Origin of the sequence: Chryseolinea soli (assembly GCF_003589925.1) — a bacterium.
In the GTDB taxonomy this organism is placed as follows: Bacteria; Bacteroidota; Bacteroidia; order Cytophagales; family Cyclobacteriaceae; genus Chryseolinea; species Chryseolinea soli.
In genome coordinates, this window is sequence record NZ_CP032382.1 from 288,358 (window position 1) to 346,028 (window position 57,671).

Here is a 57,671-nt window from a genome sequence, read left to right on the forward strand (position 1 = left end):
TTGAACCGCAGTGGCGCAAAGAAAGACGCAAGGTTCCGCTGCGTTGACTTTGCGCCTCTGCGTCTTTCTTCGCTCGCCGAAGCTTTAGCGAGGTGAGGCGGTGAAAAATTTCTCTCGAAATTACAAATCAGTCCTCCACGAATGGCCTACACCTGCTCCTGCGGCCACGGCGCGAACTCATAGCCGTCTTTTGAAAAAGTTGGGAAAGATCTGGACGTGCTTCTGCTTGATCTCTTCAAACATCATGCGTTTCAACCCCGTGATGTTTTCGTTTTTTGTGGCCGACACAAAAATGACGTGCTCATACCCCATCTCGCGATAGTAGCCTTTCCGTTCTTCGAGATCTACTTCGGGATGTTGTTTTTTATACAGATCGATCTTGTTCAACACCAGGATCGTGGTGATGTTCGCCGCCCCGATCTCCTGCAATGTCTTAGATACTACTTCGATCTGGTTGTCGTGAAAAGGATGTGCGAAGTCCACGACGTGGAGCAACAAGTCGGCCTCGCGCACTTCATCCAGCGTGGATTTGAATGATTCAATCAGGTGGTGGGGCAGCTTGCGGATGAATCCTACCGTATCGGAAAGCAGGAAGGGTACGTTGCCAAACGTTACTTTGCGCACGGTGGCATCGACGGTCGCAAACAATTTGTTTTCGGCCAGCACCCCGGAGCCCGACAGCAGATTCATCAGGGTGGATTTGCCTACGTTGGTATAGCCCACCAGCGCCACCCGCACGACGTTGCCGCGCGATTTGCGTTGGGTGATCTTTTGCTTTTCGATCTTCTCCAGCTTGTCTTTCAGGATGCTGATTTGGTTCCGGATGTTCCGGCGGTCGGTCTCGATTTCGCGCTCACCGGCACCCCCCCGGGTTCCCGTTCCCCCGCGTTGCCGTTCCAAGTGGGTCCACATCCGGGTTAGGCGGGGCAATAAATATTGGTTTCGGGCCAATTCCACCTGGGTGCGCGCCTGCGCGGTTTGCGCACGAAACAGGAAAATATCGAGAATAAGAAGGCTGCGGTCGTAGATCCGTACTTTGGGTTCGTCGGCGTCGCTGGTATTGAATTCCTTTTCCAGGTTGCGTAGCTGCGAGGGCGTGAGATCCTCGTCAAAAATGATATTGTTTACCTTTTTTACGGTCACAAATTCCTTGATCTCCGCCAGCTTGCCTTTGCCCACAAACGTCCGGGAATCGGGGTGGGGAAGATTTTGCACAAATTGTTTAATGGTCTTCACGCCAGCCGTTTCGGCCAGGAAGGCGAGCTCATCCAGGTGTTCCTGCGTAACCTCCTGATCCTGTGCCCCTCCCAGGGCTACCATTACAGCTGTTTTTTCCTTAACTGTCATTCGTTTTTTACTTAGCGTCAAACATAACGGATAAATTTTAAAGTAAGTTTTAGGGCGCCTGTTACTTTTCATACCTTTGGTGAATCTAAACCAGAGATATTTAGAGAAAACCTGATTTTTCGACCACTAGTCGGATTTAGGATCGGATAAAATTCTCACAATCAGAGCCCAGAGAGGATGAGAGTCGCGATCGTATTAAACACATCCTGGAATATCTTTAATTTCAGGATGAATTTTGTGCGCGCCCTGCAGATGCAAGGCCACGAAGTACACACCATAGCCCCGGTGGATGAATTCACGCACCTGCTTACCGAAGCCGGTTGCATTCATCACCCGGTAAAAATGGATAGCCGGGGTGCCAACCCCATAAAGGATTCGGCCTTGATCGCCGAGCTCTTCTTCATCTATCGCAAGGTTAAGCCGGATATTATTCTCCACTACACCATCAAACCCAACGTTTACGGCACCCTGGCGGCCAGTATGCTTGGAATTCCCGTCATCAATAACGTTTGCGGTCTGGGCACGGTCTTCCTGAAAGATAACATCGTGTCGGCCATCGCCATGTTGCTCTACAAGATCAGTTTCCGGTTCGCCGGCAAGGTGTTCTTCCAAAACCCTGACGATCTGAAGCTCTTCCTCGACAAAAAACTCGTGCCTGCCAAAGCCGTCGACATCCTGCCCGGTTCGGGCATCGACCTGAAACGCTTCCAACCCACGCCGTTCAAACGAAATGAAAAATTCACGTTCCTGCTCATCTCCCGCCTGATCACCGACAAAGGTGTGATCGAGTATATCGACGCGGTCCGGAAATTGAAGGGCAAGGGCATCGATGCACATTTCCAGGTGCTGGGCGCGAAAGACCCCTTGCATAAGCGCGGCATTCAACTGGATGTTATCCAGGAATGGATCGACAGCGGCACCATAGAATACCTGGGCACTACCAATGATGTACGCGATTTTATAAACAATGCCGACTGCGTCGTGCTGCCCTCCTATCGCGAAGGCACGCCCCGCACGCTGCTGGAAGCCGCGAGCTCATCCAAACCCATCATCGCCACCGACGTGCCGGGATGTAATCACGTGGTCAAAGACGACTTCAACGGATTCCTCTGCCGCCTGAAAGATGCCGACGATCTGGCCGAAAAAATGAAGCGCATGGCCGGTCTGGCCGATGAGAAACTGAAGGCCTTCGGCAAGAATGGACGGGCAAAGATGGAGGCAGAATATGATGAATCTCTTGTCATAAACAAGTATCTTGCGGCCTTGTCGGATTTTCGGCAAGCATCCTAACCCAACGATACCCTTCATGGAAGTCAAAGCAACCGGGATAGAAGGTCTGGTGGAAATTATTCCTACCCTCTACAAAGACGATCGAGGCTGGTTTTACGAGTTCTACAAAGAAGATACCTTCAGCAAGCACAACCTCAACTATCGGTTTGTCCAGGAAAACACCTCCTTTTCAAAAAAAGGCGTCATCCGCGGATTGCATATGCAACGGGCGCCATACGCCCAGGCCAAGCTGGTGACCGTGCTCTCCGGAAAAGTGCTCGACGTGGTGGTGGACCTGCGCTCCGGTTCGAAGACCTTCGGACAAGTGTATTACTATATCCTGGACGGAGAGCGCCGTAACATGCTGATGGTGCCCGAGGGATTTGTCCACGGGTTTGCCGCCCTGGAAGACTCCGTCTTCTTCTACAAATGCTCCAACCTCTACGATAAAGCCTCCGAGATCGGCGTTCGCTGGAACGATCCTGAATTGAACATTGACTGGCGCGTACAAGATCCCATCATCTCCGAGAAGGACATGGTATTGCCCACGATGGACGAATTGTTAGGAAATTCCGTAATTTCACGGTAATGAACCAACGCCTTGTACGTGAAACAACTATTTTTTTGGGCCTCTAACAGCGCGCTCCTTCTTTTTTGCGTCCTCCTCACTTCCTGTAGCTCGTACAAGCAGAACATCATGTTCAAAGTACCCGAGGGGACCGTATTGAAACAGCAGACCGAAGCTGCCGAAAAGAACTATGTCATCCAGATCAATGACCAATTGCAACTGGAGGTTTACACCAGCAACGGCGAACGCCTAATCGATCCCGACCGCAAGCTGTCGCCGGACAGCCCGGATCAGAAAAGCACAAAAGAATCTGAACCAACCTACCTGGTAGACGTGAATGGCGTCAGCAAATTTCCCATGGTCGGCAGCACCAAAGTGGTAGGGCTCACCATCGGCCAGGCGGAAGAAATATTACAGCAGGCCTACGCCGTCTATTATCAGCAACCCTTTGTGAAGCTGAGATACACCAACAAGCGCGTAGTGGTGCTGGGCGCTCCCGGTGGGCAGGTCATTCCCCTGGCGAATGAGAACATGCACCTGGTAGAGGTACTGGCCCTGGCCAAAGGTGTAGGCAATGATGCCAAGGCGCATAATATCCGGGTGTTGCGCGGCAAAGAAGTGTTTGTTACCGACCTCAGCACCTTCGACGGATATCTGAAGAACAACATTGCCATGGAGCCGGGTGATGTGGTGTATGTAGAACCTATTCGCAGGCCGGTCTCGGAGGCCTTTCGCGACTATGGACCGATCGTCAGTGTCCTTACCAGCCTCACCACCCTGCTGGTCGTTATCCTGAGCCTTTAACGAAAGAAATGTTGGAGATACCAAAAAACATACCGCCCCAGCAATCACCGGCCAACGAACCCCTTGATCTCAATAAGCTGAAGATCATTTTCAAGCGCAATTGGCTTTGGCTGGTCGTTCTATTCCTGGTCATCAACAGCATCGCGTATCTCAAGGTGCGCTACACCAAAAATGTCTACGAGTCGTCGTCGGAACTGAAACTGGATATAAAAAAGGAGGCAACGGAATTTGGCATCAAGCCGACCGTGGAAGACCCGAATCTCAACCTGCTATCGGGCGAGATCGAACTGATCGAGTCGCGCCTGTTTTTGGGACGTGTGCTGGACTCCTCCGATCTCAATGTGAGCTACTTCAGTGTGGGCCGCGTTTTGAACGACGAACTGTTCCAGAGCGCCCCCTTCGTGGTCCGCTACAAAGCTCAAAATGAAAGTAGCTTCAACGCCCCGATCCACCTCGATGACACGGGGAACGACGAGTTCACACTTCAGGTGGGCGACGAAGGACAGAAAGCAGCGGGCCGCTACAACTCGAAAGTGAGCTTGAACGGCGTGGACCTTTACATTGAAAAAAACGAAGCGTTCAAAAAAGGCGATGAGATCGGCTATTTCTTTGTGCTCAATACCCGCGATGCCTTGCTGGGCTACCTGCTGCGAAATCTGACGGCCGAGCCGCTGAACTTCAACGCCAATACGCTGCGCATTTCCTTCAAAGACAATAACCCATCGAAGGCCACGGCCATCCTCAACAAGATCGATTCCATTTATCTGCATTACAGCTACGAACAAAAGAACCTCGCGAACAAGCAGAAGATCGATTGGGTCTCGAACGAGCTCGTCAACATCGAGCACAAGATGGAAGATTTCGAAAATTACTTCGAGAATTTCACGCTACAGAACAAGACCAACAACCTGGACGAGGACCTGAAGAAAACCGTCTCGGCCATCAACCGCCTGGATTCGCAGCGGTATGAACTCACCAACAAGATCGTGGAAGTGAACACGCTGATGGAAGGCCTGAAGACCGGTGACCTGTTCATTTCGTTGACACAGCTTCACGCACTGCCCCCCACCATCGCCAAGAACCTGGAGCAACTCGAGGACCTCTACAGGGACCAGGAAAAGCTGAAGCTCTCCTATAAGGAAGTGACCTTCGCCTATCGTCAACGTCAAAAGGACATCGAGACACTCCGCGATAAATCGGGCCGGCAGTTGGAGGAGCAGCGCGCAGAATGGATCAAGCGCCTGGAACAGATCAATCAAAAGAAGGCGCGACTCGAACACGAATTTGTGAACATTCCCGACAAGAGCACGCAGTTCTCCAAGAACCTCCGCTTCTATAAACTGTATGAGCAATTCTATTTGTCGCTCATGCAATCGAAGTCCGAGTTCGAGATCACCCAGGCCGGTAGCGTTCCGGACTATAAAATACTTTCCCCGGCGAACTTATCGTATACTCCGATCTCGCCCAACAAGCTGATGATTACGGGCATCGGGTTTGTCGGAAGCGTCGTGGCCATGCTGCTGGTGGTGGGCTTGCTCTATGTGTTGAACAACAAGATCACGAGCCTGTTGGATATCGAACGGGTGACCAGTGTGCCCATGCTGGGCGTGGTGCCGTCGTCACGTCACTTCACCAAGAATGGATTGCACGTGCTCGACCATCCTAAATCAATGGTCAGCGAAGCCATCCGGACCCTGCGCACCAACCTGGACTTTTTCAATATCAACGGCCAGCGCAAAGTGATCGCCGTGTCCTCTACCGTCTCGGGTGAGGGCAAATCTTTCATCGCCCTCAACCTGGGTGCCGTGATGGCGTTATCGAAAAAGAAAGTGGTCCTCCTCGACCTCGACATGCGCAAGCCCAAACAGAATTTGCCGGTCAATGTAGACGACACGACCAAGGGCATCAGCACGGTGTTGATCCGGAAAAATACCTGGCAGGAATGTGTATCCACCACGGCCCTGGCCAATTTCGACTACATTCCTTCCGGTCCCCATCCTCCCAATCCTTCCGAGCTGTTGCTGAACGGCGAGTTTGAAGAACTGCTGAACAACCTGAAGACCCAATACGACTATATCATCCTCGACACGCCTCCGGTGGGGTTGGTGACCGACGGCATTATGGCCATGAAGCGTGCCGACATTTCGATTTATATTTTCCGGGCCAACTATTCCAAGAAAGATTTTGTTCTCAACCTGCAACGCATCATCAACATCAATAAATTTTCAAACATCACCACATTGCTCAATGCGTTGCCATCTACGGGCGAACAGAGTTATGGCTATGGCTATTACGAAGAGCCCGGAAACCGACCTTGGCTAAAGAAAATTTTTAATACTTAGTGTTCTCCTGGTTCAAAAAAAAGAAGCCCTCTGCCCACGCGGCAAGCTTGCACACCGACATTCACTCCCACTTGCTACCGGGACTTGATGATGGCGTGCAGTCCTACGCGGATGCCGAAGACATCATCACCCGCTTCGCACAACTCGGCTACCGCAAGCTGATCACCACACCCCACGTGATGAGCGACGCCTACCGGAACACGCCGGAAATAATTTCCGACGCCTTGCAAAAGCTGCGCACCCATCTCAAAGAACGCAACATCACGATGGAGGTGGACGCCGCTGCCGAGTACTACCTCGATGAGAACGTTTTTCGCATGCTCGAAAACAATCAACCGCTGCTCACCTTTGGGAAGAACCTCCTGCTCTTTGAGACCAACTTCCTCAACGAGCCGTTTAACCTGAAAGAATTTATTTTCATGGCCAACACAAAAGGCTACCGGCCCGTGCTGGCACATCCCGAGCGCTATCTCTATTTGCAGAGCAACATCGAGAAAGCACAAGACCTGATGGATCGCGGCGCGTTGTTGCAAGTCAACATCAGTTCGATCACCGGCTACTACTCCAAAGAAGCACAGCGCACGGCCCACAAGCTGATCGACCGGGGTTGGGTTCATTTGCTGGGAAGCGATTGCCATGCCCGGCAGCATGTGCAACTGGTGGGCGTGGCGCAAAGCATGAAGCATTTTCAAAAAGCTTTATCTTTACCGCTCCTGAATAATTCACTCTGACCTGCGTTTTTCACTACCTTGTCGCCGTATGCATAAACAGCCCTTATTATGATCGCGGTTACCGGAGCCAACGGTTTGTTGGGCAGCTTCCTGGTTCGAAAACTGGTGGAGAAAAATGAAGTGTTCGTGGCCCTCAAACGAAAAGGCAGCGACACGTCCCTGCTCAATGACCTTGCCGACAAGATCACCTGGCGCGATGCCGACGTGCTCGACGCGCAGGCCATAGACGAAGCCCTTCACGATGTGACACACATCTTTCACACGGCCGCCGCAGTTTCATTCAATCCGCGTCGCGCGAAAGAAGTGTTGAATGTAAATGCATTGGGCACCCGTCACGTAGTGAATGCGGCGCTGATGAACGGCGCAAAGCGATTGGTGCACGTCAGCTCCGTGGCGGCGTTGGGACGGCAAAAAGATCAGACACGCATCACCGAAAATAATAAGTGGATAGACAATCCTCTGAACACCGTCTACGCACAATCCAAATACCTCGCAGAGCTGGAAGTTTTCCGGGGCCAGGAAGAAGGGCTGTCGTGTGTCGTGCTCAATCCCTCGCTGATCCTCGCACCGGCCGACTGGACCCGCAGCAGCGCGCAGTTGTTTAAGTATGTATGGGACGAGAAGCCGTTCTACATGGATGGTTTTTTGAACTATGTAGACGTGCGTGACGTTGCCGATTTGAGTTATCGATTGCTAAACCATCCCGTGCAAGGCGAGCGGTTTATCGCCAGCGCAGGGAAGATTTCGTATTCGGATTTTTTTTCCAGCATAGCAAGGAAATTCAACAAAAAATCACCGGGCATAAAAGTCTCCAAAGGCCTGCTTTCGGTGATGGCGGCGGTGGAGGCAGTGCGTGCGAAGATTGCGGGTGTAGAGCCGCTGGTGACCCACGAAAGGGCGCGTTTGGCAGGCACGGAATTCTTGTACGAGAACACCAAAATCCGCAACACGCTCAATTTTGAATTTCAACCGATTGATGAAACATTGCAATGGTGTTGCGGATATTACATGGAGAAAAATCCACACTAAAAATTAATTCGAAAGGTCTTAGCTTTACACCAGTTTTACTTATTTTAGGAAAACCTTTTAGTCCATGTCTAAAGAATATCGTAAAAGAGAAGAAGGAAACGAGCTGATTAAACGATTTGAAGACCATCTCCGGAAAAAGAAAGCAGAGTTTTTTGATTTAGATGCCTACGAACAGATCATTGATCACTACATGTTGCGTAGCAAACATAGCAAGGCCCTTCAAGCCGTTAATCAAGCAATTAGTCAATATCCCTTTTCCACAGAACTGATCACCATCAAGGCACAGATTCTCTCCAACCTGGAGGAATTCGGCCAGGCGCTCGAGCTGTTGGAACAAGCGCACGCCCTGCAACCGAACGACCCTGAAATTTTCCTGACAAAAGGGTCCATCCTATCCCTGCAAGGCAACCACGCCGAGGCCATCGAGAACTACGAGCAAGCCTTGTTGCTGGCCGACGACAAAGATGAAGTATACTACAGCATCGGGTTGGCACATCAGAGCATGGAAGACTATGAGAAGGCCATCGAGGCCTACAAGAAATCCATCGAGATCAACATCAATCACGACGGCTCGTTGTATGAACTTGCTTTCTGTCTGGACGTGACCGGGCAACTGGAAGGCAGCATCGAGTATTATCAGAAATTCATCGACGAAGATCCCTACTCCACCGCGGCGTGGTATAACCTCGGCATTGTATACAACAAGCTCGAGAAATACCAGGAAGCGCTCAACGCCTACGATTACGCGATCACCATCGACGAGTCGTTTGCCTCCGCTTATTTCAACACGGGCAACACCTACATGAACATGAGCGAGTACACCAAAGCGTTGGATGCCTTCCGCAAGACCGTGGAGATCGAAGGCCCCAGCCCGGAAGTGTATTGCTGCCTGGGAGCCGCTTATGAAAGCCTGGAGCAATACGAGCTCGGGCTGAAATATTTCCAGAAAGCCACCAAACTCGACTCGCTCTACGACGAAGCTTGGTTTGGGGCGGGCGCTTGCCTGGAAAAACAGGAAAAATGGTATCAGGCCCTTCATTTCTATAATAAAGCCCTGAAAATCAACACTGAAAATCCGGAATATTGGAAGTCGGTGGCCCATGCCGAGTTCAAAGTGGGCAACACCGTGTCCAGCATCGACGCTTATGAAGAGGCCTCGAAACTGGAACCCGGCGACAAGGAAATATGGCTGAATTGGTCGTTTATCTACTACGAACAAGGCGATCACGACAAGGCTATAGAGACCTTATTGACGGGATTTGACGAAATTCCGGATGATGCCGAATTTTTCTACCGCATGACGGTATACCTCATCGAAGCTGGTCGCTTTAAAGAAGCCTTTAATTATTTGGAAAATGCTTTAATTTTGGACTTCGATGGACATACCGCCCTGTTCGATTTCTTTCCTAAGATCGAGACGCAAAAGGCGCTGTACAAGATCATCGAGCAGTTTAGAAAAGAAAATAGCTAATGAACTACGAACTTAAAAACCTGCCTGAGCGTACGACCAAGCCCAGGCAATATGGCTTTACTATGGCCATGGATAAGGGCTTGAGTATACGCGAAACGGAGGATTTTGTCAGTATTTGTGCAGATCATATCGATATCGTGAAGTTGGGATGGGCCACCTCCTTTGTGACGCCCAACCTGAAGGATAAGCTGAAAGTATACAAAGAGGCCGGTCTGCCGGTCTATTTCGGAGGCACGCTTTTCGAAGCCTTCGTGATCCGCGACCAATTCGAAGATTACCGTCGTTTATTGGATAAATATGAGATGTCGTTCGCAGAAGTGTCGGATGGCTCGATGGACATCGACCACGACAAGAAATGCGACTACATCACGAAGCTGGCCGACCAGGTAACCGTGCTTTCGGAAGTGGGGTCTAAGGACGCGGACAAGATCATCCCGCCCTACATGTGGATCGAGCTGATGCAGAAAGAGTTAGACGCCGGCGCCTGGAAAGTGATCGGCGAAGCCCGCGAAGGCGGAAATGTAGGCCTGTTCCGGTCCACCGGAGAGGTACGTTCCGGTCTGGTGCAAGAAATTCTCACGAAAATCCCCTTTGAAAAGATCATTTGGGAAGCTCCCCAAAAGGCACAACAAGTGTGGTTCATCAAACTGCTGGGCGCCAACGTGAACCTGGGCAATATCTCTCCAGAAGAAGTTATTCCCCTGGAAACCATACGATTAGGTCTACGAGGTGACACCTTCTTGCACTTCCTCGGTATAGAAAAGAAGAACACCAACACGGCGCCGCCCTTCGAGGTAGACTAAGCATACCGATTTGAGAAGACCCAAAGACTATATCCTCCTTTACTTGAAAGGCATAAGTATGGGAGCCACCGACGTTATACCCGGCGTTTCCGGCGGCACCACGGCCTTGCTCACGGGCATCTACAACGAGCTTATCGCCTCGCTGCAGGCCATCGACCGGAAAGCCCTTCAAATGTTGAAAAACCGCGATTTTGCGGGATTTTGGGAGAAAATCAACGGCAATTTTTTATTGACCATCTTTCTGGGCATCATCACCAGCATCTTTACGGCTGCCAAGGGCATGATCTACCTTTCCACGCGCCATCCTGTGGCCACTTCAGCCTTCTTTTTTGGCCTGATTGCCATTTCGGTCACCCTGATGCTCAGGGAGATAAAGAAATGGAACGGCGGCATCGTCATTGCGCTCGCAGCAGGCACCGCCATCGCCTATGGCCTATCGATTTTACCCGCGTTTCACACCCCCGACGCCCTCTGGCTCGCCTTTTTCGCAGGAATGGTGGCCGCTTGTGGCATGTTGTTGCCTGGAATTTCCGGGGGGTTTATCCTGCTTATTATCGGGAAATACCGGTATATCATCAACGCCATTACCAACTTCCAATTACCTATGTTGCTGGTATTCAGCCTGGGATGCGTTGCCGGACTATTGGGGTTTTCCAGAATTTTGGGGTGGGTAGTAGACAACTATCATGGCGCAACCGTAGCTTTGCTGGCCGGGTTGATGCTAGGCACCCTCAACAAGTTGTGGCCGTGGCGCCAGGTCATGGAATTTGTGACCAACAACAGAGGCCAGCAAGTACCCGTGTGGGATAAGAGCATTTTGCCCTGGCATTATGTGGCAGTTACCGGCAAGGACCCACAGGTTTTTCAGGCCATTTTGATGATGGCCATCGGCGTTTTCATCATGGTATTAGTAGAAAAGATTTCAGCAAGACTTAAAACAAAACTCTGAACATGGAAAAAGTATTCGGGCTAATCGGTGCCACCGTTAGCCACTCGTTTTCAAAGGCTTATTTCGATGAAAAATTCTTCCGCGAAGGACTTCGCGACTATCACTACGAATTGTTCCCCCTCTCCAACATCACGGATATTGAAGCATTGTTAAAAGAAACCAAAGGCCTCACCGGCCTGAACGTGACCATCCCCTACAAAGAACAGGTGCTGAAGTACTTGGACGAAGTAGACGGGTTTGCTAAAAAGATCGGCGCAGTGAACGTGATCAAGATCAAAGACGGCAAGCTGAAAGGCTTTAACACGGATTCGGATGCCTTTTATGAAACCATCGTGAAATGGCTTCCCGAAGGAAAAACATTTAAAGCCCTCATCCTGGGCACTGGCGGCTCTTCGAAGGCGGTTCAAGAGGCGCTGAAAAAAATGAAGATCGATTATAAGGTGGTTTCGCGTGAAGCAAAAAAAGGAAACTACACCTACGCCGACCTGGAAGCCAACCCCAAACTCATCAGCGAGTCGCTGCTCATCATCAACACCACGCCCCTGGGCATGAGCCCCAACACCGAGACCATGCCGCCGATCGACAACGAGCACATCGGTCCCGACCATTACGTATACGACCTGATCTATAACCCAGCACGCACCATGTTTTTGCAAAAAGCAGAGATGCGCGGCGCCACCATCAAGAATGGTCTGGAAATGCTGCACGTCCAAGCTGAAAAATCGTGGACGATCTGGAATAACTGACACCTACCCGGTTAAAAAAATGAAATCGCTTCTGGCAACGGAAGCGATTTTTTTATTGTTTGACCGGAACCACTAACTTGACGTTGACGTATGCGTTAAGGAAGTTATCCCAAACATCAATCCCCGAAATTATCTTCAGCCTATGGATTTCAAGCTCAGCAGTGAATACGAACCGACCGGCGACCAACCCCGGGCCATCGAACAACTAACGAAGGGCGTAGAGGCCGGTGAGCAACACCAGACCCTGCTGGGCGTTACCGGATCGGGCAAGACGTTTACGATGGCCAACGTGATTGCCCGCACCAACCGCCCAACCTTGATCCTCAGTCACAACAAAACGCTGGCCGCCCAGTTGTACGGGGAGTTCAAACAGTTCTTTCCCGAAAATGCCGTGGAGTATTTTATCTCCTACTACGACTACTACCAGCCGGAGGCCTTCATTCCATCTTCCGGATTATATATTGAAAAAGATCTTTCCATCAACGAAGAAATCGAAAAGCTCCGCCTCAGCGCAACCTCTTCGCTATTGACCGGCCGGCGCGATGTGATCGTCGTAGCTTCCGTATCCTGTATCTATGGTATCGGCAACCCGGAAGAATTTGGCAAGAACGTGATCAAGCTAAAAACCGGCGAGACCATTGTGCGCAACAAGCTTTTGTTTGCCCTGGTGGACATTTTGTATAACCGCACCGAAGTCGAATTTAAACGCGGCACCTTCCGGGTGAAGGGCGATACAGTGGACGTATTTCTGGCCTATGCCGACTATGCCATCCGCATTTACTTCTGGGGCGATGAGATCGAATCCATTCAGCGCATCGACCCCGTGAGCGGCAAAAAGATCTCGGACGAATCCATCGTCACCATCTTCCCGGCCAACTTGTTTGTGACGGGGAAGGAATCGTTGCATCAAGCCATCCGCGAGATCCAGGACGACATGGTGGCGCAAGTGAATATGTTTGAAGCCGATCGCCGCCACCTGGAAGCAAAACGCTTGAAAGAACGTACGGAGTTTGATATCGAGATGATGCGCGAGCTGGGATACTGTTCGGGCATCGAAAACTACAGCCGCTATTTCGACCGGCGACGACCCGGCGATCGCCCCTTCTGCCTGATCGATTATTTCCCCGACGATTTCCTGATGGTGATCGACGAAAGTCACGTCACGGTGCCCCAGGTCCGCGCCATGTGGGGCGGCGACCGCTCGCGCAAAGTGAACCTGGTCGACTATGGTTTTCGCTTGCCCTCGGCACTGGACAACCGGCCCCTCACGTTCAATGAATTTGAGACACTCCTCAACCAGACGGTTTATGTGAGCGCGACGCCGTCGGAATACGAGCTGCGCAAATCGGAAGGTGTGGTGGTGGAGCAAATCATTCGCCCCACTGGCTTGCTAGACCCCGAGATCGATGTGCGCCCCAGCAAAAACCAGATCGACGATCTGTTGGAAGAGATCGACGAGCGCGTGAAGAAACACGAACGCGTGCTGGTGACCACCCTCACCAAACGCATGGCCGAGGAGTTGACCAAGTACATGGACCGGGTGGGCGTGAAATGCCGGTACATCCACTCGGAAGTGACCACCCTGGATCGCGTAGAGATCTTGCGCGAATTGCGTTTGGGTGTCTTCGACGTTCTCGTGGGCGTGAACCTGCTGCGCGAAGGACTTGACCTGCCCGAAGTCTCCCTCGTCGCCATCCTGGATGCCGACAAAGAAGGCTTCCTCCGAAACCAACGCTCGCTGGTGCAGACCATTGGCCGCGCCGCCCGCAATGACCAAGGCCGCGTGATCATGTATGCCGACAGCATCACAGAATCTATGCAACTGGCCATTGATGAAACGAATCGCCGTCGCACGATCCAGCGGGATTACAACACAGCAAACGGTATTACGCCACGCACGGTCCTGAAATCGAAGGGCAACATCCTGGGCCAAACCAAAGTGGCCGACTCCAAGAAGACGCACAAATATTATGTGGAGGACGAAGAGGCTACGTTGGCTGCTGATCCGGTGGTGGCTTATCTCAGCAAGGATGAGCTTACAAAAATGGCGGACCGTACGCGGAGGGCGATGGAGAAGGCTGCCAAGGAATTGGAGTTCATGGAGGCGGCGAAGTTGCGCGATGAATATATGGCGATTCAGAAACTTTTGGAGACGAAGGTCTAATGGTGCGAAGCAGCTATGCGCCGGATGTCAAAATTCGGCTGATGAGGGATTGATTTGTGTCCAATTCATGTTGCTGAAGAACACCAATATGGGCGACCCGCCGTTGTTGGTGTTCTTCACCAACAACATTCGCATCACGGAAACATTATTAAGAACGACACGCTTCGCATCACACAAAACATTGTTAAGACAATACCCTCACCGATAACAAATCCCCTGATACGGACAATTCCGGCAAATCTCCGGATCCGTGGTCTGATCGAAGGGAGTTTCAATATCGAAAAGCTCTTCCAATGTTATTTTCAGTCGCTGCTCAAATTCCGGTAACAAGGGGTCGACATCGGTGACATACTCCCGCCCTACTTTCAATCCAAATTTAAAATCATCATCGAACAGGTTCATCCGGTTGATGAGGCCGGGGACGATGCGTGTGCCGCGGTGACTTGCGTTGGCGCGGTAGAGCAGGGCGTAGAGCAGAGTTTGGAAAGCGGCCTTGTTGCGTTTGCCGTCGCGAACAAACAGGGACTCCACGCTGTCGAAATCCAATTTGTCTTTACCGGTTTTATAGTCGATCACGCGCAAGACATCGTCTTTGCGATCTACGCGGTCGATCTTTCCGCTGAGCAACACATGGCCCGGAGGTTTGCCAATGGGCACTTGATACAACATGCCCTCCTGCTCCACAGCTTCCATCGTGAACGGGGCATAGGCCTTGTCCATTTCGATGATGCGGTGGGCAAAGCGTTTTACCACTTCGCGCACCACGAGACGTTGGCCTTCGTAGACGACCGCCTTGCCGGGCTCCAGTCCATAGGCCTTTATGAATACTTCGTCAATGAGTTGATCGATGCGCAAACCGGCGTGATCAAAATCCGCAGCCTCGATATGCTTGCTTTTCTTTTGTTCGCGGAGGCGTTTGTAGAAATGTTCCATGACGTCGTGCAGGAAGTTACCGAGGATGCGGGCATCCAGGTCTTCTTCGACGGCGTCGGGTTCTCGGATGCGCGCCACCTGGCGGAAGTAGAAGCGCAGGCGGCACTCCATGTAGGTGTTGAGGGCGGAAGGCGACAGGCCGCGGAACATGCTGTTGCCTTCGCTCAGGCGCGCCAGGGTTTGCATCACGTCTTCATTTTTTTCTACGGTGATGGGCGTGATGGGTGTGGGTTGTACGGGGTTGTGCAGTATTTTCTTTTCGAGGTGCAGGCCGCTTTCGTACATCAGTTGTTGCAGGTAGCGGCTCATTTCGCCTTGCCCCAGCACATCGGTTTCGGCATTGTAGAACAGGAAGACGTTCTCTGCCCGTTGCAGGACGCGATAAAAAAGATACGCATACATGGCATCCTGGTGCTCGACGGTGGGCAGACTATAGGCTCTGCGGATGTTGAACGGAATGTAGGATCCTTTGCCGGCCGACGAAGGGAAAGCCCCCTCGTTGAGCGAGAGGATGAACACGTTTTTATAATCCAGGTTACGCGTTTCCAATACGCCCATGACCTGCAAGCCTTTCAAAGGCTCGCCTGTGAAGGGTATCTTGTAGGCCTGGATGAGTTGACGAAAAAGACGCAAAAAAGATTTCAGCACGACAGACTTGGTGCGGGTTCGCGCCGGAGCTTCTTCCTCAGAAGTTGAGGGGGAATGTTCTTCTTCCATGTCATTGCCCATGACATCTTCCATCCGGTTCAACAGCTTCACGAAGTGAAACGCATATTCCTTGTCGAAGGTCGTGATGCCGGTCATGCGTCCGATTTCCATGACGATGTCCTGGAGATAGCCGATGATGTTCGCATCGGCCATGGTGAAGATCAGGCGATGAAGGGGTACGGCAGACGCCAGGAAGTTCCGGTGAACGTGCACCCAGTTGTTGCTCAGGATCTCCTTGCGCTTTGCATTGGCCACGGCAGCATCGGCTGCGACCACGTAGGGATGGCCCAGCAAGGCCAGCACCTGGCGGTGATTGAATTGGTCGTGACGGGCGCCGATCTGCATCTCGATCAACAATTCCACCAGGTTGTACAGCGGTGTGCTGCTCACGGGAAAACCCATGGTGATGTTGAGCTTTTCCACATCGGCCGAAAGGCCATGCAATACGGGCAGCAGGAGCTTTTCGTCGGGCAGCACGATGAGCGTGTCCTCCGGGTCGATGCCCGCTGCTAGCTGCTCACGCAAGACCTGCGCCATCACCTTGGCCTGCCCCACCGGCTGCGCGGCACCAAAGACACGGATGGATTTCGGCTGTCCGGCATCCTTACCCGACTGCAACACGGCTGTGAAATGCGACGGTATATCTTTTGAAAAGGTCTTTCCCAACACGGGGTGTTGCTGGTATTCACGGAAAAACTTGCCGGCTTCCTGGGTGTTGTTGTTGACGTAATACTCATCCAAGTCCCAATAGATGTTGGCCATGCCGCGGTCCACAAAAAAGGACATGATCTTTTCTTCGGCTTTGGTGAGTGCGTTGAAGCCCGCAAACACCAACGACTTTCCCTTCACGCGTTGCGCCATGCCTTCGGATAGATTTTCGGCTACGTGGCGATGCAACATGCCCTCATAGGCGAGGCCCTCGGCCAACAAGGCCTGACCGAAGCGGGTGTACAGGGAGAAAAGTTGATTCCATACGGTCAGGAACTTTCGCTTGTTTCCCGTTAAGTGTTCTTCAAAGCTACCCCAGAAGGTCTTTAGGAATTCGCGTTGTTCGTCGGTGAGATAGTCGAAGCTGGAATCGAGTTCTTTTTGGTGACTCAGGTCCTGAAACAGTTGGCCTGGGTTGACGAGGTATTTGTCGACCTCGTCGAAATCGCGCAGCAGCATGTCGCCCCAGAAATAGAATTTGTCGAAGGGTTCGCTGGCGGTCTCCGGCGATTTTTTCAGCAACTCAAAATGCGTCTTGAACAGGCGATGGATCAGCTCGAGCTTGTCCGGAACTTTCAGCTCCGTGAGGTCGGCAATAAAGTCTTCGATGGTGATGAGCCTGGGCGCAAACGTGGGCCGTTCCAGGAACACGCTCAGGTGTTTGCGAAAATACAGCACGGCCCGGCGGTTTGGAAAAATCACCGTCAACGCATCCAAGGGACGGTAGTTCTTATAGAGGGTTTCCGCGAGTTCGTACAGGAATGGCTTCATGCTAAATCAATCCTGAAAGAACGGCTATCCCGTTGAATAAATCAACGCCTCAATACCGGTTGGCGGTAGATTTACAAAAGTCGGCAGGGGCGTGATTGTAGAGGTCCTTGACGCTATAGGTCAGGGAAAGCGTGCTCCCGTAAACGGTACCCGTGCCTTCTATGGCGTAGCCGTTCACTTCCTGATAAGGGATGATGACGCGGTCGTAGGATACCGAGGCATGTACCAAAACATCGGATGCATAAAAGTTATCGATATAAATCTCCCCTGCATAGGCAGACTTCCGGATATAGATCTGATAGTAAGAGAGATCGTTATACATGTCGCTATATTCTTCCATCTCGTAATTGCCGGTCAGATTATCGCGCACGTCGTAGCGAGGCTCCACGGTGTAAACATCACAAGCGAAAAGGCTGAACAAGGCAAACACAGCAACATAGGGCAACGACCGTTTCATAACTTTGAACATTGGTGTTACCGGTAGAATTACAAGTTTGAGGCCAGGATTTTGGGCCTGTTGCGGTGGCGTTGGGGGCAATGGGCGGTACATTCAAAGTACTATTGGAGTGACAACGTCGCCATGCGTACACCCGCCCAAGCCGTGGCTTGGAAAAAAAATATCCAACTTTTGAGATACACTAAATTTCGCGGATATTGGGTAAACGCAACCGAATTGGCAGCTCGTGTCCACAGGAGGAAGACATAAAAATTGTTTGGCAGCCATTAACCTTAACTGATACAGGCCAACGTTATGAAAGACAAAATCAGAATTATTTTCATTCCGACGCTACTCACCTTCATCGGACTACTCATCGGCTACACATTTTTACATTGGATTCTGTTCATAAAGCTCGATCTGTTTGCGTTAAAAGACATCGTCACAAACTTCGGCATTCCGCTCGTACTGACGGGATTGGCCGCCTGGGTCCTAGTAAGGCCCAAGCTTAAAATACTAGCCCTGGAGGCGAAACGTGGCAACTGGCGAGACTTCTATAGCTTCATCCTGTGGATTGTACTCACTATTCCCCTGATAATCGCCCAGGAATATGTCGTCACCGCCTCCGGACAACTTACTGAATTAAATTCAATTGACGAGATAAGGGCTACCGAGGCAACGAAATTCTACACGTTAAAAAAGTATTACATCGACAAAAAAGCCATCGGTGTTCATCCTGACTTTGACGTTTCCGGCAAGCATAACGAACACCTGAATATGCATCTTTATATTGCGCTACCCATCTTTTCCAGTGCAGCCGATACAACAAAATCAGAAACCCCAGCTTGGTTAGGAATAGAATACCGCGAAACGATAAGCAATAGATTAGAGGCATCCGAGAAGGAGAAAAAGTACCAGGACTTTGTAGCCGGCAGCCAGCGTGACTTCGATAGCAAGGACGTTTCAAAGTTTGTCTACCTGGATAGAATCAGAAACTCCGATAAGAAGGAAGGATTGGTCGAGGCCGCCCGGAAGAACTCTCTTGTTAAGGGCGATGAAACGATTCTCGTACCGGTAACTGAACCTTATAATGCAAGGAACGGCCATAAGCTATCGTGGATATTAGGTTCCTCTTTGGTTGGCCTCTCCATTTGGCTCCTCATGTTGTTGATCCCGAAAATAGATGAGACCCATTTGAACAGAATTATGGAGGGAAAACCCGACAAGGTGGCCCAGGAAGAGATGAAAGACTTCATCGAGTTTTTAAAACCAAGAGATGGATATTTTATTACGCCCATCCTAATCTATGCCAATCTCGCGATCTACCTCTTCATGGCCCTTTCCGGCCATGGATTTATTTCATTCAAGGGACAAGATCTATTGAATTGGGGGGCTAATTATGGGCCACTAACCAAAAGTGGCGAATGGTGGCGACTTCTTACCAGCACCTTTTTGCACGGCGGACTCATGCATGTTCTGGCAAACATGTACGGACTACTCTTCGTGGGCATCTTTTTAGAACCTTGGCTTGGCAAAAGCAAGTTCCTGATCCTCTACTTGCTGACAGGACTACTCGCCAGTGTTGCCAGCATCTTGTGGTATAGCGCCACGATAAGTGTTGGAGCATCGGGCGCAATATTCGGACTCTATGGTGTGTTCCTTGCCTTTATTCTGACAAAGGCGTTTCCATCGGAATTTGGAAAGGCATTCCTTTTGAGCACACTCATTTTCGTAGGGTACAACTTACTTATGGGGTTGGCGGGAGGAACCGATAATGCTGCACACGTCGGTGGACTGGCAAGCGGTTTTGTCATCGGACTCATGCTCCATGCGGTCATAAAAAGGGAATTTAATGCTGAGAAAGCGGGAGGGGAAGAGGTGGGAATAGAATAAGATTATCTCCCTCAACCACTGGCCGATGCTGCCAAACCGGGCACTTCCCGAATAGACTATTCAAATCGTTTTGTAAACGTTTCCCGTCACATCATCCCGCAAAAAAACAAACGCCGGACGTTATCCACGTCCGGCATTTTACATAACTACTGCGCCCTTTGCTTAAACCAAAAATTGCAAATAAAAAATGGCGCATCAACCGATTAAAAATTGGCACTCCGGCACCGGCAAAAAATATTTACCACCAACAACCACTACGAATGGAGTAAATCACCTGTCGTGCCGGAAATGCCATGTCTTGCATGTCTTTCTCTGTGTTTTATTGTTTTCTATTAAGTTAGTCTAGTCTACGTTGTCGTGCAAAAATTTATTGTTGCCCAACAGATTGTTGTCGTCGTTCAAGTTGTATTTGGAGATGAAGGGTTCGGCCGAATGGGGCACGTCCTGCATTTTCACGCCGCGGCGCAAGTAAGCCGGGAGTGACCATTTTTCGTTGAATTCTTCTTTGGTCATCTCTTGCTTGCGGGCCTGCTTCATTTTTTCCTGGCGCTCTTTTGCCTGCTGTTGCAGGCGTTGTTTGGTGGAGCGCAGTTCCATCATACCCTCGTCGTTGATCACCTGGTCGCCATAGCGTGGGGTGACGTCGTCGAAGTCGTCGTCTTTGAAGAGGCTTTCTTCGCCGTCGTCGTCGGTGTTTTCGGGTTGGACGGGTTCGACGCGATTGAAAGGACCGGTGAACACTTGTTCGCGTTCAACAGGTTCTTCCTCGGATGCGCTCGTTTTTATTTCGGGTGTCCGGCGCGAGCCCATGTCGTTGTTTTCGGTTACGGAATGATCCGGCGAGAACAGCCAGCCTTGGGAACGATCGAGGTTGTGAACTTTCTTTTCTTCTTTCTTCGCCGGCAAGTGGCTTGTTTCGGTCGCAAAGCCTGTCGCGATCACGGTGACGCGGATGCGGTCGCCGAGGTCCGGATCTACACCGTGGCCAAAGATCATTTCGGCTTCTTCGCCGGCCTGATCCTGGATGTATTCGGTGATCTCCGTCAGCTCGTCCATCTGCAATTCGGCTTCTACACCCGAGATGATGGACAACAAGATGCGTTTCGCTCCCATGATGTCGCGACTGTCGAGCAGCGGTGAAGCGAGGGCGCCTTCGGCGGCTTTGGGTGCGCGTTTATCGCCGCGGGTTTCGGCTGAGCCCATGACGGCAGCGCCGGCGTTCAGCATGACGGTGCGCACATCCTGGAAGTCGACGTTGACGTAGCCCGCCAGGGTGATGATCTCGGCGATGCCTTTGGCGGCCGTGGTCAACACGTTATCGGCTTGGGCAAAGGCCTGGCCGATGGAAAGGTTTCCAAAGATCTCGCGCAGTTTGTCGTTGAGGATCACCAGCACGGTGTCGCAGTTTTGACGCAGCGCATCGAGCCCCAGGTCGGCAGCGGCCATCTTCTTCTTTCCTTCGAAAGAGAACGGCGCGGTGACGATGCCTACGGTGAGGATGTCCATGTCTTTGGCAATCTTGGCGATCACCGGAGCTGCGCCGGTACCCGTGCCACCGCCCATGCCGGCGGTGACAAACACCATCTTGGTGCCCATGAGCATTTCGCGGATCTGCTCTTTGCTTTCCAGCGCCGCGTTCTTGCCCACTTCAGGGTTGGCGCCACACCCCAAACCTTCGGTGAGGTTGGTGCCGATCTGAAGTTTACTCGGCACAGGGCTGCTCATCAGCGCCTGGTTGTCGGTATTACAAACGATGAACTCGACATCTTTAATGCCTTGCTTATACATGTGGTTCACCGCATTGCTCCCTCCACCGCCTACGCCGATCACCTTGATGATGGACCGGTTGTTGGCTTTGGGGATCTCAAATTTGTATGATCCTGCTTCAAACATGATTAGATTTTTTTTAGTGGTTGTCTTTTTTGGTTTGGGATCAGGGTGGCCAACGCTACACGAACGCCCGCGCTCACTGTTCCGAAATACTCAATATTCGTTCTTTCCATCCAGGTCATCGATCAACAGACTCTTGGTTTTGTTCAGGATGTCGTTGAAGAAATTCTTGGATGCTGTTACCGGCTGCTTCTTCACTTTAATGGCTTTCACCACTTCGCGCGCCTCCTTGTAACGGTCCTCTCTTTCGTCCAGAGAGCGGAAACCCGATAGCACCAGGCCAACGGCAGTAGCATACATCGGACTTTTCACCGATTCGATCTTGCTCTTGCCCAGGTGTTCGTTCGGGTAACCGATACGGGTGTCCATACCGGTCATGTATTCAACAAGCTGCTTTAGGTTGCTCAACTGTGCCCCGCCGCCGGTGATCACGATGCCGCCGGCCAGGCGATTCTCAAAACCGGAGCTGATGATCTCTGCGTGCGCCATCTCGATCACTTCTTCCATCCGGGCCTGGATGATATTCGACAGGTTCTTCACCGAGATCTCCTTCGCCGCGCGGTTGCGGATGCCCGGGATGGATACGATCTCGTTCGGGCTGGCCTCTTCGGCGATGGCCTTGCCAAAACGCGTCTTCAGTTGTTCGGCCTGTTGTGGCAACACCATCAAGCCCTGCTTGATGTCGTTGGTCACAATATTTCCTCCGAACGGAATGACCGCCGTGTGACGGATGATGTTGTCGTAGAAGATCGCGATGTCTGTCGTGCCACCGCCAATGTCGATGAGGCAAACGCCGGCTTCTTTCTCTTCGTCGCTCAACACGGCCAGGCTGGACGCAAGGGGCTCAAGAATAAGATCGGCGATCTCCAGGCTGCCCCGGCGGATGCACTTATTGATGTTGTTGATGGCGTTGGTTTGGGCGGTGATGACATGGAAGTCGGCTTCCAGGCGCACACCCGACATGCCCACAGGTTCCTTGATACCTTCTTCGTAGTCCACCATATAATCTTGCGGCATCACGTGAATGATCTGGCTACCGGGCGGCACTACCATGCGATACATGTCTTGTGTGAGGCGCTCCACGTCGTCGATGGTGATCTCGTCTTCCTTGGAAGAGCGGGTGATGCCACCGTGCTGGATAAAGCTTTTTATATGCTGACCGGCAATGCCCACGTTCACCACACCAATGTCGATGCCCGCCTGGTCGCCGGCTTCGCGTATAGCTTTCTCGATGGCGTACACGGTCTTGTCAATATTGAAAACGATGCCTTTCACTACGCCCTCTGACTCGGCCTTGCCCATACCCAGCACCTCTAGCTTGCCGAATTCATTCTTGCGTCCTACAATGGCACAGATCTTTGTTGTGCCTATGTCGAGCCCGACTACAATTTTTTCGTGTTCCATGATGATAGATCTTTTATAGTGGTTGTTGTAATGCTTTTATTTTGTCACGCTTCGTTGTCTTTTTACTCTGCAACAATCTGTCCTTCGTATTCCAGATTGACCCTTCCATACTTGTTCCATCCCATCCGCGGGAGAATTTCTTTGTAGAAGATCATCAGCTTTTTAAACTTGGCTTCTATGTTTTCCGGTTTCCCGAATTCGATCTTCTCGTCGCCCACCTGGGGAAACAAGGTGATGCGCGCTTTGCTATCGACGTCGAGCTGTGCGATCTGCGCGGCCCAAAAATCATCCTCGCGGATGACGTTCAGGAGGGCGATCAGGTTCTTGCCGTCTTCGGTGTCGTTCACGTTGTTTTGTTTGAGGAGTTGGTTCACATACGATCCACTCATCAGAACCACCCGGGCTGTAAACTTATCCGACACCGGCATTACGGTTCCATCCTCGGCGATGTAGCCGTCGGGGCCATCGTTGCGAACCAGTCGTGCAATGGGGCGGCGAAGCTCGGTCTTGACCACGAGATTTCCTTTCAGGTCGCTATACAACTGCGCATCCTTGATAAAAGGTTCGCTCTTGATCTTCTTCTCCACGTCTTTCAGGTTGACACGGTCCAGCGTAGCGCCTTTCAAGGTCTCCTTGTTCAATTGCATGAGGTTCACGATGTCGGACTCATCCAGGAAGTGATTTTCGTTCACGTTCACCATCTTGATGGTGATGTCCCGGATCGACGCTGAGCTCTGATGGCGTTCGGCAAAGGCAATAATGCCGCACACAATCAACACCGCGATGATGATCTTAACACGCTTCTTTATGTTAAAATTAATCTTCATACTTCCGCTTCAACATTTCCCCAATGGGTTTTACAAACGTATCGATGTCGCCTGCTCCAACCGTGACCACCACATCCAAATCCATCTTCTCCAGCTTTTCCATCAAATCCTTTTTGTTACAACGGATCTTCACGGCGCTGGTGATGTCGGTCATCAGCATATCCGAATCCACACCCGGTATCGGCAGTTCGCGCGCCGGGTATATATCCATGAGCAACACCTCGTCGGCGAGGCTCAGGCTTTTGGAAAATCCCGCTGCAAAATCGCGCGTTCTCGTAAACAAGTGGGGCTGAAAAATAGCCGTCAGCTTCCTGCCCGGGTACAGCGACTTCATGGAGCGCAGAAACGCTTCGATCTCCGTCGGGTGATGCGCGTAGTCGTCTACGAACACCACTTTCTTTCCTCTTAAAACATACTCAAACCTGCGCTTCACGCCCCGGAACGACTCGAGGGCTTTCGCGATCGTGGGAAGGCCCACACCACACAAGTTTGCGGCCACCGACGCAGCGATGGCATTTTCAATGTTATGAAAACCAGGGACACCGAGCTGCACGTGTTCGACCTTTCCAAATCCATGGAGATCGAACTGAAAAAATCCGCCCCTTGCGGTAATGTTCCCGGCAAAAAATTGTCCCCGGCTCATGCTGTAAATATGTTTCTTCACGTGGTCCACTTTATCGGCCAAAAGTTCGGCTATCGATTCGTGGATGATCAGGTCGCCACCGCGATTGATCTGTGAAATAAATTCTTTGAACGAAACAATCAGGCTCTCGTGATCGCCATAGATATCCAGGTGATCGGCATCGGCCGACGTGACCACAGCGATCTGCGGGAAAAGCCGAAGGAACGACCGATCGAATTCATCGGCTTCCACCACCACCAGGGTGTCCTTCTTCACATCACCTTCCATCACGAGGTTGGATGCGTAATTCGTGGTGATACCTCCTAGAAAACCAACCATGCTCTTTCCTGAACTCTTCAGAATGTGCGCCACCATAGAAGACGTTGTCGTCTTGCCGTGTGTGCCGGCAACCGCTACGGTCTTGTAATCTTTTGTGAGCAAGCCCAACACTTCCGAGCGTTTCAAAATGGTATAGCCATTTTGCTTCAGGTAGTTGTGTTCGACGTGATCCTTGGGGATGGCCGGCGTGAAGATCACTAACGTTTTATCTTTTTGCTGCTTCACTTCTTCGGGGATAAGCTCGAGCTTATCTTCAAAATGAATGCGCATGCCTTCTTTCTGCAACTCGTCCGTGAGTGTGGTAGACGTTTTGTCGTAGCCGGAAACACGTAGTCCTTCCTTCATGAACCACCGTGCCAGGGCGCTCATGCCAATCCCGCCAATACCCAGGAAATAGATGTTATCGTACTTTTCTAACGTCACGTTCGTTTATCGTTTCACCATTACGGGTTGCAGCCGACTGGTGTCAATCGGCTGGTTGTTCCCTGTTGATTTATAATACAATTGTTCACCGTGCTCCGGCTGATCCTTGTCGGCCGACTTCGCTACGATGAGCTTCTCAATTTCATTCACGATGGATGCCGTGGCATCCGGTTTGGCAAGCTTGGCGATGTTCTCGGTCAGCTTGTCGGTGCGTTGCTTGTCGAACAACAGCTTCAAGGCTTCGTCGACCAACCTAACCCCGGCGTCTTTATCCAGCACCAGCACGGCGGCGTCTTTGTCGACAAGCGCTTTGGCGTTCTTGGTCTGGTGATCTTCGGCCACGTTTGGCGACGGCACGAGGATGACCGGCTTCTTCGCAATGCAGATCTCCGAGACCGCCAATGCTCCGGCACGGGAGATGACAACATCCGCAGCGGCGTAGGCCAGGTCCATTTCCTTTAGAAAATCCTGGACGCGGATCTTGCGCAGATCGTACTTCACCAACTGTGCCTTGTATCCTTCATAATATCCCTTGCCCGTTTGCCAGATCACCTGCACCTTGGCATCGACCAATTTCTCGATGCCCTGGATGATGCTCTCGTTGATCGTGCGGGCGCCGAGGCTGCCGCCCACGATGAGCAATGTTTTGGTGCCGGCATCAAATCCGAAATGATTCAACGCGCGTTCGCGTTTGACAGCGATCGAAAGCATATCCTTTCTCACCGGGTTGCCCGTGAGCACCAGTTTTTCGCTAGGAAAATATTTTTCCATGCCCTCATAGGCTACACACACTTTGCTCACTTTACTGGCCACTTGTTTGTTGGCAAGTCCTGCAAAGGAGTTTTGTTCCTGGATCACGGAGGGGATACCGGCGCGCGTGGCCGCCATCATCACGGGTCCGCTGGCAAAACCTCCGGTGCCGATCACGGCGTGGGGCTTGAACTCGCGCACGATCTTGCGGGCATTCCAGTAGCTCACCACCACCTTCACCGGGAACAACAGGTTCGACCAGGTCAACTTTCGTTGCAGGCCGGTGATCCACAGCCCGATGATCTTGTAGCCGGCTTCGGGCACGCGGGTCATCTCCATCTTGTCTTTGGCGCCCACAAAAAGAATGTCGGCATCCGGATGGCGTTCGCGGAACTCGTTGGCGATGGCAACGGCGGGGAAGATGTGTCCTCCCGTGCCGCCACCGCTTATGATCAAACGATATGGTGTGCTTGAACTCACGCTGCTTTTGCCGTTGGCATGTTTTTCGTTTCCTTCGATTCGTCCGTTGTGCTTTGCTCCCATTTCTGGTCTTGCTCACCGCGGCTCACACTGAGGATGATCCCCAACGAAAGTCCGGTAAACACCATCGACGTTCCCCCCATAGAGATCAAGGGAAGTGGCTGCCCGGTGATGGGGCCCAACCCCACAACGACACCCATGTTCACCATGGCCTGGCATACCAGGTCAAAGCTTAGTCCCGCAGAAAGCAATCCGCCAAAAGCGCGGTCGCTATTATAAGAGGCCTTCATCCCCCGGTGTAATAAAAGAAGATATAGTCCCAACACAGCAATGCCCCCGACCATACCATACTCTTCGATCACGATCGCATACACGAAGTCCGAATACGGGTGAGGGAGAATATTGCGTTGATCGCTGTTGCCCGGTCCCTTGCCAAACAGGCCGCCCGTCGCCACAGCGATGCGCGCATGCTTGGCCTGGAAAGGGAGCTCCGAACCATCGATAAAACTTTGAATCCGATGTTTTGCCGTCTCTCCACGAACCCCAAACGCAATGGCCAGCGATCCGGCCAATGCTCCTACAAAAACGAGCATCGCCAAATATTTCGTAGGCACGCGGCCGATGAACATGATGAGCATGCACGTCACCAACAGCAGCATGGCGGTCGACAAGTTTGTCAACGCGATCAATCCGCAGATGATACCACACCAAAACAAGATGGGGATCAATGATTCCTTTATGTCGTCAATGTTTTGTTGACGTTTGGAGAGCATGCTCGCCAGGTTCACGATCAACGCAAGGCTGGCGAAGTCCGAAGGTTGGAACGATCCAACGATAGGAACCTGGATCCAACGTGCGGCGTCGTTGAGGCTGACACCGTTTGTGAATGTATAGATCAACAACGGGATGCTGACGAACAACCCGATCTTGGAAAGCTTGGAGTAGTAGCGATAGTCTACCCGGTGTGCAAACCACATGGCGGCAAGACCCACGATCACGGTGAACGTGTGCTTCAACAAAAAGCTTTCGGGACTTTGTGTGCGCTTGTAGGCCAGCGTTCCGATGGAGCTGTACACCACGAGGATACTGATCAGCGAAAGCGCAAACACCACTGCCCAGATGACTTTGTCACCTTGCAGGTTCTTATCGGCCCATGTTTTTATTTTCTGCATAGTTCTGCTCCCTATTTTTTAAGCGCTTATGCCTTCCGTTTCCTTCTTCAAATCCAATACAGCTTGTCTGAACTGATCTCCCCGGTCTTCATAGTTCTTGAAGAGATCGAAGCTTGCACAAGCGGGCGATAACAATACTACATCGCCGGCTTCTGCCATGGCCAGCGCTTTGTGCACCAGCTCCGTCACACTTTGCGTTTCCTCTATACGCTTTACTGTTTTGCCAAAAAATTGTTTCAACTTCTCGTTGTCCTTTCCCAGGCAGATCAGCGCTTTTACTTTCTTCTTTACTTGTTCTTCAATCAACGAATAGTCGTTGCCCTTGTCTACTCCTCCCGCGATCCAGATGAGGGGCTTTTCATAGCTGCCCAATCCATACACCACGGAGTCGACATTGGTTGCTTTGGAGTCGTTCACAAATTCCACCCCGCGAATAACGGCCACACTCTCCAAACGATGGGGTGCATTTTTAAAAGTCTTCAACCCCTTGCGAATGCTCTCTACGCCCACACCGGCCAGATATACCGACGACACCGCGGCCATCGTGTTGATCAGGTTGTGGGGCCCCTTTAAGGTGGTGTCCGGTTGCGCGACCTGAAATTCATCCTTGAGTTTGAAATGCATGGTCGGTCCATCAGCATATACCGGCACGGCAGCATCGCGCTTTAACGACACTGGTGTTTGCTTAGGAACGATCGATCGCTTCTTCAACTCCGTAGCAATCACCTGGTCGTCGGCATAGTAAATGAAATGCTGTGACGCTTTCATTTTGCGAACGATCTGGAATTTGGAATCGATATAATTCTGCAAGGTGTATTCATAGCGATCCAGGTGATCGGGCGTGATGTTGAGCAACACGGCAATCTCCGGGTCAAATGTCTTTGTGCCGTCCAACTGAAAGCTGCTCATTTCGAGCACGTACCAATCAAACGACTCGGTGGCCACCTGGCGCGCCATGCTCTTGCCCACATTACCGGCAAGTCCCACATTGAAACCGGCTTCCTTCATCAGGTGATAGGTGAGCAAGGTCGTTGTGGTTTTGCCGTTTGTTCCTGTGATGGCGATGATCTTGGCGTCTGTATACTGAAAAGCAAATTCAATTTCATCGATCACCGGAATTCCCGCTGCCTTTGCTGCTTTGATCATCGGCGCTTTGTCGGGAATGCCCGGGCTCTTGATGATGTATGCGGCATTGAGGATCTTCGCTTCGGTGTGCGCGCCCGTTTCGTAGGCGATGTTCTCCTTGTCCAGCTCGGCCTTGTACTTGTCTTTGATAGGCCCCATGTCTGAAACAAAAACGTCAAAGCCCTGCGCTTTCGCGAGCAGTGCTGCTCCCGTTCCGCTTTCGCCTCCTCCCAATATGACTATGCGTTCGCTCATCTCAGTTTCAAAGTTGCCAGGGCCAGTATGGCCAACAATATGCCCACGATCCAAAACCGTGCAACGATCTTGGCTTCGTGGATGTTTTTCTTTTGATAGTGGTGATGCAACGGCGACATCAAAAATATTCTCCGTCCTTCACCGTATTTCTTTTTCGTGTATTTAAAGTACGACACCTGCAGCATCACGGAGAGTATTTCAACGAAGAATACTCCACACAACACCGGGATCAACAATTCCTTTCTCACCGCCAAGGCCAACACGGCAATGATCCCCCCCAAGGTCAGGCTTCCTGTGTCGCCCATGAACACCTGCGCGGGGTATGCATTGTACCAAAGAAAGCCCAGGCATGCACCCACGAACGCCGTACAAAAAATTACCAGCTCCGCCAGGTTCGGGATGTACATGATGTTCAGGTAGCTCGCAAAGTCGATACGACCCGAGAGATACGCGAGGATCGCCAACGTCAACCCGATGATGCCTGAGGTCCCTGCCGCGAGCCCGTCAATGCCGTCGGTGATGTTCGCCGCATTCGACACGGCGGTGATGATCAGGATCACCACCAGCACGTATATGATCCACGTATACTTGGCCGGCAAGAAGGGGATGATCTTGCTGTAGTCCATCTCGTTGTTCTTCACAAATGGAACAGTCGTTGTCGTGGACTTCACATCTTGATAGCCTGCGGGGCTTTCAAGCGATTCGTCTGCGTCCTGGACCTGCACACTGGATCGCGTCCCTGCACTCACTTCGCGCACCACAACGTTGTCGTTGAAATAGAGCGTGAACCCCACGATCAATCCAATGCCTACCTGACCGACGATCTTGAAACGGCCGGCCAATCCTTCCTTGTTCTTGCGGAATACTTTGATATAGTCATCCAAAAATCCGATCAACCCCAACCAGCACGTGGTGATGATCAACAGCGCCACATACACGTTGTCCAACTTGGCAAACAACAGCGTCGGAATGAGGATGGCCGCAATGATGATGATCCCGCCCATGGTGGGGGTACCTTTCTTTTGCATTTGTCCTTCCAGGCCGAGGTCGCGAATGTCTTCGCCCACTTGTTTTTTGCGCAGCGCGTGGATCAGGTTTTTACCAAACGTGATCGTGATCAACAACGACAGGAACGCTGCCATACCCGCGCGGAACGAGATGTATTGGAATACACCGGCTCCGGGTACGTCTAGTGAATCGAGATAGTTGAATAAATAGTACAGCATTCCTTAATTCTCAAAAAGTTTCAGCATGCGCTCCACCACCTCGCGGTCGTCGAACGGATATTTTATCCCTTTTATTTCCTGATACGTTTCATGTCCCTTGCCCGCGATGAGGATGATGTCGTGTTCCTTGGCCATCATGCACGCGGTTTTGATCGCTTCTTCGCGATCGGCCATCACCAGGGTCTTGCGCACCTCCGTAGGCATCACGCCGGCCTGCATCTCGCGGATGATCTCCATGGCGTCTTCGTCGCGGGGATTGTCCGAGGTGAGCACCACCTTGTCGCTGAGACGGCAAGCAATGGATGCCATCAACGGGCGTTTTGTTTTGTCGCGGTTTCCGCCACAACCCACTACGGTGATCACCTGCTCGGCACCGGTCCTGAACTGGGCAATGGTTTCCAATACGTTCTTCAGCGCATCGGGAGTGTGTGCATAGTCTACGATGGCCGTCACTTTCGATCCCGGCATCACCAACTCAAAGCGACCCACAGCGCCTTCCAACGACGACAGCTTCGTCAGCACCTCGTCGGATTCCTCTCCCAACAAAATAGCCGCGCCATACACGGCCAGCAGGTTGTAGGCATTGAAATCACCGATCAGCCTAAACCAAACGTTCTTGCCACCGATCTCCAACTCCAGCCCTTCGATCGAATTGGTGATGATCTTTCCTTTGAAGTCCACCATCTTCTTCAATCCAAAAGAATACTTGGAGGCTTTTGTGTTTTGCAACATCACCATACCGCGTTTGTCGTCGGCGTTCACCAACGCAAAGGCATCGCTGCTCAGTTCGTCGAAATATTTTTTCTTGGCCTTGATGTAGTTCTCGAACGTCTTGTGATAGTCGAGGTGATCGTGGGTAATGTTCGTAAACAACGCACCCACGAACTTCAACCCGGCAATGCGCTCCTGGTCCACGGCATGCGAGCTCACTTCCATGAACACGTGTGTGCACCCGGCTTTTACCATGCGATCCAGCAACTCGTTCAACTGGATAGGGTCCGGCGTGGTATGTGTGGACGGCACCACCTCCTTCATGATCTTATTCTCCACCGTCGACAACAACCCGGAGGGATGGCCCAGCGCAATAAAAAGCTTGTACAATAGCGTAGCCACCGTGGTCTTGCCGTTCGTACCCGTCACACCGGTGAGCTTCACTTTCTCACTGGGGTTGCCATAGTAGTTCGAGGCAATGATCCCCAACGCCTGCGCGCTGTTCTTCACGGTGACGTAGGTGATCTTGTCGTTGATGCTATCCGGCAGTTGTTCGCAAACAATGGCGGAGGCGCCCAGGTCGATGGCCTTCGCGATATACGCGTGACCGTCGGACTGCGTGCCTCTCACGGCGATAAATAAAAAACCTGCCTGCACTTTGCGCGAGTCAAAGCAAATACCCTTCACTTCACCGCTCATGTTGCCATAGCTGGAGGTGAGGGATACCTTGTACAATATGTCTTTCAGTTCGCGCACGTAGTGTTCTATCTTTTTTCTACTCTAAATACCTGTTATCCTAATTTAATAAATACCCGGCTGCCATGTCCCACACGTCCACCGGGTGCAAGGGATTGCTCTTTCACACGGCCCTTGCCTTCGTAAAACACTTTCAGGCCCGAGCTCTCTAATAAATAGATCGCATCCCGGAAGGTCATCCCCATCACGTCGGGTACTACATTTTTTCCGACGATGTTCTTCTTCCAATCCACGCCGTTCCCCACGCGCGACGAACGCACCCACTCCTCTTCGGTCAGCGAATGGTTCGACACGCCCAGCGCATTGCACAGCATGGTGAGCTCCTGTTGGTTGCCCGCACGGATCACGGGCAGCACGTCTTGTTTTTTAAACTTCTTCACATCCATGGGCTGGTGAAGATTCAAATCGCGGGCGTAGATGTTGTCGGCGATTTCCTTAAACACCGGCGCAGCCACGCTGCTTCCGTATTGATACCAGCCTCTTGGATTTTTGATCAGGACGATGGCGCTATACTTGGGCGCATGTGCCGGAAAATAACCCACGAAAGAGGTGATATACTTTTTCGTGTAGCGGCCGTGATCGAGGATCTGGGCCGTTCCGGTTTTTCCAGCAATGCGATAGTGCGTTCCTTTGATGTTCGATGCTGTTCCTCTCTCCACCACACCCTCCAGCAACGTCTGCAACTTATCCAGCGTTTTGTCGGAACAGATCTTTTTGTTGAGCACTTCCGTATCGAAAGATTCTTCCTCCTCATCGGCCCGGCGGATGGATTTCACAAACACAGGCTTGATCATCTTGCCGCCATTGGCCACGGCGTTGTACAAGGCGAGGGTATGCAACGGCGTGATCTCAAAACCATAGCCATAGGCCATCCACGGAAGGCTGATTCCGCTCCATCCTTTTTGTCCGGGGCGTTTGATCTTCGGGGTGGGCTCGCCGGCGATCTGCACGCCAAGGGGTTGTGATAACTTGAGCTTATCTACATAATCCACAAACTTCTGCGGACGCAATCCAAAATGTTTATCCACCAACTTGGCCATGGCCACGTTGGAAGAATGCTCGAAGGCCACTTGCACGGAAACTTTTCCCAAGCCGTTGTCTTCGTGATCGCGCACGGTCTTATTGTAGAACGTGGCCTCTCCATTTCCAGTGTCGATGCTATCGCTAAGTTCCACCGGGCTATCTTCCAGCAGGGCGATCATGGTTACCAGCTTAAAGGTCGAACCCGGCTCAAACAATTGGCCGGTCACAAAATTGAACCGCTCTAAAAAATTTCCATTTCCGTCGCTGCTCAGGTTGGAGATAGCTTTTATGTTGCCCGTCTCCACTTCCATCACCGCTACGAGGCCATCGTCGGCATTGTGTTGGCGCATGGCTTTTTGCAAGGCCGTTTCGGCTACGTCCTGCAAGTTCACATCGAGCGTGGTTTGTAGATCGAGACCGTCTACAGCTTTCACATTGTTGGCATCGAACACAGGCTTCCAGATGCCGCCGGCAATTTTTTGATAGTAAGCATAACCATCTTGTCCGCCCAACTGCTGGTTGAAGCTGTACTCCAACCCCACCCCTTTGTCGTTTTCATTGATATAGCCAATGGTGCGGCCGCTGAGGGTCGAGAACGGGCGGTAGCGCACGTCGATCTTTTCAAAGATGGCGCCGCCTCTCAAACGTCCCTCGCGGAAAATGGGCCAGCGCATCATCTCCTTTTTTTCCTGGTAGTCGATGTGCTTGCGGCTTAAGATCACATATTGTTTTCCTGTGGAGCGCGCGTCGTTCAGCATGCGCTTATAGTCTGTCTTCGACTTGTCGCCAAAGAAGCGCGCCAGGTGATAGGCTAGGGAATCCAGTCCTTTGGAAAACACTTCATCCTTTGGCAGCGTGGCGTCGAAGGCGATCTTGTAGAACGGCAGCGACGTGGCCAACAGGCTTCCGTTGTCGGAATAGATGTTGCCACGGGTGGCCTTCACGCGTTTATAATCAAAAGAAATCCGTTCGCCCATGGCGGCCCACTTCTCCCCCTGCACAAATTGAATGTGGCCTGTCTTCACCACCACAGCGATGGCAAACAGCACCACAAACAGGAATGCGACCCGTACTCTTAATAATATGGATTTCTTAATATTCACCTTCTTCTACTTCGATCTTATAGGGTGGTGTCAAACTTTCTTTCAATCCCAGGGGCTGCACTTTGCGGGCGACTTCCGATTGCTTGCTGGCAAACATGAGGTCGGCCTTCAGCGTGGTGTAGTCCGCGCGAAGGTCTTCCACCTCCGCCTGTATGCTGTTGATGCGCCGCACCGTTTTCTCGGCGTAATGTGTATTGCTGATATAGATCAATCCCAACGCCATAACAAACAATATCTTCGGGAGATATTGAACGGGAAAGCCTTCTTCGAAATAGCTCTCCAGCTTCAGCCGTTTTTCGAGACCGGAAAACATGCTGCTGCCGTTGCTTGTCGTGGCCGACGGCTGTGTGCTGCTGTTCCGTTTGGAAGGTTCCGTTCTGATCTTGAACTTATTTTCTATCATACACCTTTACCGTGATATTGTTCAAATCTTTTCTGCTATTCTCAACTTTGCACTCCGCGCCCGGCTGTTCCGGGCAATCTCTTCCTCCGTGGCTTCTACCGGCTTTCGCCCCACGGTTTGAAAAGGCTTGATCTCGTTCCCATAAAAATCCTTTTCCACTTCGCCAAACACTTTCCCTTTGATCATGTAGTTCTTCACCATCCGGTCTTCCAACGAATGATACGACATCACCACCAGCCGGCCGCCCGGCGCCATCACTTCGCCGCATTGGTGCAAAAAATCTTCAAGGGCTTTCATCTCCGTATTCACTTCGATGCGTAACGCCTGAAACACCTGGGCGAAATATTTATTCTCCTTTCCCCGCGGGGCGATGGACTGGAGGGCTGCTTTCAAATCTTCCGTGCGCGCAAAGGGTTTGTTCACCCGCTGCTGCGCCACCATGCGCGCGGCCGTCTTCGCGTTCTTCAACTCGCCATACATGCCAAAGAGCTTGTGGAGCTGGTCTTCGCTGTAGTCGTTCAAAACGTCGGCTGCAGTCTGTGACTGCGTCTGATCCATGCGCATGTCGAGCGGTCCGTCAAAGCGCGTGGAGAATCCCCGCGCCGGCGAGTCGATCTGGTGCGATGAGATGCCCAGGTCGGCCAGAATGCCGTTCACTTGCGTGACGCCATTCAGTTTCAGGTACCGCTTCATGTACATGAAGTTGGTTTGACAAAATGTAAAAGAACGGCTCTTGATCTGGTCTGCCTGCTGCCGGGCATCTTCGTCCTGGTCAAAGGCTATCAATCGTCCACCTTTCAGCTGCTCCAGAATTTTCATACTGTGGCCGCCACCGCCAAAGGTCACATCCACATAAATCCCTTCCGGGTCTATCTGCAACGCCTCGATGCACTCTTTCAGCATCACGGGGCGGTGATAGCTTCCTTCGTTGGGTGTGATCTTCTCTTTCATCGTCTTTTCACTTTGGCGATAAGCGGTTGATCACTATTTTTTTCTTCCGTCTCAGCATTTCAAGGATCCCGTCACGCTTTCTTTTTCTCTACCATAATCTTTCTCCAAGCGACCTCGGGCCGTTTAAGCCAGAAGACACTTTTCTCTCACACGCGACTCGTATTTTATCCTGATAACCGGTGATGCACCTGTTATTCATTCAAATACTTTTCAGCCAGCTTCGACAACTCACCCGGATCCTGGATCAAATGCTTCTCGTAGATGGAAGGATTCCAAACCTCGACTTTGTTGCCCATCCCGATGAGGATCACATCCTTGTCGAGCTGGGCATAGGTGAGCATGTTTTTCGGGATCACAAACCGGCCGTTGGCATCCAACTCGACGGTAGCGGTCCCCGAAAAGAAATTCCGCTGGAGTTTGCGGTATTCCTCGTTGAACTCACTCAAGCCTGAGATTTTCGAGAAGACCTTCTTGAACTCCACCATGGGGTAAATAATGAGGCAGGGCTCGAAACCACGGCGCACGACCAGCTCATTGCCACCCCCTTCGGGGAGCTGAGCCTTGATCCGCGAAGGCAGTACCAGCCTGCCTTTGGTATCGAGTTTACTCTCAAATTCACTGGTGAAGAAGGTCATAGACGTAGTGGTTGTCTTTTTCTCCTAAGCAAACATATGTAATTTTATACCACTTTCAACCACTTTACGCCACCTTTTTTCACTTTTTGGCACAATCTGACATAAAATGCCCACAAAAGGCACTTTTAGACGTTCGAAAATGAAGCGAAAGGGACGTTTCGGGAAGGTTAATCCTGGATTAAACCTGCCTTACACTGAATTTTGAGAGAATTTCAACCGTATGTTCTTCCCGAAATGCGGTGGGAGAAAGTGGGAGGACTTTTCAGGGATCTAAGGCTTCAACACCATTTTGTGCTTCGACCGGGCCTCAATCTCCTTTCGATCCATGAGCATCTGGCGGAATTTGCCGGTGGCGAACATCCCGGCCTGATCGGCATAAAAAGGGCTCATCACGTTGCCCGAATTGCCGGTTGGAGACACCGTTTCGCCCGAACCGACGTTGGCCAGATCGGTGATCTTGCGAAGCGCCGGCCCCCCGGTGACCGGAAAATACCCGGTGGTGTCCAAATAAAAATGCAGGTTATTGATCACCTCCATGCCGCCTTCCACTTCAAATGGACCCACGCTGAAAAGGGGATCGAGCAATTTCACCTTGCCCAGTGGGTGGTTGTGTTTGAGCGTGTGAATTTTGCCCCAGGTCCATCCCGCAGGGTGGACTCCACTGGACTCTGTCAGCAAAGCAATGGTGTTCTGTGCCGCCTGGGCAAAAATATCCTGGCGTGTTTCTTTTTTATCTTTTGTATCCACATTGTCCCACCAGGCCGACGCATCGTGTAAGATCAGGATGCCATACGAATTTTTAGTGATCGACGTAGCCAATATCGATCGCAAGGCTGTGTCACCCAATTCGTCTTTCATGCCCAGAAAATAGATCTGCGAAAGCATGTTGTAATAGATCGAGGGCGCTATGTCCGTGGTCTTATGGCTGCCATCCCATCCATTCAATGCGTTGACGAGTGGTTCAAATGCCGGGTTCGACGATTGCTTGAGCACCGCAGCAATTTCCTTGGCCACGTCAGGGTGCATGATCGACACATGATCCAGGTTTATTTTTTTGAAATCGGCGGGCTCCCAGGTGGATTGTTGCTCCAGCAATGCTTTGATCCTGCCCGATCTTCCCTTTGGATAATAATAACCCGGGTACAACACACCCTCGACGCTGTCGGGTTGATTGTTGGCCGAATACACATAGCCCCACGGTGGGTTTATGGCTTGGGGATTTTTCGAAAAATCATAAAATCCTAAATATTCGTCACTGCCGCTGCTGCCGTCGAGGAAAAATTTCGAAGCAACGTGTTTGGCACGGATGGGCAACTTCGCCACCGCCCACCAGGCAATGTTCTTGTCGCGATCGGCGTACATCAGGTTGAGACCCGGTGCCGAAAATATCGATGCGGCTTTCCGGGCATCCGCGAAGGTCCCTGCGTGATTGAGCCGGTATACAGCCTGCAACGCTTCGTTTTCTTCGTGCAGCAAAAGCCACCACAACGCCACGGGATCATCGGTTTTGTTTTCGGTGAGCTGGCTGTTGAAGACCGGGCCATGCCGCGTGGTTTTCACTTCCAGGATCTCGTCGGGCTGACCTTTCACTTTGATGATCTCCTTGCGCACCTCCATATCTTCCCAGGCATCTTTGAATTTCACCTGGTTTGCATTTTGGGGATTCAAAGTCTCGATAAAAAAGTCGGTGTCGTCGTTTTCAAACATGGTGAGTCCCCAGGCGCAGAAATCGTTGTTGCCCAGCAAGCCGAAGGGGACACCGGCCAGGTGGTGACCATAAAGCCGGAAGCCCGGATATTCGATGTGCGCTTCGTACCATACAGCGGGTTGTCCAAAGCCAATGTGCGTGTCGTTGGCTAAGATGGGAAATCCGGATTTTGATTTTTCAGCAGATACAGCCCAACCGTTGCTGCCTTGCCACATCACTACGGGAATTTTTTCAAGGCTTTCGTTCAGGAACGAGATCAACGAATCGCGCCCACGCGTTTTGCCCTGCCCCGCGAAATTCCTGATCAACACGGCATCGGCTGGATTCTGAACGGCAAAGTCTTTCAAGTATTCATCTCCCAGTTCGGTCCTGATTTTTTGCAACACCGGGTCGATGCGCAAGCCCTCGGCAAAACCAAACGACATAAAGCCTACGGCGAGATAAATATCTTCCGGGGTGAACTCCGTTTTCGGAATACCGATAAGGGTGAATTCAAGGGGAGTTTTCCCCGTTTTAATGTAGTGATTGATCCCCTTTTGATACGCCAATGCCGCCCGTTGAAACGCGGACGTGTCGGATGATAAGAACTTCTGCGCATGTTGCTTGGCAAACTGGTTAAGGCTCAGTGTGCGAAACAGTTTGTCTACCTTCAGCAACTCCGGGCCTAATATTTCCGCCAACCTTCCGGCTGCAGCCCGGCGAAGCATTTCCATTTGAAAGAGGCGGTCTTGTGCATGCACATAGCCGAGTGCGAAATAGGCATCCTCCTCATTTTGCGCATAGATGTGCGGGACACCATAATCGTCGAACAACACCTCCACTTCCGATCTCAGACCGGCAACCTTCAAGGTACCTTCGTAGTCAGGTGCCGTGGTTCTCATGTAGATATATATTCCGGCCACCAAAACGATCACAAGAATTACCAAACCGATCAAGACACGTTTCATGAGCTTCATGCTGGAAGAATTTTTATTTACGTTTGAGGCACACCCAATTTTGCCAGGATTTCAACGGTATGTTCGCCCAAATGCGGCGGCGGAAGAAGGTGGGTGGATTTTTCCGACATCGGCTGGGCCGCATAGGTCTTGACGCCCAGGCGATCTACCGAACGGAGAATCATTTCCTGTGCCTCGGGGGTTTCGAATACATTTTGCACCGTGCTGATGCGACCGCCCGGGATCTTGCGGTCGCGAAGGGCTTGGACGAGGTTGGCCGATGATTGCTGACCTATCTTTTCACGGAGCACCGTGTTGAGCTGCGGCCGGTTGGCCACCCGGGCCGGGTTGGTCACGAAGCGCGGGTCGTTTGCCGTTTCCGCGATGCCCAGCACGGCGCAGAGATCCGAAAACTGGCGATCGTTACCCACCGACAGCAGGAATTCGACACCGTCGGCCGTCTTGAACACATCGCCGTACGGAGCAATATTGGGGTGCGCCGACCCTTTTTTCTCCGGCACCTGGCCGGCAACCAGCCAGTTGGTAGCCTGGTTTACCAAGGAAGCCACGGCCGCCTGGATGAGCGACACCTCCACAAACTGGCTGCCGCCGGTCTTTTGCTGTCGCAGCATGGCCACTAAAATGCCTTCCTTTAGGTGATGTCCGGCCAGCACATCGATCAACGCCACGGGCATCTTCAACGATTCGCCGCCAGGCATCCCGTTCATATACATAAAACCCGCCTCTGCCTGGATCACGGCATCGTAGCCCACACGGGCATCGTGCGAGCCATAACCGGTGATCTGACCATAGATCAGGTTGGGCTGGAGTGTTTTGAGGGTGTCATAGTCCACCCCAAGCCGGGCAGCGTCGCCGGGTTTATAGCTGGCAATGACGATATCGGATTGGCGGACCAGGGCGTGGACCGTCCGGCGGCCTTCGTCGGTGTCGAGCTTTACGGCGATGGACTTTTTGCCAAAGTTCACGGCACAGAAATAGGCCGAGCGGTCGTCGGTTTGTTCGCCGGCGGCCTTCCAGGTGCGGGTCACGTCGCCACCCGATGCGGGGTTTTCGACCTTGATCACTTCCGCGCCGAGCTCTGCAAAAAACTGGCCTACACTGGGGCCGGCCAATACAGTGGCCAATTCCAATATTCTCAGGTGCTCAAACATGTATCTATATCGTTTGAAAGAGACGATTAAAGGCAAAATCCTTACTTCGGCTCAAATTGTAAATCATTTCTCGCATTTTTGTGTTTTGGCCATTACAAAACATTGAAAATGAAGCGAATTGTTATTGCTGCACTCACCCTTGTCAGCCTGGCGGGATGCCTCGCAAAAAAAGAAACGCAGCAAGTATTAAAGACCGGCACCTGGCGCGCCACCATCGAAATACAAGGCCAGCCCTTGCCCTTCAATCTCGACATTGAAAAAGACAACGCCGACGGCTACGATGTGTACCTGCGCAATGCAGAAGAACGTCTGCTCCTGGATGAAGTGACGGTGAACGGCGATTCAGTCGATATCGTCCTTCACGTGTTCGACGCCGACATCAAAGCACGCATCAAAGGCGATACGCTGCAGGGGGAGTTCATCAAGAACTACGAGAAAGATTATAACCTTCCCTTCCTGGCGGTATACGGACAAACCTATCGCTTTGAAAAAGGTCTGAAGCAGGACAGCGTTCCCGACTTCAGCGGCAAGTATGCCGTGAACTTCATTCACGAGACCGACACCACGGTAGCGGTAGGCATCTTCAAACAAATCGGCGATAGCGTGACCGGCACGTTCCTGACCCCCACAGGCGACTACCGTTACCTGCAAGGCAACGTAGCCAATGGCATGATGCAACTGAGCACATTCGATGGCAACCACGCCTATATCTTCACCGCCATCAAAACACCCGAGGGCAAACTGATGGGCGAATACTACTCCGGCAAGACCTGGATGGAATTCTGGGAAGGCGAAAAAAATGACAACGCCGCACTCCCCGACGCCGAGAAACTCACCTTCCTGAAAGAAGGCTACGAGACCGTCGCGTTCACCTTTCCGGATGTGACCGGCAAAAAAGTGAGCCTGACCGACGACAAGTACAAGAACAAAGTGGTCATCCTCCAACTCTTCGGAACGTGGTGCCCCAATTGTATGGACGAAACAAAATTCCTGGCACCGTGGTATAAAGAAAACAACAAGCGCGGCGTCGAGATCATCGGCATGGCGTATGAGCGCAAACCTGATTTCGAGTATGCCAGCGGCCGCGTGAAAAAAATGGCCGAGAAGCTGGGCGTGACATACGACTTTGTGATCGGTGGCACAAACGACAAGGCCCTTGCCTCGGAAACCTTGCCGATGCTGAATGCCGTGGTAGCATTTCCCACCACCATATTCATCGGTAAAGACGGCAAAGTGAAGAAAATTCACACCGGGTTTTCCGGACCAGGCACGGGACTTTATTACGAACAGTTCGTACAGCATTTTAACGAAACCGTAAATGAACTTTTACGGGAAGATGCGACTTCTACGATTACACCATAGTTTCGTAATTTTATAGGGATATGAAGAAAAGAGTTGTTGTCGGTTTGTCGGGAGGAGTGGACTCCAGCGTCACGGCGTACCTGTTGAAAGAACAGGGCTACGAAGTGATCGGCATGTTCATGAAGAACTGGCACGACGACACCGTGACCATCAGCAACGAATGCCCCTGGCTGGACGACAGCAACGACGCCATGATCGTGGCACAGCATCTGGGCATTCCTTTTCAAGCCATCGATCTCAGCAAGGAATATAAAGAGCGCATCGTCGACTATATGTTCGCCGAATATCAGGCCGGGCGCACGCCCAATCCCGATGTGCTGTGCAACCGTGAGATCAAGTTTGATATTTTTCTACAGACCGCTTTAAAACTGGGCGCCGAATATGTGGCCACGGGTCACTATGCGCGCAAAGATTCTTTTGAGAAAGACGGCAAGACCGTATACCGGTTGCTGAGCGGCAAAGATCCCAACAAAGATCAAAGCTATTTTCTTTGCCAACTCACGCAAGAACAATTATCGAAGGCGCTGTTCCCCATCGGCGAATTGCTGAAGCCGGAAGTGCGCGCCATCGCGAAGAAGATCGATTTGGTTACGGCCGATAAAAAAGATTCACAAGGGCTCTGCTTTGTGGGCAAAGTGCACTTGCCTGATTTCTTACAACAACGCCTGCAACCCAAAACGGGCAAGGTGATCGAGATCGATGCGGAAGCCGCCGTTTTCAAAAATGGTTATGCGGCCGATGATCTCCGTTCGCTTTCTGCGCACTACGAATTGGCACCCGAACAAGGTGAAGTGATCGGCGAACACAAAGGCGCTCATTACTACACCATCGGGCAGCGCAAAGGCCTCAACCTCGGCGGCTTTGAAAAGCCGTTGTTTGTGATTGGCACAGACACTGAAAAGAATGTGATCTACACCGGCATGGGAGAAGATCATCCCGGACTTTATCGCAAGGCGTTGTTTATTCCGAACAGCGACGAGCACTGGATTCGCAAAGATCTTGCCTTAGCGGTGGGTGAGTCAAAAGATTATCTCACGCGCATCCGTTACCGTCAGCCCTTGATGGGGTGCACGCTGCACAAGAGAGAAGAAGGGCTATACATCACGTTCGAAAACCCTCAAAAAAGTATTACGCCCGGACAATTCGCCGCATGGTATGATGGCGAGGAATTGATTGGATCGGGTGTTATTTCGTAACTTTCAAAATACCCATTACACTCTTTTCGATGAATACGATCGGCCGCGAGGCGTAAGAAATATGCCGAGGCCAATGAACCCGTTAGCAACATGAATTACTATCAAATTCTGGGTGTGCGTGAAGATGCCGGTTACGACGAAATCAAGCGAGCATACCGTAAGCTCATGAAAATTTACCATCCCGACAAAAATTCGACGGCAGCTGCGGCAGAATTCTCAAAAAAGATTAACGAAGCTTACGAGGTGTTGTCCGACACGTTGAAACGTGCCCAATACGACACACAACGACACTACACGTCCTCCAGTCGATATGCTTACCAGGACGCTTATCGTGAAACCAGCGACCGCGAACGTAGAGAAGCTGAGGCGCGACGGCAACGGGAAGCGGAAACGTGGAGACGCTACCGGCAAAAACAGGAAGAGGAGACAAAGGCGGGGAAACACCAACGGCGACAGGCTATCTATCCGGTCATTCGATGGCTCAACCTGGCAGTTGCAATAGTTTCGTTACTCTTCCTTTTGGACAACTACGTTTCGGTTACCCGCAACAGCAGCATCACAGCGGGCTGGCGTGTGGGCCTTACCGGAGGAGATACCGTGGATTTTTTACGCGACAACCACCTTGCGTTCGAGTTGCCCAAAGGCGTTCGCGTGAATTATGATTACGATCGGGATTCACTGCGCATGCCTGTACAATTCACCATTTCATCCGTGCGCCACGTCGCCAAATCGGTAGTGATCAAAGATGGTAACAGGCTCGTTCAAATTCCGTTGACCTCAACGGATTATCAAAGCACCCCATTTTGGTGGATGCTTTCTTTGTTATGTTCCGTGGTTGTTCTGTTTTGTAAAGACTATACGGATACCGCTTATAAGCTTGCGCTTGTTTCGCTCGGTCTTTTGTTGTTTGCCTGGATGTCTTTTTCAGGACACCACGGCGAGCAATTTTATCGATAACTTAGGGAAATTATATTCGTGACCTACTACGAGATCCTTGGCATTTCCGGCGCGGCATCGATCGAAGAGATCAAGACTGCCTATAGCAGGTTGATCAGCACACACCCTAACGAAGTGAACCATGCGGTCGTACAGTTGAAAGAAGCTTATGGCGTACTCTCCGACCCCGTTCGAAAACAGCAATACGATCATAGTCTCTATGGTCCCCCACCACAGCCTGTTGTGGAGTATGAAGAGGATCCGCGAGGCGTTTATCGCCGGGAATACATTCAACGAAAGCAACGCGAAAAACAAGAGGAAGAGCGACGACTGGATCGGCAGCGACAGAACATTTTCCGGATCATGCGACGAGTCAATTTTGTTATTCTCGCTTATGCGGTTCTCTTGACGATCGACTATTGTTTGCCCGCTAGAGTTTACCAGGAAGTAGGCGTGGACGGCTGGCAGAAGACTTTTGGTCGAAGGCGTGGGAAGGGAAACCTTGTCTACAGCTTCATGGAAACGACGCACTTCACCTTGACCGTTTCCTACGAACTTCTCCAACGCTACGACTTTGACGCAAAGGAGAAAGAGCCGCTCGTGGTCAAGGCAACCCAGATTTGCAGAATACCAACAACCGTGTCACTCGCCGGTAAAGAGTCAACGCAGACCTATCGTGTTCTCAGTTCACCCTTTTCCGATGGCATCGCACGCCCCTTGATCCTTCTGATTGTGACCACTATGATACTTTTGTTTCGAAAGTATTCCTATGTCAACTATATGAACTGCTTTATGCCGGTACTGCTGTTCTTCCTGATGGTTCCGCCCTGGTTCCATTTCTAAGATTCTCTGAATCCACTCACCCCACCGGAAACAATAAACTTCATAGCTGTAGGCCCCGAGATATTCAAAGGCTTGATGTTCTCTTTCGAGACAAAATAATGAAAGCCCGAAAAGGCATACGAATGGGGAAAGTAAACCACCACCATATCGGTCAACCCCAGTTCCGTCAGGTCGGGCTGGGTGATGAAGCCGATCTGGTATAGATTATTATCCTTGTTGATGCGCACCAGCACCGGCTTGTTGAATTTCTTTTTATCGCCCACGAAGGCGCCCAGCAAATCTTTTACAGCCGAGTAGATCAATTTCACCAAAGGAATTCTGTTCATCCCGTGATCGAACCAATCCGCCACCGTCTTGAACGCAAAGTTGGTGGTCAGGTATCCAAAGCCGGTGATCGTAATGATGATGATGGCAAATCCCAATCCCGGGTAGGGAAGATTCAGTAGTTTATCGAGACTTTGAAAGGAGAAGTATATAAAATAGGCCGTAGCAACAAGGGGTACGATAAAAAGCGTACCGCTAAAAAAGTAACGAATAAAACGCCTGAAAGTACTATCCATGGGGTTACGTTTACACTACTCTCCTACTCCTTCAAAAAAAATCCACTGATCAGTGCAGCACGATCATTTTGGCAAGCGCCAGGCGTACCACCTCGTCCACTTGTTCTTCCAGGGTGACGTGCGTGGTGTCGAGCACGAGCGCGTCGTCTGCCTGGCGGAGTGGACTTTCCTTGCGGGTGGTGTCGATCTTGTCGCGTTGTAAAATATTCTCCACCACGTCGTCGAGGTCGACCATCTGGTTTTTCTCCAGTAGTTCGCGTTGTCTTCGAAAAGCGCGCGTCAACAAGTCGGCCGTCATGAAGACCTTCAGGTCGGCCTGGGGAAACACCACCGTGCCGATGTCGCGGCCGTCCATGACCACGCCGCGTTCTTTTCCCAGGCGTCGTTGTTGCTCCACCATGGCCACGCGCACTTCTTTGATGGTGCTCACGGGGCTTACCATTTCCGATACGCGCATGGTGCGGATGGTCTTTTCAACGTTGAGACCATTGAGATAGGTTTCCGATTTGTTTTTTGTACTGATCTTAAAGGTAATATGAATATCCTGTAGCGCACGGGCCACCTCCTTGGGGTTGGTCATGGCCACATGGTGGTCCAGGAAATAGAGCGTGACGGCGCGGTACATGGCACCGGTGTCGATGTAGCGATAGCCGAGAATATTGGAGACCTCTTTTGCCGTACTGCTCTTTCCGCAAGCCGAATATCCGTCGATGGCGATGACGATTTTACGAAAGTTCATCAGCAATCCTTTTGAGGACAAGGGATCGGTTTTCCGGGTTTCAGCTTTTTATGCTTTTTGGCATGATGCGACGACGAGCAGGCTTCCACCAGAAGTACCAGCACCATCAGGAGGGAAAAACGAATAATTCTCTTCACAGTGTTGCTATTGTTTGGACCAAAAATAGGGCAAATGATGCCACAAACCTTTCTCTCCGACACTTTATTTTGACCACTTGGCCAAAATCCAGCCCCTGCCGGCGCGTTTCCGCACACCGCCCGCCGTCACCCTGCCGGTTGGTCCGGGATGGAAAAATAGATGTTTGTACCCGCATACCCCATGCTTTTACCGGTGTGCTTTAGTAAATTGTAAAAAAAACAAGGTGTAATGGAAACGAATGATCAAGGCAAAAACGAAAAGACCTTCAACAATTTCGGCAAAAAAATAGACGATTTCATGGTCGAGCTCAACGAAGCCGGCGAACGACTGCAAAAGGAATTCCATCTAAAATACGAAGAACTGAAAGTGTCGGCCGAGAAAATGCGCAACGACGCCGAGAACAAAGAGCGCTGGCGCGAGGTGGAAGCCAGTCTGAAAAAGGCCGGCGACGAATTAAGCAACGCCTTCAAGGCGGCCTTCAAGAAGAAGGAAGATCCGAAGTGATCACATCCCTAAAAAGAAAATCGTTGCGCCCTGTATAGGCGCAACGATCTACTATTCATACCCGGTTATTACACCTTTGCCAATTTCCATTTTCCCTGCCGAAAAATGATGATGCCGGCAATCGCCATGAGCGATTCGGCAATGGCGATGGCAGCATACACGCCTCTCGTGCCCACATGGAATCTCTCCGCCAGCAAATAGGCCAACGGAATTTGAAAAAGCCAGAAGCCCACAAAGCTGATCACCGTAGGTGTGCGCGTATCCCCTGCTCCGTTGAACGACTGGTTTATCACCATGCTAAACGCATAGAAGACATAGCCCAGTGAAACAATTTGCAGACACTCTGCACCTTGTTCAATCGCGATGGGATCTATGGAGAACAAGCCAATGATCGGCCGCGCCAGCAGAAAGAACACGATCGTAACACTTCCGAGGAAAACCATATTAAAGAAGGCCGCTCTCCATGCCGATTGCTCTGCACGTTCAGGATGACCTGCCCCCAGATTTTGCCCCACCAAGGTTGCCGCTGCATTGGCCATTCCCCACGCCGGCAGGATCGCGAATACGATTACGCGAATCGCAAACGTATAGCCTCCCAAAGCAGCTTCTCCAAAGCTGGACATGATGCGATTCAAAAAGATCCAACTGCCGGACCCGATTAGGAACTGGCCCGTGCTACCGGAAGATATCACCATGAGGCGCCAAACAATCTGCCACTGGGCCACCAGGTGTTTTGCATGAAGCTTGATGATCCCGTTCCCTTTCACCAAATGATAGAGTTGAAAAAGCACGCCAATGCTCCGGCCGGTGGTCGTCGCGATGGCAGCACCCTCCACACCAAAGGCTGGGACGGGCCCTAATCCAAAGATGAAAATCGGATCGAGGATCATGTTCACGAGGTTCGCCAGGATCAGCGATCGCATCGCGATAGAGGCATCACCCGCACCGCGAAAAACACCATTGATCAGGAACAGCAACATGATCGACATGTTTCCGGTGATCATCCACTTCGTATAGCCGGAGTTTTTTTCAATAAGCGATTCACTGGCCCCCATGAGGCGCAGCAAGTCCTCCGAAAACAAGACCCCAACCACACTGATCGCGAGCGACAACATTACCCCCAGCAAAATTGCCTGAGCCCCAGCTTCCTTGGCTGATTCAATATCTTTCTCGCCCACGCGGCGCGCGACCATGGCCGTGGCACCTATGCCCAGGCCCATCGCCAGAGAGTAAATCAAGCTGAGTAAAGACTCGGTCAAGCCGATGGTAGCGATCGCGCTGTTATCGTGCAACTGGCCGACAAAGAAAGCATCGACCACAGCGAACAGCGACTCCATGGCCATCTCCAGCACCATCGGAATGGATAAAAGAAGAATGGCCTTGTCGATGCTTAAGACAGTATAATCCTGTTGATCTCCTCTTATCGCTTGTTTGAAAAGTCGAAAAAAGGAATTGACTTTTATAGTAAATGACATGAAATGACTTTAAAAGATTGAGAAAAAAAAAATAAAAAAGAGACGAGCCTCCCGTAGCGGGGCTGTTAGAGAAGGGGACGGACCATATCCGTCATGGAGAAAGCGAGGGTGTTCATAGGCGTAATGATTGCGCTTGCATTGGCTTACGTCAAAACGCGGTGAAAGGTTGGGATTTCGCCGGAACAATTTCAAAATAAGTTCAGTCCCGGAGGCCCGAACGGTTAACCTCCACGATCCAAAATTCCATAAAAAAGAAAAAGACCACCCGAAGATGGCCTTTTCATTTACGGGTTATGTTGATTCCTTATTAATCCTTTTGAACGCTGCTCGCACCCGACACATTGGAGTTCACCGAAGGATTTCCGCGATACAAAATAGAACTGGCACCTCCGGCAACGGCCTTGAGCTCATCCGAAACCGTAACCTTCCCGCTACTGGCCCCCGATATATTGATGTCGGCCTTGCCCACGGGATAATCAAACGCACTCAAAACCGATGCACCCGACACTTCCGCTTTCAATTCATCGCCTAACCCGAAGAGATGCAGGCTGGAGGCACCAGACAGCACGAGGTTGACCTTGCGATAGCCCGCGTCCAGTTGTGATACCGATGCGCCCGAAAGGTAAATGTTCAGATCCTCGTCGCTTTCGAAGCCGATGATCCGGGATTCGGTAGCGCCGGAGAAGTTCACTTCCTTCAGCGTGGGCATGGTGATGGTGATGTAGGTATCGTGATGGCGGTTGGCGTTGTCATCGAATTTGATGATGAGCGTGCTGCCGCTTTTGAATACGTCGAGGTCGTTCAGGTTGCGGCGATCGCCGCGGATTTCGATGCTAAACGTGTTGGCTTGCTCCACACGAATGTTGAAGGCACTACCCATTTCCAGGCGATCGAAGTCTACGAGGGAGTAGGTTTCCGTGGATTCCTGCAGAGGGCCGGGATCCTCGGTATGGTTGCAGCCCGTCAGCGCGACCACGAGGAGACATAGTGAGACCGAGAGCGTTTTGATGTACTTCTGCATAAGGGGGTTCATTTGGTTTCCCCGTTAGGACAACCGGGATTAGAGTTACCCCTATGCTGAATGAAAAAAATGCAGAACCTGATTTCTTAGGCGATGGAAATCGTCTTCACATTCACAAATTCCTTGATCCCTGCTTCCGAAAGCTCCCTTCCATAACCGGACTTCTTAGTTCCCCCAAACGGCAACCGCTGATCGGATTTCATCAACGCATTAATAAATACCGACCCCGATTCCACTTCCCGCGCCAGGCGTTCGCCCCTTTCAATATCTTTTGTCCAAATGGAAGCACCCAACCCATACCGGCTGGCGTTCGCCAATTTCACCGCCTCCTCTTCCGTGCGCGCCGTGATCACGGCCGCCAGGGGCCCAAAGGTCTCCTCATCAAACGCCGGGATGCCGGGTTTCACTTGATCCAATAATATAGGCTGGACGTTCGCTTGCTGGCGTTGCCCGCCGGTGACTATCCTGGCACCCAATTTCACCGACGCGTTCAATTGTTTCTCCAGCGTCTCCGCCAGGTCAACCCGCGCCACGGGGCCCATCGAAATGTTGCCATCAAAAGGATCGCCCTGGCGCAAGGCTTTAATATTTTCGGCAAAGCGGCTCATAAACTCTTCCTTCACTTGTTCCACAACAATAAACCGCTTGGCGCTGATACAGGATTGCCCCGCATTTTGCATCCGCGACTGCGTGGCGATCTTTGCCGTCTTCTCCAGGTCGGCATCCGCCAACACAATAAAGGGATCGCTGCCTCCCAGCTCAAGTACTGTTCGCTTGATGTGTTTTCCGGCAATCGCCGCCACCTGCGAGCCCGCAAACTCACTTCCCGTCAATGCCACGCCCTGAACGATATCGGATTCTATAACACTCTCAATGACCTTGTTGTCGATCAACAGCGATTGAAACACACCCTCGGGGAAACCTGCTTCACGAAACACCTGCTCCAGCAGCAGTGAACATTTCGAAACGGTCGACGCGTGTTTCAGCAAGCCCACGTTTCCCGCCATCAGCGCCGGGGCAGCAAACCGGATGACTTGCCAGAACGGAAAATTCCACGGCATCACGGCGAGTATGGCGCCCGTTGGGTGGTGCGACACCAGGCTTCTGCGGGCATCGGTGGCGATGATCTGGTCGGCAAGGAATTTCTCGGCGTTGTTCGCGAAGAACTCGCAGGCGCCGGCGCTTTTTTCGATTTCGGCGCGGGCCTCACCGATCACTTTGCCCATCTCCAGCGTGATGGTGCGGGCATATTCTTCTTTGTTTGCCCGCAGCAAGGCGGCGGCCTTCTGCATGAGCGTTGTGCGCTCGGCAAAGGTGGTGCGCTTCCAGCTTTGATAGGCTTTGCCGGCGGTGTCAAGTTTTTTTTGAACCGTGGAGGCATCCATGGGCTGAAATTCTCCAACGACAGATTGATCAAAAGGGTTGATGGATCGTAGCATGGTGGAATTAACGTTTGAGCGTTCAAAAAGATTAACAGCAAAAAGAAAAGCCAGGTTCATCACCTGGCTTTTGCTCTATCGATTAACAGCGGAAAATTATCCGATGGCTATGCGTTTGAATTCGGCGACCGTCAATCCCTTCGTCACACTGTCGAGGTATTGGGCTACCGTTTTGGAATTGTCTTTCACAAAGATCTGGTGCAGCAGGGTGTTGTCCTTGAAGAACTTCTGCAGCTTGCCTTGTGCGATCTTGTCCACCATGTTGGCAGGCTTGCCTTCGGCGAGGATCTGTGCCTTGGCGATCTCCAGTTCTTTTTCAATGATGCTGGTATCGACCGACTTCTCGTCGATGCCCACAGGGTTCATGGCTGCGATTTGCATGCCCACGTCCTTGCCGGCTTCAGTCACGTCCTTGCCGTTCACGCCTTTCAGCGAAACGAGCACGCCCAGTTTGGAACCAGCGTGGATATACGGAACGATGGCTTCGCCTTTCATGTGAACATACTCGCTCACTTCGATCTTCTCACCGATCTTGCCCACCAGCTCTACGATCTTGTCGTTGATGGTGAGGTCGCCAGCTTTCAGGGTCAACAGCGCCTCCTTGTCGGCGGGCTTGTTGGCGAAAGCGGTTTCGGCGATCAGTTTGCCGAGGAATTGGAATTCTTCGTTTTTACCAACGAAGTCGGTTTCGCAGTTCAGGGCGATGAGCACGGCTTCTTTGTTGTCGTTGCTCACTTTAATGAATACCGAACCTTCTTTGGCATCTCTATCAGAACGGGAAGCAGAAACTTTCTGTCCTTTCTTTCTCAGGATTTCAATAGCTTTTTCAAAATCGCCGTCGGCTTCGGTGAGGGCTTTTTTACAATCCATCATGCCGGCGCCGGTCATTTGGCGAAGCTTGTTTACATCTTGTGCTGAAATTGCTGACATAATTATTTTTTTGATTTACGAGTGGTTGAATGTGGATCGGCTTTAAACAAATCGTCCTACCAGCTTCTGTGTTGCAAAGCGGCAGGACGACCAAAAGCTTAATATCGTAATGGAAATTATTTTGCTTCTTCTACTGCTTCGTCAACGCGTCTTTTTTCATCCTCGTCTTTCTTGTGCGCAGCATCTTCCTTGTCTTTCTTGCGCTCCATCAGCGATTCTTCGATCACCTTGCCAACGTGTTTGGTCAGGATCGAGATCGATTTGAAAGCATCGTCGTTGGCCGGGATCGGAAAATCCACGCCGGAAGGATCGGAGTTGGTATCCACCAGTGCAAACACGGGGATGTTCAACTTTTGAGCTTCGGTTACAGCGATGTGTTCGCGTTTTACGTCGATCACGAAAAGGGCTGCAGGCAGTCTGTTCAGGTCGGCGATACCGCCCAACAGTTTTTCAAGCTTTGCTTTCTCGCGGGTGATCATGAGACGTTCGCGTTTCGCCAGGTTGGTGAACGCTTCGTCTTTCATGAGTTTCTCGATCGACGAAAGTTTCTTCAGCGACTTGCGGATCGTAGCGAAGTTGGTGAGCATACCACCCAACCAGCGTTCGGTCACGAACGGCATGTTGAGGCGTTTTGCTTCTTCGGTTACGATGTCTTTCGCCTGTTTCTTCGTTGCCACGAACATGATCTTGCGACCGGAGCGAACGATGTTTCTCAGGGCGAACGTTGCCTCATCGAGGCGCGCCAGGGTTTTGTTCAGGTCGATGATGTGGATGCCGTTGTTTTCCATGAAGATGTACTCCGACATCTTCGGGTTCCACTTGCGGGTAAGGTGACCAAAGTGTACACCTGCATCCAACAGTTCCTGATATGTTAATTTTTCAGCCATTCTCTTTAATCGATTAACGCTTGCTAAACTGGAATCTTCTTCTTGCTTTTCTTCTACCCGGCTTCTTGCGCTCTACCATACGGGAGTCGCGGGTCATGAAGCCTTCCTTGCGGAGAGTAGGTTTGTTTTCGGGGCTGATCTCTACCAGCGCCCGCGCAATGCCTAAGCGCACGGCTTCGGCCTGTCCTGTTATGCCACCGCCTTCAACATTCACAGTAACATCGTAGCTGGCCTCCAGTTTCAATGCTGCCAAAGCTTGTTTCACCAGGGTCTGGTGAATTTCGGAAAGGAAATATTCCTTCAGCTCGCGGTCGTTTATTTTGATATCTCCTTTGCCCGGCTTTACATAAACCCGTGCGATGGAGGTCTTTCTTCTACCGATGGTGTTAACAATCTGCATGTATCAGAACTTTATTTCTTTTGGTTGTTGCGCTGTGTGAGGGTGCTCTGCTCCGGCGTAAACGTGGAGGCTTCTGTAAAGCTCGCTGCCCAGTCTGTTCTTAGGGAGCATACCGCGAACGGCATGTTCGATGAGGCGCTCAGGGTGCTTGGAACGGATCATTGTGGGCGTATGCTCACGTTGTCCACCGGGATAGCCCGAGTGCGTGAACAGGACGCGGTCGGTCCATTTCTTGCCAGTCATTCTCACTTTCTCGGCGTTGATAACGATAACATTGTCACCGCAATCTACGTGCGGGCTGTAGCTGGCTTTGTGCTTTCCACGAATGATGTGGGCAATCTGGCTCGCTACGCGACCGAGAACCTGACCGTTTGCATCAACCACGACCCAGCCTTTTTCTACTGTGGCTTTGGTTGCGTAGGCTGTTTTATAGCTATTATGATCCATTTTTTATTGATATAAACTAAATTAAATACACTACCCCCTTCAAAAAGGGACACAAAGGTAAATCGCTATTATCTGAAATGCAAGCCGATCCCGGTTTTTTGAGGACACTCCTGCCATCTCCTTTCAGGGATTCTGCCCAATAACGGGCTGTTTATGAAGGTTTTTGGTGGCGGGGGTACAAATTTAAAAAGACGGCCGAAATTCTGAAAATATTGGCCATCCCTAAAATCCAAAAACCCGAAACACCCTCAGTTTTCGACGATTTTACCAAATATCCGACTAGTTATTCAGGTCCAATTGCCGCATCAACGCATACATGTCCTTGGGATAAGGGGCCTCGATCCGGTGCTCATTTTCTGATAAATCATTGAATGTCAGCGAAAACGCATGGAGAGCCATCCTTTTCATAAAGGGCTGCTCGTCGGTGTCCTTTTTCAGATTAAAACCCCGTTTCACCTGCGAAAGAAAAAAGGGCTTGCCGCCATACATCTCGTCGCCACTGATGGAGGCGTTCAGCGAGGCCAAATGCACCCGGATCTGGTGCATCCGTCCCGTAATGGGCTGGCATTCCACCAGCGTATGCTGCTTATAAGGCTTCAACGACGTAAAATAGGTCTGCGCGGGCTTGCCTTCGCGGCGGCTGAGCTTTACCACACCGTCGTCCTGCTTTAAAATGGGAATATCCACCAACAGGTGATCGAAGTTGTGGATGCCATCGACCAGGGCATGGTAGACCTTCGACACCCGGCGTTTTTCGAACTGGATGCTCAGGTGGCGATAGGCTTCCGGATTTTTGGCAATGGCCAGCACGCCGGACGTGTCCTTGTCCAGGCGGTGGCCTACTTGCGCCGTTTCCACGTGTTCGCGGGCCAGTCCCAACAGGTTCACCTTCTCGTGGCGGTCTTCCAGCGTGGAGAGAAAGGGTGGTTTATTTACCACCACAAAGTCGTCATCCTCGAAAAGAATGATCTCTTCAAATTTTATTTTGGACGATTTCATCTCAGTTCGTGGTGCTGGAGGCCGCAGGGGGTTCGGGGTGGTGCGCATAGCGCTCAAAGAATTCGATCACGCGCAGCAAATGGTCCATCATTCTTCCGGGATTGCCACTGCGGGTGAGTTCGTGGCCTTCCTTGGGATAGCGGATGTATTCCACGGGTTTGCCCTGGATCTTCAGACTCTTGTAGAGCATTTCCGATTGCACCACACCGGTCCGCAAATCCTGGTCACCGTGAATGATCAGGAAAGGTGTATTGATCTTATCGACATACGTCAACGGCGACTCGGCATCGAGCAGCTTTTTTGTCTCTGGTTGCCATGGATAGCCCCCGAAGTAATCGGGCACGAGGCGCCAGGCATTGCCTTCGCCCATAAACGTGGTCAGGTCGTAGACACCGCGCTGGGCATTGGCGGCTTTGAAACGGTTGTCGTGGCCGATGAGCCAGGCTACCATGTAGCCCGCGTAGCTTCCGCCCTCCACGAACAACTGATCCTTATCGATCCAGGGATGTTGCTGCTCGGCATCTTCCAACGACGCGAGGATATCCCCGGCAGGGCCTGCTCCCCAATTCTTAAAGTTTCCGCGTTTAAAGGCATCGCCATAACCGCCACTGCCTCTCGGATTGCAGAACACCACGCCATAGCCCCAAGCGGCTTCCAGTTGGAATTCGTGCCACATGCTGAACGCCGAAGGTCCCCACATGGCTGTGGGGCCACCGTGAATGTTGAGGATAGTAGGATATTTCTGACCTTCCTTGCGGCCTACGGGTTCCAGCACCCAATATTGGACCTTCACGCCATCGGGACGGGTGATCCAGTATTCTTTCGGGAAGATGAGTTTCTTGCCCCCGATCCACGCGGTGTTCAACTTTGTGATCTGCGTCGTGGTCTTGTCTTTCAGGTTCAGGGTGAAGACTTCCCAAGGGCTGCCCGTTTCGGTTTGAGCATAGACGATTTTTCCGGCCTTCACCGTAAAGTTCATCACGCCTTTGTCGTTGCCGATCACCTCTACCGGGGCAGCGCCGCCCTTCGCCGGAAGGCTGTACAACGGCACATCGCCATCGGACTCTGCATTGAAATAGATGGTTTTGCCGTCGTCGGACCAAGCGAGAGATTGCACATCGCGATCAAAAGCTTGTGTCAGATTGATGTATTCACCGCCGGTGGCGGGTACGATGCCGATATCATTTTGTCTTCCCATAAATCCGTCGGTGGTTCCGATGATGAAGAAGATGGATTTTCCATCGGGTGCGTATTCGGGATTGCTGATCGGGTGGCCGTCTGCTTTCAAAAGTTCTTTCAGGTTCTTGCCATCCGCATCCAGCGTCCACAGGCTGCTGTTCCGGGTGTAGTCGGGGGCGGTGGTGAGTTTCCAGGAGTTGCAGAGGATGGTTTTGCCGTCGATGCTCCAGTCGGCGTTGTTAAAGCTTTGGTAGCCCGTGGTGATTTGCTTGGCTTCGGCACCGGCCTGGGCGGGCACTACGAACAGGTGGGTATATTTTTCTTCGGCTTCCAGGTCTTGTTCGTCCTGCAGGTCGAGGCGTGTCAACACGCGGGGATTTTTTTCGCTGGCGTTCTTTGCCAACCAGGCGCGCACCTCCGTTAAGGATCCATCCGGAGTTGACCGGGTGTTCTTTTTCTCGTCGTCCTTCATCAGCTTCCACGCGGGTTCATCGCGTTGCTTGCGACCGGGTCTTTCATAGGTCCAGGGCACTTCGCCTTCGATGGCGCTGAAGGGCATGGCGGAAGAAAACAAGATGCTCTTTCCGTCGGGCGACCAGATGGGGCGGCTGGCGCCGTATTTCACTTTGGTGATGGCATAGGCCTCACCGCCGGTGAGGGGCAGGATCCAGATCTGGGCCGCATCGCCATCGGCACGGACAAAGGCCAGCGATTTGCTATCGGGTGACCACGCCGGTTGGCCGTCGCGACGGTCGCCAAAGGTGAGCTGCACCGGGTCTTTCTTGCCCGTGGGGTCCAGCAGGTAGAGGTGCTGGGTGTAATAGTACTCCGTGTTGCCGTTGGACGTGTTGGTTTTTGTGGCCTTGCGGGTGACGGACGCCACCACGTTCTTTCCATCGGGCGAGGCCGAAAGCTGGCTCGCCGTGGCGATTTTCATGAGATCGGAAGCCACAATGGGCGTTTTTTCCTGGGCGTGGGCCGCGGTAACGGCAAACAGGAAAAAGGTGAAAACGCGTTGAATACGGTTCATAATTAGGTTAATGAGTTCAATTTCAGTTTTTGGATGCTTCGGTCTCGCCACCTTCCAGCGGCTTAACACGCGGCAATTTAAAACTAAAAGTCGAACCCTTGCCAGGTGTGCTTTCCACCTCGGCCTTGGAGTTGTGACCGTCCAGGATGTGTTTCACAATGGCGAGGCCTAATCCCGTCCCCCCTTTTTCGCGGCTGCGGCTTTTGTCGACGCGGTAGAAACGCTCGAAGATGCGGGCCTGGTGCTCCGGGGCGATGCCTTCGCCCGTATCGGAGATGTTGGTCACGATATTTTTCTTGCTGATGTCGAAGCTGACTTTCACCTCGCCCCCATCGAAACTGTGTTTGATGGCGTTGGAGACCAGGTTGGTCATCACCTGGTTGATGCGCTGCCAGTCGGCATACACCAACACTTTGCGCGGCGAGCCTTCGATGGACAGCTTGATCTCTTTGCGGTCTGCTTTCTCTTCAAACTGTTCAAAAATTTCTTCCGTGAGTTTGTAGAGGTCAATGTTCTCGAAATGCATTTTGATCTGGCCGGTCTCGATGTGCGAGAGCGTGAGCAGATCCTGCACGAGCATGTCCAGACCGTCGAGACTTTTGGCGGCTTTCTTGAGAAATTTTGTGCGCACGGTCTTGTCGTTCACGGCGCCGTCGAGCAGGGTGTGCACAAAGCCCTGGGCCGCAAAGATCGGTGTCTTTAGCTCATGCGATACATCGGCGATGAACTCGCGGCGGAAAGCTTCGAGTTTTTTCAGTTCGTCAATTTCCTTTTGCTTTAGTTCGGCAAACGAGTAGATCTCTTCGTTGATGGTCCGCAGTGGATTGAGGGGAGCCGATTTCTGTTTGTCGATGCGTGAAAGCTCTTTCTTTTTCAGTTTTCCCATCAGCTTGTAGACCTTGTCGAGTTCGCGGAAAATGAGAAACTCGAGGACCACAAAAATCAGAATATAAGAAACCGAGAAGCTGATGCCGAACGCGACAAACAGCGCGCTCAGGTCGACGCTTTTAAAAAGCGATAGGAATAAAGACGTGATCAGGGCGATGCAGAGTGCCAGCAAAAGGGCCATTCCCCGTGAACTGTAAACCATGCTGTAAGGTAGTCGATAGTTTTTAGTTTCCCTTGGCTAACCCCTGCGGTATTGTGGAAATGCGGTTCTTAGTTCAGGCTGAACTTATATCCCACCCCTTTCACGGTGGTGATATAATCCTCGCCGATCTTTTCGCGCACCTTCCGGATGTGAACGTCCACGGTGCGGGCCAGCACATAGACATCGGAACCCCAGATGTTTTGGAGCAGGTCTTCGCGGCTGAACACCTTGTTGGGGTTTTGGGCCAGGAAGTACAGCAGCTCGAATTCCTTTTTCGGGAGATTGATCTCGCGGCCGTTGATATTGATGGTATAGCTGGTGCGGTCGATGGTGAGGTCGCCGATGGTGATGGTGCTGGTGGGCGATGATTTCTTGGAGTCGCGGCGGAACAGGGCGCTGATGCGGCTCATGAGGGCCCGGGGTTTGATGGGCTTATTGATGTAGTCGTCGGCTCCTACGTCGAAAGCGGCCACTTCGGAGTATTCTTCGGAGCGGGCGGTGAGGAAGACCACGAATGTTTTCTGAAGCTCGGGGATGTCGCGCAGCAGGCGGCAGGTTTCCACGCCGTCCATTTTGGGCATCATGATGTCGAGCAGGACCAGGTCGGGAACAAACTTGCGGGCGATGTCTACGGCCCGGTTGCCGTCAAGAGCCGTCTTTACTTCGTAGCCGCTTTTTTCGAGGTTGTATTTCAGAAGCTCCAGGATCGGCTCTTCATCATCAACGACAAGCACTTTGTGCATTTGCTTGTTTCCCATAGTTTTCACTCTTTGGTACAAAATTAGCCATAAAAGAGGGCATTAAAAACGCGGCCACCTTTCTTAACAATTCCTTAACCGGTCGCGCTTTCCCGTAACATTCAAACGTGCTCCTCCGGTTCTAAAGTTCCGTGAACGGTAACGTAGCGCGCTTTC

The 57,671-nt window shown here is 51.6% G+C and carries 49 protein-coding genes; 17 read left to right on the forward strand and 32 right to left on the reverse strand.

The window, feature by feature from the left end; all coding sequences use genetic code 11:
• Window positions 1-177: 177 nt before the first annotated feature.
• Window positions 178-1,347: a GTPase HflX gene (hflX, locus tag D4L85_RS01000; RefSeq protein ID WP_228450736.1), complete on the reverse strand. Its 1,170-nt coding sequence runs from the start codon at window positions 1,345-1,347 to the stop codon at window positions 178-180.
• A gap of 177 nt (window positions 1,348-1,524) precedes the next feature.
• Between hflX and D4L85_RS01005 the strand changes: the two genes are divergently transcribed.
• The 11 genes from D4L85_RS01005 (at window position 1,525) to uvrB (ending at window position 14,223) form a co-directional block, all read left to right on the forward strand.
• Window positions 1,525-2,637: a glycosyltransferase family 4 protein gene (locus D4L85_RS01005; RefSeq protein ID WP_119752566.1), complete on the forward strand. Its 1,113-nt coding sequence runs from the start codon at window positions 1,525-1,527 to the stop codon at window positions 2,635-2,637.
• A gap of 16 nt (window positions 2,638-2,653) precedes the next feature.
• Window positions 2,654-3,205 (forward strand): dTDP-4-dehydrorhamnose 3,5-epimerase, encoded by a 552-nt coding sequence (rfbC, locus tag D4L85_RS01010; protein WP_119752567.1) that lies wholly within the window; start codon window positions 2,654-2,656, stop codon window positions 3,203-3,205.
• Window positions 3,206-3,313: 108 nt separating this feature from the next.
• Window positions 3,314-3,988, forward strand: a complete 675-nt coding sequence (locus D4L85_RS01015) for a polysaccharide biosynthesis/export family protein (RefSeq protein ID WP_160143464.1) — start codon at window positions 3,314-3,316, stop codon at window positions 3,986-3,988.
• Between the two features lie 8 nt (window positions 3,989-3,996).
• Window positions 3,997-6,330: a GumC family protein gene (locus tag D4L85_RS01020; RefSeq protein ID WP_119752569.1), complete on the forward strand. Its 2,334-nt coding sequence runs from the start codon at window positions 3,997-3,999 to the stop codon at window positions 6,328-6,330.
• The gene (locus D4L85_RS01025; RefSeq protein WP_119752570.1) at window positions 6,330-7,061 is read left to right on the forward strand and encodes a tyrosine-protein phosphatase; all 732 of its coding nucleotides are present in this window, start codon (window positions 6,330-6,332) and stop codon (window positions 7,059-7,061) included. Before D4L85_RS01020 ends, D4L85_RS01025 begins: the two co-directional genes overlap by 1 nt.
• A 48-nt stretch (window positions 7,062-7,109) precedes the next feature.
• A complete protein-coding gene (locus D4L85_RS01030; RefSeq protein ID WP_119752571.1) occupies window positions 7,110-8,090 on the forward strand; it encodes an NAD-dependent epimerase/dehydratase family protein in 981 nt (326 codons plus the stop codon).
• A gap of 64 nt (window positions 8,091-8,154) precedes the next feature.
• Complete coding sequence (locus D4L85_RS01035; RefSeq protein ID WP_119752572.1) at window positions 8,155-9,561, forward strand: tetratricopeptide repeat protein; 1,407 nt, start codon at window positions 8,155-8,157, stop codon at window positions 9,559-9,561.
• Window positions 9,561-10,364, forward strand: a complete 804-nt coding sequence (locus D4L85_RS01040) for a phosphosulfolactate synthase (protein ID WP_073136327.1) — start codon at window positions 9,561-9,563, stop codon at window positions 10,362-10,364. Before D4L85_RS01035 ends, D4L85_RS01040 begins: the two co-directional genes overlap by 1 nt.
• A 10-nt stretch (window positions 10,365-10,374) precedes the next feature.
• Window positions 10,375-11,313, forward strand: a complete 939-nt coding sequence (locus D4L85_RS01045) for a DUF368 domain-containing protein (RefSeq protein WP_160143465.1) — start codon at window positions 10,375-10,377, stop codon at window positions 11,311-11,313.
• A gap of 2 nt (window positions 11,314-11,315) precedes the next feature.
• Window positions 11,316-12,059, forward strand: a complete 744-nt coding sequence (locus D4L85_RS01050) for a shikimate dehydrogenase family protein (protein WP_119752574.1) — start codon at window positions 11,316-11,318, stop codon at window positions 12,057-12,059.
• A 142-nt stretch (window positions 12,060-12,201) separates the two neighbouring features.
• Entirely contained in the window at window positions 12,202-14,223 is a 2,022-nt protein-coding gene (uvrB, locus tag D4L85_RS01055; protein ID WP_119752575.1) for an excinuclease ABC subunit UvrB, read from the forward strand.
• 198 nt (window positions 14,224-14,421) lie between these two features.
• On the opposite strand, the gene D4L85_RS01060 is transcribed toward uvrB, so the two are convergent.
• Together D4L85_RS01060 and D4L85_RS01065 are read right to left on the reverse strand one after the other, a co-directional pair.
• A complete protein-coding gene (locus tag D4L85_RS01060) occupies window positions 14,422-17,343 on the reverse strand; it encodes a PD-(D/E)XK nuclease family protein (RefSeq protein WP_119752576.1) in 2,922 nt (973 codons plus the stop codon).
• Between the two features lie 49 nt (window positions 17,344-17,392).
• Window positions 17,393-17,800 (reverse strand): hypothetical protein, encoded by a 408-nt coding sequence (locus D4L85_RS01065; protein WP_160143466.1) that lies wholly within the window; start codon window positions 17,798-17,800, stop codon window positions 17,393-17,395.
• Window positions 17,801-18,094: 294 nt separating this feature from the next.
• Between D4L85_RS01065 and D4L85_RS01070 the strand changes: the two genes are divergently transcribed.
• Window positions 18,095-19,672, forward strand: coding sequence for a rhomboid family intramembrane serine protease (locus D4L85_RS01070; RefSeq protein WP_119752578.1), 1,578 nt, complete (start codon window positions 18,095-18,097; stop codon window positions 19,670-19,672).
• A 342-nt stretch (window positions 19,673-20,014) separates the two neighbouring features.
• Here the strand turns inward: D4L85_RS01070 and ftsZ are convergent, their stop codons facing one another.
• From ftsZ to D4L85_RS01145, 15 genes are all read right to left on the reverse strand, one after another.
• The gene (gene ftsZ / locus D4L85_RS01075) at window positions 20,015-21,565 is read right to left on the reverse strand and encodes a cell division protein FtsZ (protein WP_119752579.1); all 1,551 of its coding nucleotides are present in this window, start codon (window positions 21,563-21,565) and stop codon (window positions 20,015-20,017) included.
• 90 nt (window positions 21,566-21,655) lie between these two features.
• Window positions 21,656-22,966: a cell division protein FtsA gene (gene ftsA, locus D4L85_RS01080; RefSeq protein ID WP_119752580.1), complete on the reverse strand. Its 1,311-nt coding sequence runs from the start codon at window positions 22,964-22,966 to the stop codon at window positions 21,656-21,658.
• A gap of 62 nt (window positions 22,967-23,028) precedes the next feature.
• Complete coding sequence (locus D4L85_RS01085; RefSeq protein ID WP_119752581.1) at window positions 23,029-23,793, reverse strand: cell division protein FtsQ/DivIB; 765 nt, start codon at window positions 23,791-23,793, stop codon at window positions 23,029-23,031.
• Window positions 23,783-25,177: a UDP-N-acetylmuramate--L-alanine ligase gene (gene murC, locus D4L85_RS01090; RefSeq protein ID WP_119752582.1), complete on the reverse strand. Its 1,395-nt coding sequence runs from the start codon at window positions 25,175-25,177 to the stop codon at window positions 23,783-23,785. Before murC ends, D4L85_RS01085 begins: the two co-directional genes overlap by 11 nt.
• Window positions 25,178-25,183: 6 nt before the next feature.
• Window positions 25,184-26,407, reverse strand: a complete 1,224-nt coding sequence (gene murG / locus D4L85_RS01095) for an undecaprenyldiphospho-muramoylpentapeptide beta-N-acetylglucosaminyltransferase (protein WP_418219883.1) — start codon at window positions 26,405-26,407, stop codon at window positions 25,184-25,186.
• Window positions 26,404-27,579: an FtsW/RodA/SpoVE family cell cycle protein gene (locus tag D4L85_RS01100; RefSeq protein ID WP_119752584.1), complete on the reverse strand. Its 1,176-nt coding sequence runs from the start codon at window positions 27,577-27,579 to the stop codon at window positions 26,404-26,406. Before D4L85_RS01100 ends, murG begins: the two co-directional genes overlap by 4 nt.
• Window positions 27,580-27,597: 18 nt before the next feature.
• The gene (gene murD / locus D4L85_RS01105) at window positions 27,598-28,959 is read right to left on the reverse strand and encodes a UDP-N-acetylmuramoyl-L-alanine--D-glutamate ligase (RefSeq protein WP_119752585.1); all 1,362 of its coding nucleotides are present in this window, start codon (window positions 28,957-28,959) and stop codon (window positions 27,598-27,600) included.
• Window positions 28,956-30,185: a phospho-N-acetylmuramoyl-pentapeptide-transferase gene (mraY, locus tag D4L85_RS01110; RefSeq protein WP_119752586.1), complete on the reverse strand. Its 1,230-nt coding sequence runs from the start codon at window positions 30,183-30,185 to the stop codon at window positions 28,956-28,958. The genes murD and mraY overlap by 4 nt, the downstream gene beginning before the upstream one ends.
• A 3-nt stretch (window positions 30,186-30,188) precedes the next feature.
• Complete coding sequence (locus D4L85_RS01115; RefSeq protein ID WP_119752587.1) at window positions 30,189-31,652, reverse strand: UDP-N-acetylmuramoyl-L-alanyl-D-glutamate--2,6-diaminopimelate ligase; 1,464 nt, start codon at window positions 31,650-31,652, stop codon at window positions 30,189-30,191.
• A gap of 35 nt (window positions 31,653-31,687) precedes the next feature.
• The gene (locus D4L85_RS01120) at window positions 31,688-33,778 is read right to left on the reverse strand and encodes a penicillin-binding protein (protein ID WP_119752588.1); all 2,091 of its coding nucleotides are present in this window, start codon (window positions 33,776-33,778) and stop codon (window positions 31,688-31,690) included.
• Window positions 33,768-34,181, reverse strand: a complete 414-nt coding sequence (locus D4L85_RS01125; protein WP_119752589.1) for an FtsL-like putative cell division protein — start codon at window positions 34,179-34,181, stop codon at window positions 33,768-33,770. Before D4L85_RS01125 ends, D4L85_RS01120 begins: the two co-directional genes overlap by 11 nt.
• 21 nt (window positions 34,182-34,202) lie before the next feature.
• Window positions 34,203-35,132, reverse strand: a complete 930-nt coding sequence (gene rsmH, locus D4L85_RS01130) for a 16S rRNA (cytosine(1402)-N(4))-methyltransferase RsmH (protein ID WP_119752590.1) — start codon at window positions 35,130-35,132, stop codon at window positions 34,203-34,205.
• Between the two features lie 191 nt (window positions 35,133-35,323).
• On the reverse strand, window positions 35,324-35,767 hold the full coding sequence (gene mraZ / locus D4L85_RS01135) for a division/cell wall cluster transcriptional repressor MraZ (RefSeq protein ID WP_073136381.1): 444 nt from the start codon (window positions 35,765-35,767) through the stop codon (window positions 35,324-35,326).
• A 270-nt stretch (window positions 35,768-36,037) separates the two neighbouring features.
• Window positions 36,038-38,431, reverse strand: coding sequence for a penicillin acylase family protein (locus D4L85_RS01140; RefSeq protein WP_119752591.1), 2,394 nt, complete (start codon window positions 38,429-38,431; stop codon window positions 36,038-36,040).
• Window positions 38,432-38,448: 17 nt separating this feature from the next.
• Window positions 38,449-39,582: a CaiB/BaiF CoA transferase family protein gene (locus D4L85_RS01145; protein WP_119752592.1), complete on the reverse strand. Its 1,134-nt coding sequence runs from the start codon at window positions 39,580-39,582 to the stop codon at window positions 38,449-38,451.
• Between the two features lie 108 nt (window positions 39,583-39,690).
• On the opposite strand from D4L85_RS01145, the gene D4L85_RS01150 reads away from it, so the two are divergent.
• The 4 genes from D4L85_RS01150 (at window position 39,691) to D4L85_RS01165 (ending at window position 43,919) form a co-directional block, all read left to right on the forward strand.
• Window positions 39,691-40,944, forward strand: coding sequence for a peroxiredoxin family protein (locus D4L85_RS01150; protein ID WP_119752593.1), 1,254 nt, complete (start codon window positions 39,691-39,693; stop codon window positions 40,942-40,944).
• A 20-nt stretch (window positions 40,945-40,964) separates the two neighbouring features.
• Entirely contained in the window at window positions 40,965-42,140 is a 1,176-nt protein-coding gene (mnmA, locus tag D4L85_RS01155; RefSeq protein WP_119752594.1) for a tRNA 2-thiouridine(34) synthase MnmA, read from the forward strand.
• A gap of 90 nt (window positions 42,141-42,230) precedes the next feature.
• Window positions 42,231-43,097 (forward strand): J domain-containing protein, encoded by an 867-nt coding sequence (locus D4L85_RS01160; RefSeq protein WP_119752595.1) that lies wholly within the window; start codon window positions 42,231-42,233, stop codon window positions 43,095-43,097.
• An 18-nt stretch (window positions 43,098-43,115) separates the two neighbouring features.
• On the forward strand, window positions 43,116-43,919 hold the full coding sequence (locus tag D4L85_RS01165) for a J domain-containing protein (protein WP_160143467.1): 804 nt from the start codon (window positions 43,116-43,118) through the stop codon (window positions 43,917-43,919).
• On the opposite strand, the gene D4L85_RS01170 is transcribed toward D4L85_RS01165, so the two are convergent.
• Genes D4L85_RS01170 through D4L85_RS34295 form a run of 3 tightly spaced genes read right to left on the reverse strand, consistent with a single transcriptional unit; the run spans window position 43,916 to window position 45,355 of the window.
• On the reverse strand, window positions 43,916-44,479 hold the full coding sequence (locus D4L85_RS01170) for a DUF502 domain-containing protein (protein ID WP_119752597.1): 564 nt from the start codon (window positions 44,477-44,479) through the stop codon (window positions 43,916-43,918). The genes D4L85_RS01165 and D4L85_RS01170 overlap by 4 nt on opposite strands.
• Window positions 44,480-44,528: 49 nt before the next feature.
• A complete protein-coding gene (cmk, locus tag D4L85_RS01175; protein WP_119752598.1) occupies window positions 44,529-45,218 on the reverse strand; it encodes a (d)CMP kinase in 690 nt (229 codons plus the stop codon).
• Window positions 45,218-45,355, reverse strand: a complete 138-nt coding sequence (locus tag D4L85_RS34295) for a hypothetical protein (protein ID WP_160143468.1) — start codon at window positions 45,353-45,355, stop codon at window positions 45,218-45,220. Before D4L85_RS34295 ends, cmk begins: the two co-directional genes overlap by 1 nt.
• A 229-nt stretch (window positions 45,356-45,584) precedes the next feature.
• On the opposite strand from D4L85_RS34295, the gene D4L85_RS01180 reads away from it, so the two are divergent.
• Window positions 45,585-45,860 carry a hypothetical protein gene (locus D4L85_RS01180; RefSeq protein ID WP_119752599.1) on the forward strand — a complete coding sequence of 92 codons (276 nt, stop codon included), beginning with the start codon at window positions 45,585-45,587 and terminating at the stop codon, window positions 45,858-45,860.
• A gap of 68 nt (window positions 45,861-45,928) precedes the next feature.
• Here the strand turns inward: D4L85_RS01180 and D4L85_RS01185 are convergent, their stop codons facing one another.
• The 11 genes from D4L85_RS01185 to D4L85_RS01235 form a co-directional block, all read right to left on the reverse strand.
• Window positions 45,929-47,335: an MATE family efflux transporter gene (locus D4L85_RS01185; protein WP_119752600.1), complete on the reverse strand. Its 1,407-nt coding sequence runs from the start codon at window positions 47,333-47,335 to the stop codon at window positions 45,929-45,931.
• 307 nt (window positions 47,336-47,642) lie between these two features.
• Entirely contained in the window at window positions 47,643-48,356 is a 714-nt protein-coding gene (locus tag D4L85_RS01190; protein WP_160143469.1) for a head GIN domain-containing protein, read from the reverse strand.
• Window positions 48,357-48,442: 86 nt separating this feature from the next.
• Window positions 48,443-49,795 carry an NAD-dependent succinate-semialdehyde dehydrogenase gene (locus D4L85_RS01195; RefSeq protein ID WP_119758608.1) on the reverse strand — a complete coding sequence of 451 codons (1,353 nt, stop codon included), beginning with the start codon at window positions 49,793-49,795 and terminating at the stop codon, window positions 48,443-48,445.
• Window positions 49,796-49,891: 96 nt separating this feature from the next.
• The gene (gene tsf, locus D4L85_RS01200; protein WP_119752602.1) at window positions 49,892-50,725 is read right to left on the reverse strand and encodes a translation elongation factor Ts; all 834 of its coding nucleotides are present in this window, start codon (window positions 50,723-50,725) and stop codon (window positions 49,892-49,894) included.
• Between the two features lie 116 nt (window positions 50,726-50,841).
• The gene (gene rpsB, locus D4L85_RS01205) at window positions 50,842-51,612 is read right to left on the reverse strand and encodes a 30S ribosomal protein S2 (protein ID WP_119752603.1); all 771 of its coding nucleotides are present in this window, start codon (window positions 51,610-51,612) and stop codon (window positions 50,842-50,844) included.
• Between the two features lie 13 nt (window positions 51,613-51,625).
• On the reverse strand, window positions 51,626-52,012 hold the full coding sequence (gene rpsI, locus D4L85_RS01210) for a 30S ribosomal protein S9 (protein WP_119752604.1): 387 nt from the start codon (window positions 52,010-52,012) through the stop codon (window positions 51,626-51,628).
• 3 nt (window positions 52,013-52,015) lie between these two features.
• On the reverse strand, window positions 52,016-52,459 hold the full coding sequence (gene rplM / locus D4L85_RS01215) for a 50S ribosomal protein L13 (RefSeq protein ID WP_073136413.1): 444 nt from the start codon (window positions 52,457-52,459) through the stop codon (window positions 52,016-52,018).
• Between the two features lie 279 nt (window positions 52,460-52,738).
• Entirely contained in the window at window positions 52,739-53,458 is a 720-nt protein-coding gene (locus tag D4L85_RS01220; protein WP_119752605.1) for an RluA family pseudouridine synthase, read from the reverse strand.
• Between the two features lies 1 nt (window position 53,459).
• A complete protein-coding gene (locus tag D4L85_RS01225; RefSeq protein WP_119752606.1) occupies window positions 53,460-55,667 on the reverse strand; it encodes a S9 family peptidase in 2,208 nt (735 codons plus the stop codon).
• A 22-nt stretch (window positions 55,668-55,689) separates the two neighbouring features.
• The gene (locus D4L85_RS01230; RefSeq protein WP_119752607.1) at window positions 55,690-56,757 is read right to left on the reverse strand and encodes a sensor histidine kinase; all 1,068 of its coding nucleotides are present in this window, start codon (window positions 56,755-56,757) and stop codon (window positions 55,690-55,692) included.
• Window positions 56,758-56,825: 68 nt separating this feature from the next.
• Window positions 56,826-57,515 carry a response regulator gene (locus D4L85_RS01235; RefSeq protein ID WP_119752608.1) on the reverse strand — a complete coding sequence of 230 codons (690 nt, stop codon included), beginning with the start codon at window positions 57,513-57,515 and terminating at the stop codon, window positions 56,826-56,828.
• Between the last annotated feature and the right edge of the window lie 156 nt (window positions 57,516-57,671).

Excerpts from the sequence above, each read along its gene's own strand:
- rpsB (WP_119752603.1), bottom strand. The coding sequence starts at position 51,612 with ATGGCTGAAAAATTAACATATCAGGAACTGTTGGATGCAGGTGTACAC.
- D4L85_RS01005 (WP_119752566.1), top strand. The coding sequence starts at position 1,525 with ATGAGAGTCGCGATCGTATTAAACACATCCTGGAATATCTTTAATTTC.
- rsmH (WP_119752590.1), bottom strand. The coding sequence starts at position 35,132 with ATGAAAGAGAAGATCACACCCAACGAAGGAAGCTATCACCGCCCCGTG.
- ftsA (WP_119752580.1), bottom strand. The coding sequence starts at position 22,966 with ATGGAACACGAAAAAATTGTAGTCGGGCTCGACATAGGCACAACAAAG.
- D4L85_RS01015 (WP_160143464.1), top strand. The coding sequence starts at position 3,314 with ATGTTCAAAGTACCCGAGGGGACCGTATTGAAACAGCAGACCGAAGCT.
- mraZ (WP_073136381.1), bottom strand. The coding sequence starts at position 35,767 with ATGACCTTCTTCACCAGTGAATTTGAGAGTAAACTCGATACCAAAGGC.
- D4L85_RS01225 (WP_119752606.1), bottom strand. The coding sequence starts at position 55,667 with ATGAACCGTATTCAACGCGTTTTCACCTTTTTCCTGTTTGCCGTTACC.
- mraY (WP_119752586.1), bottom strand. The coding sequence starts at position 30,185 with ATGCTGTACTATTTATTCAACTATCTCGATTCACTAGACGTACCCGGA.
- D4L85_RS01035 (WP_119752572.1), top strand. The coding sequence starts at position 8,155 with ATGTCTAAAGAATATCGTAAAAGAGAAGAAGGAAACGAGCTGATTAAA.
- D4L85_RS01195 (WP_119758608.1), bottom strand. The coding sequence starts at position 49,795 with ATGCTACGATCCATCAACCCTTTTGATCAATCTGTCGTTGGAGAATTT.
- ftsZ (WP_119752579.1), bottom strand. The coding sequence starts at position 21,565 with ATGTTTGAAGCAGGATCATACAAATTTGAGATCCCCAAAGCCAACAAC.
- D4L85_RS01140 (WP_119752591.1), bottom strand. The coding sequence starts at position 38,431 with ATGAAGCTCATGAAACGTGTCTTGATCGGTTTGGTAATTCTTGTGATC.
- D4L85_RS01065 (WP_160143466.1), bottom strand. The coding sequence starts at position 17,800 with ATGAAACGGTCGTTGCCCTATGTTGCTGTGTTTGCCTTGTTCAGCCTT.
- rplM (WP_073136413.1), bottom strand. The coding sequence starts at position 52,459 with ATGGATCATAATAGCTATAAAACAGCCTACGCAACCAAAGCCACAGTA.
- D4L85_RS01085 (WP_119752581.1), bottom strand. The coding sequence starts at position 23,793 with ATGAAGATTAATTTTAACATAAAGAAGCGTGTTAAGATCATCATCGCG.
- rfbC (WP_119752567.1), top strand. The coding sequence starts at position 2,654 with ATGGAAGTCAAAGCAACCGGGATAGAAGGTCTGGTGGAAATTATTCCT.
- murD (WP_119752585.1), bottom strand. The coding sequence starts at position 28,959 with ATGAGCGAACGCATAGTCATATTGGGAGGAGGCGAAAGCGGAACGGGA.
- D4L85_RS01185 (WP_119752600.1), bottom strand. The coding sequence starts at position 47,335 with ATGTCATTTACTATAAAAGTCAATTCCTTTTTTCGACTTTTCAAACAA.
- D4L85_RS01125 (WP_119752589.1), bottom strand. The coding sequence starts at position 34,181 with ATGATAGAAAATAAGTTCAAGATCAGAACGGAACCTTCCAAACGGAAC.
- mnmA (WP_119752594.1), top strand. The coding sequence starts at position 40,965 with ATGAAGAAAAGAGTTGTTGTCGGTTTGTCGGGAGGAGTGGACTCCAGC.
- D4L85_RS01100 (WP_119752584.1), bottom strand. The coding sequence starts at position 27,579 with ATGCAGAAAATAAAAACATGGGCCGATAAGAACCTGCAAGGTGACAAA.
- uvrB (WP_119752575.1), top strand. The coding sequence starts at position 12,202 with ATGGATTTCAAGCTCAGCAGTGAATACGAACCGACCGGCGACCAACCC.
- D4L85_RS01220 (WP_119752605.1), bottom strand. The coding sequence starts at position 53,458 with ATGAAATCGTCCAAAATAAAATTTGAAGAGATCATTCTTTTCGAGGAT.
- D4L85_RS01040 (WP_073136327.1), top strand. The coding sequence starts at position 9,561 with ATGAACTACGAACTTAAAAACCTGCCTGAGCGTACGACCAAGCCCAGG.
- D4L85_RS01070 (WP_119752578.1), top strand. The coding sequence starts at position 18,095 with ATGAAAGACAAAATCAGAATTATTTTCATTCCGACGCTACTCACCTTC.
- D4L85_RS01190 (WP_160143469.1), bottom strand. The coding sequence starts at position 48,356 with ATGCAGAAGTACATCAAAACGCTCTCGGTCTCACTATGTCTCCTCGTG.
- tsf (WP_119752602.1), bottom strand. The coding sequence starts at position 50,725 with ATGTCAGCAATTTCAGCACAAGATGTAAACAAGCTTCGCCAAATGACC.
- D4L85_RS01180 (WP_119752599.1), top strand. The coding sequence starts at position 45,585 with ATGGAAACGAATGATCAAGGCAAAAACGAAAAGACCTTCAACAATTTC.
- D4L85_RS01060 (WP_119752576.1), bottom strand. The coding sequence starts at position 17,343 with ATGAAGCCATTCCTGTACGAACTCGCGGAAACCCTCTATAAGAACTAC.
- D4L85_RS01030 (WP_119752571.1), top strand. The coding sequence starts at position 7,110 with ATGATCGCGGTTACCGGAGCCAACGGTTTGTTGGGCAGCTTCCTGGTT.
- D4L85_RS01020 (WP_119752569.1), top strand. The coding sequence starts at position 3,997 with ATGTTGGAGATACCAAAAAACATACCGCCCCAGCAATCACCGGCCAAC.
- D4L85_RS01145 (WP_119752592.1), bottom strand. The coding sequence starts at position 39,582 with ATGTTTGAGCACCTGAGAATATTGGAATTGGCCACTGTATTGGCCGGC.
- cmk (WP_119752598.1), bottom strand. The coding sequence starts at position 45,218 with ATGAACTTTCGTAAAATCGTCATCGCCATCGACGGATATTCGGCTTGC.
- rpsI (WP_119752604.1), bottom strand. The coding sequence starts at position 52,012 with ATGCAGATTGTTAACACCATCGGTAGAAGAAAGACCTCCATCGCACGG.
- D4L85_RS01230 (WP_119752607.1), bottom strand. The coding sequence starts at position 56,757 with ATGGTTTACAGTTCACGGGGAATGGCCCTTTTGCTGGCACTCTGCATC.
- D4L85_RS01235 (WP_119752608.1), bottom strand. The coding sequence starts at position 57,515 with ATGGGAAACAAGCAAATGCACAAAGTGCTTGTCGTTGATGATGAAGAG.
- D4L85_RS01150 (WP_119752593.1), top strand. The coding sequence starts at position 39,691 with ATGAAGCGAATTGTTATTGCTGCACTCACCCTTGTCAGCCTGGCGGGA.
- D4L85_RS01050 (WP_119752574.1), top strand. The coding sequence starts at position 11,316 with ATGGAAAAAGTATTCGGGCTAATCGGTGCCACCGTTAGCCACTCGTTT.
- D4L85_RS01170 (WP_119752597.1), bottom strand. The coding sequence starts at position 44,479 with ATGGATAGTACTTTCAGGCGTTTTATTCGTTACTTTTTTAGCGGTACG.
- D4L85_RS01160 (WP_119752595.1), top strand. The coding sequence starts at position 42,231 with ATGAATTACTATCAAATTCTGGGTGTGCGTGAAGATGCCGGTTACGAC.
- hflX (WP_228450736.1), bottom strand. The coding sequence starts at position 1,347 with ATGACAGTTAAGGAAAAAACAGCTGTAATGGTAGCCCTGGGAGGGGCA.